Source organism: Pseudomonas sp. NBRC 111124 (assembly GCF_001320245.1).
Classification (GTDB): domain Bacteria; phylum Pseudomonadota; class Gammaproteobacteria; order Pseudomonadales; family Pseudomonadaceae; genus Aquipseudomonas.
Genome location: NZ_BCBA01000034.1, coordinates 54,774 through 107,698, shown reverse-complemented (window position 1 = coordinate 107,698; position 52,925 = coordinate 54,774). Strand labels below are relative to the sequence as shown.

Here is a 52,925-nt window from a genome sequence, read left to right as displayed (position 1 = left end):
AAAGCAATTCCTCATGATATTCGTCTGGCGAATCCATTCGTAAGGCCCTGCTTTCCAGCACGCGGTACCAGTCTGCCAGACAGTTGAGCTTCAGCAATTGGGCGGCAGAGAGGTTTTTCTCGAACGTTCGCATCAGGAGGCCTCACACGCTGATGGAGGGTTGAGTCACGAAAATTCCAGAGGTTCAGTAAAGCGGTGTCAGCGGCGTCGATGTGTCCAGAGGGTCGCACCGTTATAGTTCCGCTCAAGGATGGGTATGGACGGCACTGACTCAAGTTGGAGTGAATTTCTTGAACGCTGGCGATGTCGTAGTGATGGCGCGCTGCTACGTCTTGCTGGAAGAAAGCAAGCAGACCTGGATGTCCCTCCCTTCCTGCAGCCGCATGTCCGAGTACCCGTATGAAAGAGCTGCTTTCCGCTGCGAAGATAATTCGCCCAACTGTTCTCATCGTTGAGGACGAACCCATGATTCGAGAGCTTTTGACCCTGTACCTGGAAGAATGGGGGGCCATGGTGACAGCGTTGGCGACTGCCGATGACGGCAATGAGGCGTTGAGGAAGCAAGATTGGACGCTGCTGATAACGGATGTACAAACGCCTGGTTTACTCAATGGGGTTGATCTTGCCTGGATGGCAAGCCAGCAAAAACCTCAGACGCGCATCATTGTCATGAGCGGATACTACGAATTTGCAGGGAGAGTGTTGCCGCCAGGTGCGGAGTTCCTTCCTAAGCCGTGGCCAATAACCCAGCTCCAGGAACTGCTCTGCGCTCAGCTTAACCACGCCGACGGGGCTGGAAGGTCGACGTCTGCCAAGCTTGATCCTTTCCAAACGTTCGCGAACAAAGCTTAAGGACGCCACACACGCCTGCACCGGTTCTTTCGCGCAACCCGTCGGCCTCGGCTAAAACCCACGGAGTAAACACCCCGCGCCCCGACGTCCGAGTTGAACACAGACTTTCCTGTGTGACGACATGAGGTGAAAGATCATGGCTAACAACCAAACCAATCGTGGCCATCAAGGTGGCACTGCTCAGAACAATCCTGGCAATTTTGCCAATGATCACGAGAAGGCGTCGGAGGCAGGTCGCAAAGGCGGGCAGAGTTCAGGCGGCAATTTTGCCAACGACCGTGAGCGTGCCTCCGAAGCGGGCCGTAAAGGCGGGCAAAACAGCCACGCCGGCGGTCGCGGTAGCGAAAACCGCTAACTGGCGGTGATCCAGTGCCAGGGCAATAGCTGCCCTGGCACTTTTCTCCTGAACGGCCATCAGGAAACCCTTTCCTTCCACGCTTCGTATCTGGCAAGAAGCGGCTGGACACTCAACCCATGCAGCAGAATACTCAACGCCACCACTGACAGCACCAGGTTGATGCTCTGCGCGGCCAACGTGGGAAGCAGCCCATGATTGAGGGCATAGAACAGGTAGTAGAAGCTACCGATACCTCGGATACCAAACCACCCCAAAAGCCCACGCTGGCGGATATCCAGCACTCCCCGAGCCGGAAACAGCAGGATACTGATGGGGCGAATGACAAAAAACAAAGCGCCGGCCACCAGCACTGCCCGCCAGTCCCAATGCTCAATGAGCACTACCCCGAGCAGGGTCACCAGAAACACTTCCATTGCCCGTTCGATCAGGCTACCGAAAGCCAGCATGTCACCCAACATGATCCCCGCTGCTACCTGCGAGTCGTCGAGCCCTTTCAAATCGCCTTTGACGGCTAGCTCCGGCGCCACGTGCTGGTGACCCACCACAGGCTGTACCAGATGTTCAGCAGCCGGTTCTTCTGGGCTATTGGCGGTCTGCACCTCCGCCTGCCGTAAACCGAGGCCCGCAGCGAACACCGCGAGGAACCCATAGGCCTGTATCGACTCGGCGCTCACGTATGCCAACGCAATCAGGGCAAGGGCCAGATAGTCATTGGGCGAGACGGTGCTGTCGTCGTTGCGCAGACGCAAGAACAGCGTGAGCTTGCCCAGGCCGCGCCCCATCCAGTAGCCAAGCAACAGGCCTGCGATTACTGCCCACAGCATGTCCTTGAACAACCAGTCACTGAACCAGGCCTGGCCATTGTCCTGTTGCAGGAACAGTCCAAGCATGACGAAGGGAAACGCCACGCCGTCGTTAAGCCCTGCCTCACCCGACAAGCTGAAACGGACAAGATCATCGTCTTGGGCATCAACCACCTGCACCAGAGTTGCGAGCACGGGGTCAGTGGGTGCGAGGATCGCCCCGATTAGTAGCGAGACTCCCCACCCCAAGTTCAGGCCGTGATGCAGCACCAGCGTTACCCCACCGATGCAGATCAACATCACTGGCCCTGCTAGAAAAAAGGCGCTGCACCAACGGCGGTTGTGCAAGGGCAGGCGCAATTTCAAACCACTGAAGAACAGCGAAAACAACACCGCGACTTCTGTAAGGTGCTCCATCCATCCGCTCGACTTGCTCACGTCCAGCTGAAGAAAACCTAGCCCCGATGTACCCAGGCCGATACCCAGGGCAAGGCACACTACAGACGAGGTCACAGGGATCCAGCGCAGGTAGGAGGATGAGAGTGCGAGCAGCAGCAAGACTGCGCCCAGCGTGGCGAACCAGACGATGAAGGTCATCTGCGCAGAAGCCTTGGGAAAGTTTTCGAGTATTTTTTTGACTTTCCGGCACGCCACGTCGTTCCGCTGCGCTTAGTGGGTTCACCCAATACCTGAGGTAAATGTAAAAAAAGATTTCAGCGCTCCGCTGCGGTCAAACCCTATGGATCGCAATGGAGATGACGTCATGAAATTCGCCCAGTTCTGCCAATGGCTCGCCAACCACGCCGGTAAACCGAGCACCTTTTTGATCGCCGTGGTGTTGATCGCCATGTGGGCTGCATCTGGGCCCTGGTTTCACTACAACGATACCTGGCAACTTATCGTCAACACGTCGACCACCATCATCACATTCCTGATGGTTTTCCTGATTCAGAACACCCAGAACCGGGATAACGACATCATCCACGTGAAGCTCGACGAACTGATCCGCGCTACGAAATCTGCGGAGCAGTCGGTATTGGATCTCGAAGCGCTCGATAACCGGGAAATCCATAAACTTCGCAAGGAATATCAGGCGATGGGCAGCGAATGTGATCCCCACCATCAGGCGCCTGCTGAGCATCACACGGACGATGGTGCTCGGGATAACCTGCAGCGCTAGAGTCCTTGTTGGTCGAGCGGCGGGAGAGTTGAAGGTAAATTTGCAGGGTGAAGCGCCTGGCTAATAGCTTGAGCGAGCTCGTCTATCGACCACGGTTTGAAGAGGTAGGTAACGGGTGGCGTCACCTGAGAAGCATCAAGCTGGTAGCCAGAAGTCAGAATGGCGGGTAGTCCAGGCCACCTTTCGTGTGCCATGGAGATGAACTCCATACCTTTGATGCTTCCCGGAACACCATGGTCGACAACGATCAACGAGCAGTCGCTCTTAAGTCCCATCAAGTGAATCAAGGCATCTTCTGAGTTATCGAACGCATCGCAGGTGGCGCCCAACTCGATCAGGATGTCCACCAACAGGGTCTGAAGCGTTGGATCGTCTTCTACCACAATTACCGTCTTACCTGACAGCGACAAACCCTCGATGTCGAGCTTCATCACCTGCTCCAGTCCATGGTTAGATTTTCGAGTGTTTCACTCATCCGGACATGCGTCGATGGGGGCTAAAGGCCACCCATGCTCAATGGCCTTCCAACTTCGTCAAATGGGCCAAGCCTTCACGCATGAAAATCTCCACGGTCTTTGGGCCTACGCCCTCGAAACTCAGTAGCCAGCGCTTGAATCCCTCAGCATTTGATTCTTCCTGCAGTGCCTCAAGTTGAGCAGCAAGTTCCACTTCTACCTTGTTGCCAAGATCATGCAGTCGTCGGGCAGTGGATTCATCGTAGCGCGCATAGCCGGCCTGCCCGAGCAGTCTGACCAGTGTGGAATGAGAAGTCTGGGCAAGCTTAATCGGCGTACCCAGGCCCTGCTGATCGACAAGCATCCGGTACGCCTGCACTGCTACGGTGGCGCGGATGCGCTTCCCCATGAGAAAGCTGGCCAACAACCATCTGAACACGCCAAGGGCATCCGTGACCTCAATGCCGAGGTCACAGGCAGTTATAGTCTTCAACCTTTACTACGGCGCGGATCAGCAGATCGTGGGTAGGTGCGTTCCTCTTCGATAGTGCCATCCGCTTTATGGATCTTCACCGACGCCGTCTTGCCATCAAAGAAATCCGCAAGGGCGCTGACGAGCTCGTGCTTCGTCGACGCTCGTTTGGAGGCGCGTTCAGCACCGGCTTCCTTCAATTCCCATCCTTCTGATGTCGGGCTGAGGTGGTAATTGTCCATCGTGTGCTCCTCTTGGTTAAATGGCTTCGCCGTCATCCTGGATGTCTTCCTCTGCCTCGGCTGCCTCCGTTGCATCAGCGTCATTGAGTGGCGGCGACGTGGGCTTTTCCGGATCGTTAATGAAGGGCACGTCGCTTGGCCCTTTTTCTTCGGAGCCTTCGGTTTTCGGCTGCATGGCAATACCTCAAAGCAGATGGATCGGGGCGCCGGGCTTCAAGTACCTTCAGCAACCCCCGAGAATTTTTTGACATCGATAGGTTGCGCTACGAATTCAGGGCCATCGCCGGCGAGCCGCCACTTCACCTTAGCGATGCCATAGCGCTCGGCCATCGGTCGACTGACCAACTTGATTTTCTGCTGACTGAATCTTGGGATGATGCCAACGCCGGCATCGCAACTGGCCCAGTGCCAAGCCACGGCGTTGTCCATTTTCTCCAAGCGGATGATGAACGTCCGATGGTCACCGTGCAGGTCATACTCGATTACGTACAATTGAAGTGCTGGCACAAGATCCGCTCCCTAGTTCATACGCTATTGAGCAAGCCGTAGAAGAGATAATTCCATTGGATTGCCAGGGGGCATGCACATCGCTCATGGATGGAAAATGTGCCAACTGCGTAAATTCAACGCGGTTCGTGAATCGGGCACCCATTGTGCGTAGCGCGAAACTGCGCTGACATTTCGTATGAGGGCCTGCGCACCCGCATGATGCCTCCCAGGGGACGATGCGCAGCCAACCCATGCCAGGGGCTGAATGCCATGCCATCATCGATGTCGCGTACCTTTTCATCATCCCAGGCGGCCTGCGGTTCGACCTCTACCCTGGCAACTGTCACGTAGGGGCTCAACGCTTCCGACCATTTCACTGATGCGTCCTCGATGGCCATCTTCTCGATGTCAGTGGCCAGCTGCACACGCAGCTCCCAGATGCCGCCGTTCTGCCTGAAAAACGCCTCTACGGCATGGCGAAGCCCGTCCGGGTCGCCCTTCAGCTCCACTTTGAGATCAGTCAACTCGGTTAGCGAGGGCGACACAGGAACAATGGCCAGCTTGGCGTAATAAGGGCCGTAGAGGATCGGCACCACCGTGGTGAAGGTCTCGCCCAGAATATGCGTCTGGGGATGGCCACCGAGGCTCTTCAGCGTAGCGCTTTCGCCGCCCACCGATTCGACCAGCGATTCCACTCCCCGCAGTGCGGCTGACAGTGCCTTCTTCATGCCTGGTGCCTTGTCCGTCGTCTTCGCGAGCATCTTCAGCGTTTTCAGGAACGCCTTGGGCGTTGCCGAGGTGAAGGCTTTGGCATTCTCGGTGACGAAGTCCTGGGTCACCTGCCCCTCACTGCCAGGTAGGCGGGAGCCTTCGACACCCACGATCTTCAGTGCCAAGCCCCTCGGGGTCGATACCTTGTCATCGAGCACATCCCCTGGGTTGGTGGAAAACCGCAGAAAGGCCGGCAGCGTAGCGGGCTTGGCAAAGGCACCTTGTGCCAGTTCCGCTGGCAGTCCTTCGAGGATGGTCACTTTCCCGCGCAGCAATCCGTGTCCCTTGGCATGGACACTGCGGTTGGCGTGGCCGTTGTCCTTGAACGTGGTTTCCATGATCTGCCGTAGGGTTTCAGCCAGCTCCCTGCTCGTCTCGGCTTCGTCATCCGGAATTTGCTCGAAAGAGGGCTGGAAGCGCAGCGGCATAATTGCAACGGGTGTATCCGGTTGGTTATTCATCAGGATTCTCCGGCTGCCTCAAGGGCACTGATTGGCGTTAACGCATGCTTGCGCTCTATTTGGCGAGGTCAGTTTTCAGGCGCTGACCCGCATAGGCCTGTGCGTCCTCAGCCTTCTTCACGACGGCGGCAGTGCCGAAGAACTCGTGCGTCACGCCGTCGTAGACTTTGCGATCTACCGCCACACCTGCTGTGCGTAGCGCCTGCTCCAACTGGGCGCCATCGTCGCGCAGCGGATCGATTTCCGCGTTGATGATGGTCACCGGAGGCAAGCCATGCAGGTCAGCCTTGACGAGGTTGATACGTGGATCCTGGACATCGGCAGGCGAACTGGTGACTTGGCCGATGAACCACAGCATCATCGGACGATTCAGCGGCATGGCATCGGCGTACTTGAGGTAGGAAGCGGTATCGGTGCTCGACTGCGCAACCGGATACACCGAAAGGACGTGTTTCGGTGCTGTCAGGCCAGCATCTCGGGCGCCCATTGCAGTAGCGACGGCGAGGTTGCCGCCTGCGCTTTCGCCGGCCAATGCCAGGCGCTCTGGATCCCCGCCAACGGAGGCGGCGTTTCTTGCCAGCCAACGGTAAGCCGCCAGGGCATCGTCATGCGCAGCGGGGAATTTGTGCTCAGGAGCCAAGCGGTAATCGACCGATACCACCACGGCATCGGCTTGCTTGGCCAACCCGCGTGCGCCGCCATCGTAAACTTTCCGATCTGCTATCACCCAACCGCCGCCGTGGAAGAACAGCACCGCTGGGAGAGGGCCATTGCCTGGCGGCGTATACACCGTGGCCGGCATGGAGCCTGACGGGCTGGGTATCGAGATTTCCCGCGTGGTGACGCCGGGCACCAATGACTCGGGGCTCGAACTGCGTTTCTGATCTTCCAGCACGCCCTTCACAGCATCGGCCATGGTCGGCTGCTGACGGGCCTCCTGAGGCGTGGTCTTCTCGATGGCCTTGGCATCGAAGCTGGCAAACTTGTTCAGCAGCTTCTGCATGTCGGAATCCGTGCGCAAAAGACTTTTGGTGCCACTCACAGCAAGCTCGGAGACCGAGCGCTTTTCAGGATCGCGGGCGCACCCGCCCAGCGCTATCGAGACCCCCAAGACCGAAACCGCAGCCACCCAATGGCACTTTTGCATAGGACACTCCCAAGGCGAGGGCGAAGGTTTCTTCGCCTGTCTTAAGCTCAGGGCGCCCTACTCCAATGGCGTTCAGCCAGTTCTTGAAATGTCGGACAGATGGGCATCCAGCATGAATTCGACCAGTGTTGCGGCGCAGGCCGTAATCCCCTCCAGAAGCACCATTTCGAAGCCATGGGTATTCTCGGTCGGTATAGCAATGCAACCAGCCCGGGCATCGATCCCGGCGCTCATCACCGCGCTTGCATCGGATGCAAAATCGACGAGCAATGCCGACTGGGGCTTAAAGCCGGCCTTTAGGCCAGCGGCGATCAGGCCCTGCACCACGGTGCGGCTGTAGTATCCCTTCTGGTCGCCGGTATTGATGATCGGGTTGGCCGAAAGCTCCGTGCCATATTCCTCAAGTACAGGGCCGACCTCGACAGCGATTGTAGTGTCGCCGGGCAGTCGGGAAGCTGCGTACATGGCGCCGGCATTCGACTCTTCCTCCAGCGTCGTAAGCACGAACCAAACGTCCTGCTTCAGTTTTCCTCGCCGTTCACTCAGCAGCTTCGCACAGAGAATGACAGCGCTCAGCGGAGCTCGGTCGTCGAGGAAGTGAGCGGCAATACAGTCATGTACCTTGAAGGGCTTACGCCAGTGCTGACTGAGCACGACTCGAGTACCAGGCCGAACGCCAAGTTGCTGGAGATCCGACTGGCTCTTGCGCGTGACGATATAGACATCTTTCCACTGAACATTTCCTGCCAGCACGTCTCTTCCATTCGAAGTACGACCGCTGTTGTGCATGGAACCGTAGGACAAAACACCCGGCAGGATGTGTTCATCGCCCAGGATATCGACAGGGCAGACACCGAAGCTTATCGGTTGCGAACCACCTAGAGCGAGCACCTCCAGGGTGCCGTTCTCCAGCACATTTTTGACGATCATCGCGATCTCATCGAGGTGGGCCATAACGCGTATGGCTGCCTCTGGGCTACCAGTGCGGCCCCCACGAATCACCCCCACCACATTGCCAGCAGGGTCGATGTGCGTGTCATCACAGAATAGGCGCAGCTCGCGCAGACAAATGGCCCGTACTTCATCTTCTTGTCCGCCCGGCCCTCGGGCGTTGAGGAGCTCGGTCAGTAATGCCTCAGTCGTCAAAACGTTACCTCCATGTTTGCACGCAAACGTGTTCAGGCCAGTTGGATGTAAACCGAGTAGCTACCCAATAACACCCAGAACACCAGAAAGATCCACGGCGTCCGTAGCGAGAACAGCAATGACTTTCGATGCCCTGCACGCGAGGTTTCCGCCTCACAGAACAGCGGCGACTCGTCGTAAGCCAACCCCATCAATGGCTCGCTGCGCAGCAGGTGGCTCTGCTTGAACTGCCAGTGATCGATGATGTTGTACGCCGCCCGGATGCCAGGCCAGGCGTTGAGCGAACTCAGTACCCCGAGCAAGGCGAGGAACGCGGGCACGATGAGGGTGAACATCTCGCCCCACCCTTGATTGAGGTTTCCCATGGATGAGACGAAAGCGATGACCAGGAATGACTGCGCCGCCAGGTAGGCATCCGTACGGTTGGCCAGGATGCTGGTTTCGTACTGGATCTCACGCCGGTAAAAATCCAGACGCTCCTTGGGAGAGCCAAACATCCTGGCATTGTGCTCGCTGATCTCGTGCTCAGGGGTCGCTGGGGTAATGATTCGAGACACTCGCTACTCCGGGAATTGGGCTCCGAGCGAAGAGATGAGACTGGAGCTGAGTCCGGTAGAACAGGCGATGGGGCATGGAATTCAATTGGATTGATATTCCGCACCGCTCGTCGTACCAACCGCAGATTGAAACCAACACGCGCAGGCCAGGCTTTTCGAACCGGTATGAACGTTCTCAACTGCAGGAGCTTCTACCATGCGCGACTTCCCTACCCCACCCTTCCCTTCGCAGCCTCAAAATGTCCCCGGCTCACAACGCAAGATGGAGCCTTACCCGGATTGTGGTGAGCAGTCGTATACCGGCCACAATCGACTCGAAGGCAAGATTGCCCTTATCACCGGAGCAGACAGCGGCATCGGGCGGGCAGTGGCGATTGCCTATGCCCGTGAAGGCGCCGACGTCGCTATCGCTTATCTGAATGAGCATGACGACGCGCAAGAAACCGCGCGCTGGGTTGAGTCCGCAGGCCGTCAATGCCTGTTGTTGCCCGGAGACCTGGCGCAGAAACAGCACTGCTACGACATCGTCGAAAAGACCGTCAGCCAGTTCGGGCGTATCGACATCCTGGTCAACAACGCGGCGTTCCAGATGTCCCACGAGACCTTGGAAGAGATCGACGATGATGAATGGGTGAAAACCTTCGATACCAACATCACCGCCATCTTCCGGATTTGCCAGGCGGCCCTGCCTTCCATGCCCAAGGGCAGTTCGATCATCAATACGAGCTCGGTCAATTCCGACGATCCATCCCCCAGCCTGCTGGCCTACGCCACGACCAAGGGGGCCATTGCCAACTTCACTGCTGGCCTGGCTCAGCTGCTAGGCAAGAAAGGCATTCGGGTCAACAGCGTTGCGCCAGGGCCTATCTGGACGCCTCTAATTCCTTCCACCATGCCAGATGAAGCGGTCAAGAACTTCGGTTCGAAAACACCACTGGGACGTCCTGGTCAACCGGTGGAGGTCGCGCCGATCTACGTGCTGCTGGGCTCCGACGAGGCCAGTTATATAAGTGGCTCACGTTACGCAGTGACTGGGGGCAAACCGATCCTTTAGCGAAAAGAGGCTCGCCGAGTTGGCGAGCCTCAAACCGTTTTGCGTGGCAGTTTCAGCGTTTGTGCTGATCGTGATCACGGGCCGTTTTTTGCGCTGTCGAGTCATGTGATGTGCCGGTGGATCCATCCGGACGATGAGCATCGTTGTCTCGCTCCTCTTCCCCATGCGGCCTTGTCTGCGCACCTTCTTTTTGCCTGTCGCTCACTTTCTGCATGTTGCTCTCCTCCCATTGCCTTTGAACAAGGGAAGCCAATCCACGGGGCAAAGTTCAGGTCAGTGACACTTCAGGAGATGGGCGGGCAACAGGGGCGATGAACCAATTACCCCAGGCTCGCGTCCACCGCAAAACAAGCGAGTCGATTCTGGAATGGAAAACGACCCTGTACTGGCCGCCCTCGGCTATCTCAAAAACAACAAACTGATTTTGACCACCGCAGAATCGTGCACTGCGGGCTGCATGGTGGCTTTGTTGGCCGCGGTACCGGGTACAGGAGAGGTGCTGGAAAGCGGCTACGTCGTCTACTCACCCAGCGCCAAGAAACGCCTGCTGGGGGTCAGCGCCGAAACCATCGAACGATACGGCCTGACCAGCGAAGCAGTAGCTTGGGAAATGGCCTTGGGCGCCTTGAGAGACAGCGATGCAAATGTTGTGATCGCCACCACCGGGGTAGCCGGGCCGGCGCCCGAATCCGGGATACCACCGGGGACGATGTGCTTTGCGTGGGCTTTCGCCGGCGAGCCAAATGCCGTTTTCACGCGCACTCAACGTTTCTTCGGCGAGCGGTCTGAGGTCATGCGCCAAGGTGCCCTGTTCGGGTTGACCCGGCTTTCCTACTATCACCAGCGCTGGTTACGCGGTGAGCGCGCCTGAGGGCTGTGGTCATGTCGGAAGATGAATTGGTATCCAGACGTCACCCTGTTCAAGAAAATATGCCGATGCAGCAGCGCGTCTGGCGCTTCGAGCGCGTGGGGTGGTACGTGCTCGTGGCCATCGTATTGCTTGCCTTGGCAGGCCTCTTCGGTAATGGCCCGCTGAGCGATGCCGAGGTGGTGAGCCAGGATGGCCGGGTACGGGTCGAGTACCAGCGCCTCAGCCGAAGTGGCACGACAGACAGCCTTTTCATCACCGTTCAGGGTATCTCCGGTCAGCCGGTGGAGGTGCAACTTGAGGGATCGTTGCTTCGTAACGCCAGTATCGAGACGTTGCAACCGCAGCCGCAACTGTCGATGTCCCATGGCCAGGCCATGCTGTTCCAACTGGGTACTGGGCAAGATGGCTTGGCCACCTTGTACCTGACCCTTAGAAGTGATCACGTGGGCACTCTGGAGGGTAGCGTCAGGGCTGGCCCCCAAAGCGCCGTTCACTTTTCCACATTTCTTTACCCCTAGGAGTGCGTCATGGATTCGATCCTCCGCGCAGCCGGGATGTACGTCGCCCTCATGCTGCTGTTTCGCGTAGCCGGGCGGCGCTCACTGGCCGACCTGACGACTTTCGACTTCGTCTTGCTACTGATCATTGGGGAAGCCACCCAGCAGGCACTTCTGGGCGAGGATTTTTCATTCACCAATGCCATGCTGGTGATTGCCACGCTGATCGTTTTGGACGTCGGCCTTTCGCTCGCGAAGCTCAACTCCAAGCCCTTGGCCAGGTTTCTGGATGGGCACGCTACCCTGGTTGTTGAGAATGGACGTTTTCTGCATCACCGCATGCGTCGGGCACGCCTCACGGAGGACGATATCCTTGAGTCAGCGCGGGACAGCCAAGGCATCGAGAACATAGAGCATGTCAAGTTCGCCATCGTCGAACGCAATGGAAAGATTTCGATCATTCCTGCTGAGTGAGACACCAGGTAGCCAGTGGTAGAGCCCAGGCCCGATTAAAGTGCCAATATCGCCTGGCTATGGTCGATGGTAGGGATGGGCATCAATTCGCGCCGAGATACCAGCCAGGCCCGCATCCGCTCGGTATCAAAAATCTGACCCTCTTCCATCATCACCAGAATGAGCGCCTGGGACATTCGGTAACAGCCGCATTGAGAACAGTGTCGCTCTTCCCAGCCACTGGTGCATTCGACGGACTCAGCTTGCCCCGCGCAAATCAGACAACTCATGTAAGCCCCCTTTTGTTCTTGTTCCCTGCAGGGTAAATGCGAGGGGACGAAGCGCCCTTTTGTCTCGCTTTACATGAGATATCCATGCCAATCCTAAATTCCCTCTATTTGGGCGGCGCTCACACAAGACGAACCAGACGCCAGATAGCCCTGTCGGAATCAGAACACGTGATCTCGAAGGCATACCGATGGAAAGAGAACCGGTAGAAGCTCAACAGGGTGCACCTCAGCGTGATGAGGGTGGATGGTTGCCCCTGGAGCAGTATGGTGCGCTCGGCGATGGGCGCTCTGTGGCACTGATTGGTCTGGACGGTTCCATCGACTGGTGGTGTGTGCCGCACATGGATTCACCTCCCCTATTCGACAAGCTGCTGGCCCCTCAGACTGGAGGCTTCTTTTCCATTACCCCTAGCGAGGCATTCGTTGCTGAGCGCCGCTACCTGGCAGACAGCAACGTCCTTGAGACAATCTTCATTACCAGTCAGGGTCGTGCCCGGCTGACGGAATCCTTGAACAGTGGCCCTGCTGGACGCCTGCCTTGGGCCGAACTCGCCAGACGCATCGAAGGTATCGAGGGTAAGGTCGACTTCGACATCGCCATCGACTTCGGAACCCAAGCCGACACGGTAAGCCCCTACGTGGCGCCGAATGACAATGCCTGCGTTTTTCATGCGGGCCGAATACTCGGCATGTTCCTGCACGACCATCAGGTGCACATCGAACGCAAGGATGACATGGGCGTGCGTGCTGTCCTTAGCCTTGCAGCAGGACAACGCTCAGTGGTCGCAATCATCGCAGGACGAGATGAGCCCCTGGTGGTGCCCCCATTGGCCTTGATCGATGAACGCATCGACGGCTCGCATCGGGAGTGGTGCCAATGGTCGAAGGGGCTGGTCTACGACGGCCCGTACCAGACCCAGGTCATCAGAAATGCGCTGGCCCTCAAGCTGCTGCTGTCCTCTCCAAGTGGCTCGATCATGGCGGCAGCGACCTCATCCCTTCCCGAACGGATTGGCGGCAGCAAAAACTACGATTACCGCTTCGCCTGGATACGCGACGCTGGCTACACCATCGAAGCATTTCTGGGCATCGGCGCGCAGCCAGAAGCAAAAGCTGCATTCACTTGGCTGCTGCGCCGGCTGGATGAACATGGGCCACGGGTGTTTTATACCCTCGATGGTGCAATCGGTGATTGCGTGCGCCCGGTCGACCTGCCTGGCTACAAGAACTCCCCTCCAGTCGTCGGCAATGATGCCCGCGACCAACTTCAACACGGCGTCTTCGGCGATATCTTCGAAACAGCGCGCTGTTTCATTGACAGCGGCAATATTCTTGATTCCCCGAGCGCCATGCTCCTCTCAGGCCTTGCCGACCAATGCGCAGACTGTTGGCGTCAGCAGGACGCCGGTATCTGGGAGTTGCCGGAAAAACAGCATTACACGATGTCTAAAATCAGCTGTTGGCAAGCCTTGAGCCGGGCCATCGAATTGGCCGATGGCGGTCACCTTCCCACTACATGCCGGGAACGCTGGGATCGCGAGCGACAGCGCATCCAGCAATGGATCGAGGCGCACTGCTGGAGCGAAGAGCGTCAGGCATACCTGTTCTATCCAGGCAGCGACCGACTGGACGCTTCACTGGCACTGGCCGTCAGGTTCGGTTACCCCAGCCAGGAACGTCTACGCAGCACGCTGGAAGCCATTGATCATGATCTGGGGGCCGGCGCTTTCCATTATCGCTACACCGATGCACAGGAAGAGGAAGGTTGCTTCCTGGCCTGCACATTCTGGCTTATCGAAGCCTGGGCCATTCTGGATAACCAGGATCGCGCCGAAGCCGCCTATGCAGACGCTTTGCAAGGGCTGTCACACGGTGTAGGCATCTACTCGGAGATGATCGATCCGCAGACTGGACAATATCTGGGAAACCTTCCGCAGGGCCTGACTCACCTGGCAGCCCTCAAGGCCGCAATGGCCATCGGGGGCTGCCATCCCGAACGATGACGCCAGACATCATCTGCGTTGAACCGTCTCGCTTGGCGGCCACTCAACCACAGGCAAGTTTTCCATTCTTTCAATCCGTGATGAGGTAACGCCATGAACGCTATCGACTTACTGATTCAAGACCACAAGTTGGTAAAGAAGCTGCTCGAAGAGCTGTCGACCACCACCGAGCGAGCAGTGAAAAAACGGGCCGATCTACTCCACAGGATCGAGCAGGAGCTGCAGATTCACACCGCGCTCGAAGAAGAAATTCTCTATCCGGCCATCAAGGAAGCGGGTGGCAAGGAAGAAGCGAAGATGTACTACGAGGCCAAGGAAGAACACCGGACTGTTGACTCCCTCGTCCTACCCGACCTCCTGCATACCGAAACCGGCACCGTCGAATTCGCCGGGCGGGTCAAGGTCATGAAAGAGTTGTTGGAGCATCACATCGAGGAAGAAGAAGGCGAGCTGTTCCCCACGGCGAAGAAGCTGCTCAGCAAGGACATCCTTGAGGAGCTGGGGCGAACCATGGAAATGCAGAAAAAGATGCTCAAGGGCGAGAAGCGAGCGGCTTAGTCAAGCGATCACCTGCCAGCGCTCAGAACGCTGGCAGGTGATTAGTTTCAGATATCCCATCATCAGTTGGAAAGTTTCATGGAATATTGGATCGGGTTACTTGAATGGCCTGCCATGGTGATGACCGTACTGGCAGCCTGGTGCATCGGTTCGCGCCGTCCGGGTAGAAGGAAGATAGGATTCTGCTGTTTCATCGCAAGCAACGTGCTGTGGGCTGTGTGGGGCTGGCAAGCACAAGCCTGGGCTCTGATCATCCTGCAGTTTTGCCTTTGCGCCATGAATCTGCGAGGGTGGCGGAAGAACACACAACTGGAAATTGCCGGGTGATAACGCCCTGACAAGCCGGTGAGGCTAGCTTCTAAAGCATGCAGATCTCCCTTCTCGCCAAGCTTCCTTCCCTGGAAGCAGTGAGAGCGGATCACGCAGCAGGCTTGAGCACCACTTTCGTCCAACCATCATCCCGCGCATCGAAATGCTTGTAGGCATCTGGGCCTTCGGCCAATTTCAAACGATGGGAAATGATCTGCGAGGGCTTGGCGCGCCCATGATGGATGAGCTCTGCCAGGCGGCGATTGTAGGCCTTCACATTCGCCTGGCCTGTCCGGATCTGCTGGCCCTTGAACCAGAACGCACCGAAGTCGAAGGCCATCTTGCCTTCCTTCGCCAGTTCGTTTTTCGCTCCAGGATCTTCTGGCACGAACACACCAACCACGCCAATGCCGCCTGTGGCCTTGGTTGAAGCGACCAGGTTGTTCATGGTGAGGTAGTTCGCTTCATGGCCATGCTTGTCGCAGCACTGGTAGCCCACGCACTCACATCCCCGGTCGGTGCCTTTGCCATGGGTCAGGTTCATGATCTCTTCCACGGCCTTCTGCTCGACTGCGTTGATTGGGGTTGCCCCCAGCTGCGCGGCAAGTTGCAGACGATCCGGTTGGTTGTCGATGACGAACACCTGAGATGCACCTTTGATGATTGCCGAATGGGCGGCCATCAGGCCGACAGGCCCTGCGCCGTAAATCGCAATGCTTTCACCCGGTAGCAAACCGGCAAGCTCTGTTGCATGCCAACCTGTAGGGAAGATATCCGAGAGCATGACGTAGTCATCCTCACGCTCTTGGGCATCTTCCGGTAGTACCAGGCAGTTGAAATCCGCATAGGGCACGCGCAGCAATTCGGCCTGCCCGCCCTGATACGGGCCCATCTCGGCAAAACCGTAAGCGGCGCCCGCAGCACCAGGATTCGCTGTAAGGCAGAACCCAGTGAGGCCTTTTTCACAGTTCTCACAGAATCCACAGCCAATATTGAAGGGTAAGCAGACACGGTCACCGACTTTGACCCTGTCGACCCCTGCCCCCACCTCGATCACCTCACCGAGATTTTCGTGACCAAAGACTCTCCCGGCTTCAAACGAGGTGCGGCCCTCGTACATGTGCAAATCAGAACCGCAGATGTTGGTCGTGGTAATGCGTACCAGCACGTCCGTAGGCTTTTCAATTTTTGCGTCTGGTACATCCTTGACCGCGACGTCACGTGGGCCGTTGTACACGATGGCTTTCATGCTGAACTCCCAAAGTCAGGGGCGACGGAAATGCGCCCTACCTTTTTCAGGTAATCGCTGAGCCTCAGGTGTTCACCACAGTCTGTCGCAGCTCGGATCGGTGGTACTAATCATCGTTGCTCTATGATTTCGCGTCCTTGTATGTAGCGAATGAGGAAGACCTGATGAGGCAAGGATGCGACATCGTGGAGCGGTATTTTGGGCTTGTGCAGATCCAGCTCTGCAGCTCCATTCCCATGTGGAGGAACTAGATGACGGAGCCAAGCTCGATGTTCAGGTTCGGCTTTCCCGCACAGGGGACACCCAGTTGTTCATCGGGATCTACGAGCGCTCGGGCTTGGCTAGGATTGAGGAAGCCTATGCAAAAAGGCCTGGTGAATACGTAACTAGGGCCATGGCGCGGGGCGCTGGCCGGGGTCGTGCCCTGGCTCTATCCGCCCAAGAACCGAAGCAGCACGTGGGGTAGGAGGACGAGACAATGGCTGATCAGCTAGCCCAGTTGGACGCTGAAGATCGCGTTCCTAGATCAGGTAGCTGCCGAACTGGAGCGCCAGGTTGGGCCCAGCCCTGTCACTCGAACTTTGGTCATCGCCTGGCTCACCGAGTGGGTGAAGAAATCGGGCGAATTGAAACCCGATTCCCCACAACTGCCTCAATCTCTCAAAGCGGCTTATGTCACCTGGACTCATCAAGCCGTGGATCGCTGAGAGGAAATTGCTACCCACGGCTTCCAGCTGCTTGTTCAAGCAAGCCGTTGCGAAGGCTGGTTGCGCTCGGTAGCGAGGCACCTCGCACGTCCCCCCAGACCAAGGCACGCGTCATCGACTCTCCTGGACGCGTGTCGAAGGCTTCTTCATGCAGTGCCATACCGCTGCCGGCATACACGCCTATGAACAATTTGCGTGCTGCCTGTTCGCGACAACCGCACACCCTCCGCGCCGCCAAAACAACACCAAGGAGATGGCGGGCATGAAGATCGATATCCAGGTCGACGAACACGGATCAGGCTGCAAAATGATCATTGACGGCCATCCAGTTTCGTTCGCGAATGCAGTTGAAGCTGAGGCCTATGTTGCCCGGCTGCAAGAGCGGCTGCAGGCTGCTCAACATGCCTTCGTAACATCTGCAGAAACTTCAGCTTGAGCAGCATCCGAACCAAATCTATAGGCATTCAGGAGTTACGCGAGCGACAGTATCCATCCCAGGACTGCGAGTGTAGCGATTGAGAAGGTCACTGAGGATGGCAGGCAGATCCGCGCCATAGGCCGCCACAGCGGCCTCCCAAACGAGATGCTCAGTGTCCCGGGCCGCTGGGTAATTCCACTCAAAGAATGACAAACTGTGCTTACTCGATAACCGGGCTGATCATCAATATATCGAGTAAGGACTGAGCGTGCACTGGTGCATAGCGCCCGCTAGGCTCCAGATTTCAAAGCTTGGTACCAGCTATGGTAAGGCGAGTTGGTGACCAGCTTGCGGTTGTAATCGGGCGCACCATCGCTCCACCAAACTGGCCCGCGCTCACCCAAGGCAACTTTCGCCTGGTCAACCTGTTGCCTGGCTCTCAGAAGCTGGTCAGGATCATTGGCTGCCTTTGCCAGCTTCACTGCACGTCGAGCGTCCATCAATGCGTCGACCAGTTGCTGCCGGTGCTCAACGGTGAGCGTGGGATCGCTGCATCGCCATAGGCGCCCCCTCACCACGAAATAGCGTCCATCGGGAGTCTGAGGGTGCTCAGCCATGCTCAGTGGCGAACAAGGGGTTGATGCCCCAAGGCTGCGAGCTGGTAGTCGCTGATTGACTGGAACAGCTGTTCTGCTGCCAATCTTAGCCGCTCGACTTCGCAATCAGGCTCGCCTGTGTCTTGGGCTTGGTGATAGCGCTTCATGGCCTCAACGGCTTCTTGCACAGCGGGAGAGTCGGGCATAAGCATTGAATCCAGATTTCGCTTCATTTGCGCTCCTCGTGCATTGCATGAGTGATACAACAGGGTAGCGCGTACGGGTGCTGCACACCCTAATTTCATGATCCCCACCTTGGCCAAAGTAGGTGGCCTAGCGCGTCGTTTACCTGGCTTGACGGGGGCAGTGGCAGATGCCAATTTAACATCAAGGCGAGGGGTCAAGGAGTGATGCGTGAAGATCACAATCAATGTGTTCTTGCTCAAGGAAGGGCGAACCATCCAGGACGCGCTTTCCGACGAGGTCAACCTACGACCAATCGCGTTCGCGTTAGGTGATGTTGAATGCCTCTTCTATCACCAGAAAAACCCTTCCCATCCAAAGTGGACGCAGCTCTTCGGCGCTGTTCCAGAAGTAGCGGGCCTTGATCTGACCGGCAGATCGCTCAAAGCGCTGCTCGTCCTGGCAATTAGAGGCAGGGTTTTTTGCTTCACTTTTGGCCATGCCAGGCACCTGATTGATCCTCTCGCGATTGAGCGCTACTTCGGGCTACGCACCGCGCTCAGCCTTACGGATCCACTGCTGATCAAGTCTGTGGAGAAATCCAACATTGACCGCACTCCGTTACGCTCAAAGGCGCAGTCGTCGAGGCTGTTGTCGATAACCGAATTCGACTTCAAGTTCGATTCGGAGATCCTCAAGTCGCTGACCGGGATCGTGGAGAACGATCAAGATGAAGGCGAGTACGTCAGCGGCTCGGACTCATTGGCCTTACATTCCGACGTCAAGCTTGAAGACTTCCCAGAAATCGCGCTTCGTTTGTTGACGGCTTACGAAGATGATCACTGCAAGGAAAAATATCCCTGGATGGACTTCATCGTCCCGGTGCGAGATGCGGCACTCGAAGGACATTTAGATCGTGTGCTCGTGGAAGCGATGAATGCCGAGCGGTTTGACTGCGTCCGCGCAGCTGCACCTGAAATGCTCGGAAATGATGTCAGCGGCTTTAGCTATGTCAAACGTAGTGCGCGTTCGCACAATGGCCCAGTGATCTCATTTGACCTGGATCTTAGACAAGCGCTGCTCGCCAAGCACTTACTGGGCGGCGTCACCCGCCCAGCGCTGGATTCTGAGCGCATCTACCTCTACGGGGCTGACGAGCAACGACTTGCCACCTGGCCTTTGTACATGTGTCTTGAGGCGGAAATTGAGCACGAAGGCAAAATCTACCTACTCAGCGAAGGTGACTGGTATCAGATCGATCGCGACTATACCGAGCAAGTGAATCGCTTTTTTGAGGCTGCAACTCCGTGCAACCTGGAGTTCCCCTCCTATCGCACTGACCACGAAGGCGCCTACCTGAGGCGCATTGCCGATAACGTAAATTTCTATCTGCTCGACCAGAAGCTGGTAAGACTTACAGGCGCAGGCGGCCCGTTCGAGTTCTGTGATTTGCTCACACCGGATCACCACATCATCCACGTCAAAAAGTACTCGTCGTCTAGCGTGCTCAGCCACCTCTTCTCTCAGGCTTACGTGTCTGCTGAGGCTCTGATCAACTCCCCGGACGTTGTTACCCAGGTGAACGCACACCTCGCAGATCTGGGAGGGTTCCAATTCGCTTTCAACCCAGGCACACAGCCGCGCAACAAAATCGTGTTCGCCATCATGCAACCCAATGCAGAACTGCACATGCCGTTTTTCTCGAAGGTGAACTTCAGGCAATTTGCACAAAGGCTTGGTGCGATGGGCTACCAGGTCGAGGTGTGCCGAATTGGCAATTAACTCGCTGACGTTTACCCAAAACAATGCCTAGATTGTTTGTTGTGATGACACGAGCATTGATTGCCCTACGTCGCATTGTTGTTTGCAGCTGTACTAATCCCTTCTCGATGAAGGGCAATCGCTCCCCCTTGAGAGTCGAGGGATTGATGATATTGATGAGCTTACCAGGCCTGGTTGACCTACATAGCTTGTGGGTCTACCTGACCTGGTTGGCTTGCCCCTCGGCTGGAGTGACGGCTCAGCGACGACGGTCTGTTGTGCCTTGACGGTTAACAGGAGGCTCCTCAGCGCGCCGTTGGTATTCAGTTGTAGGCGGCGGTGGCGGAACACGCGTTTGCTCGCTATTGCTTGGTTTCTTCTGGTCGGTCACGCAATTAGCTCCCTCAAGGTGACTAGAACAGCGAGCGCTGCGAAGGCACCCGCTCCGATAGTGATTTCCTGGTATGCGAGATCCAGGGGCTTGGTCTTCTCCGCTACGGTGACCTTAAGCGCCTCAAGCGTATCGATGTAGCAGTTGTAGATGTGCTTCTTCTGCCCTTCGTCATCCACGGCAATCAAATACTCGCCAGTGGCGCGGGAGGACGGGAGGTTCGGGTAGTCCTTGATGCGAAGTGCGCTCAGGGCGTGCCCCCACGCACAGGCAATGGCGAACGCAGCCACGATGAAGGCAATGAAGGTCAGGATGGCCAGCGGCGATCCAAGCTGAAAAATGACCCCGTTCTTGAGGCCTGCGATTGCGCTGAGGCCTGCAATTAGAATCGAGACCGCCGTGAAGAATCGCGCGCTCTTGTTCTCGACGTGATTGAAGCGGTCTTGCTCATCCTTGAACCTGTCTTTCAGGTAGGAAATGGTTTCGTCCATAAGACCATCCAAAGATTGCTGGCAGTGCGTCGTGCGGCAAGGCTTGGCTGTGATGGCTAGCTGTAGCGATCGCACATGCGGGAGTGGCACTATGATAGCGCCTCCAGCGCCCTGCTGGGCACCCTGCGCCTACAGAAAGGATCCTACCGGTGAGCATCAGCCTCTATCGCACCCAAGTGGAGCAGCATCAACGCACCATCGCCAGGCTACAGGGCGACAAAGTAAAGAAGGTCAAGGCGGCGGCGAATGCCGGCAAGAAAAGCGCCGATGCAAGCGCCGCAGCCAGCAAGACCTCTTCCGCTAGTACGGTGAAATCTAAGCTACGTGATGCCCAACGCTACCAGAGCGAACAGACCAAAGCGCTTTCTGATGTCAGCCAACTAGAGAAGAAGATCCTCGAAGCTCAGAAGCGGCTAGCCCAGAGTGAACAGCGTCTGGCCCAGGCGCTCAAGCGTGAACAGCAGCGCCTGGATGCTGCACAGGAGCAGCGCTTGAGGGAGATCAACGATGGATTGACCCGTCATGAAGAACTGCACGATCAAACTGCCAGAGAGATCGAGAAGCTAAAAGCACTGCCTGAGAAAATCACGGTGGTGTTCTTCGCAGCTGACCCCGGTAGCGATAAAAGCAACAGGCTACTGCTGGATGAGGAAGCGCGTCTGATTGGCGAGAAGATCAGGGCATCCGCACATCGGGACGTGCTTGAATTTCATACCCGCTGGGCGGTTAGGCCCATGGATGTGTTCCAAGCCATAAACGAGCTTAAACCGACCATTGTCCACTTCAGCGGCCACGGCACAAGTGCTGACACGCTGGTACTCCAGGATGACCAGGGGAACGCAAAGCATGTCCCACTGGAGGGTATCGTGAGCGCCATGGCAATCGGCTCCGACAACCTGAAGCTCGTCTTCTTCAACACCTGTTTTTCGTTTAACCAAGCCGCAGCATGTATCCGGCACGTACCAGCAGCGATAGGCATGAACCGCGATGTTGGCGATCTGCCCGCTCGCTTCTTCGCTGCACAGTTCTACTCAGCTATCGGATTTGGTCACTCTATCCACCGAGCGTTCAACCAAGCGAAAGCTCTGGTGGCAATGGAGTTTCCTGGTGAGGAAGCCATACCTGAAGTGTACGAACAGGACGACGAATCTCTGGTTCTGGTCAGGCCTCCTGCTGCGTGATCGCACCCTACCCTGCTGCCCTCTGCGTATGTTTTTCTTGGCTCTCCAGGAGGGCTAGCTGGGGTGTCTTTGCTTGCAAAGCTCGTGGGCAAAGCACCCGAAGAGGTAGTAGTAGTGAGTAGATAGTATGCGGTGATTTGGTAATTTGACGGGGACAAAAGGGGTTTATGGGGGCTCGGGTTGAGGGGGTTTGGGGTGTTTGGGTAGGGGGAGAGTAGGAATATTGGGTGAATAGTATTGGATGGGGTATCGGTGATAATTGCACTACTTGTTTCATCAGGCTTTCCAGCCAACACCAAGAAGCGATTAGCAGCCCCACAACAAACTGTCGAGAAAAGCAAATATTTGCTCTACTATCGCAATGCTCTGGCTTCTTAAACACGATGGGCCCAGCATCTGGCATTTACGTGTGCCCATTTGGGTCTGAGTTTAGGTCTGAAGCACACCGAAAGGAAGTTAGCTCTCAATAGATTTTTCGTTCTATTCAATAATTCAATTAGAAGCAATCCTGCACCTCGATAGTAAAGTGCAGCGCTGCATGAGTATAATTATTCAATCCACCTTGCTTAGCTGTTGATCTTCTCCCATTTCTTTGCCAACTCGAAGAATTTCGTGGACTGAGACTTTATTTCCTCGTGCCATTTCTGATCCGCCTCACAAGCCTCTTTCCCGATTACTACGGCGCCTATCGTGTCCACTGCTTGGCGCTGTCGCCCAAGAACCCCACCCTTATCAGCCTCCTCGGACAGGTACTTGATCTTAGCCACCCTGGAAGTCAGCTCCATCCAAAGCTGTGCTTGTGGAATTCCTAGCATCAGAGCTACCTGCAGCGAATCCGACATCATTTGATGGCTCCACTTGCTCATGTAGGAAATCGCCAGCAAGCTAGACACCTCAGTCTCCCCTTGGAGCGTTTGGAGGTTGCCCTCAATATCACCAATTTTTAGCTCATCAAATTCTGCCAGAGATCGTGAATGACCGAAAATCTCTGCTTTTTGGAAGCTTTCAACGTGTCCGGAAACCAGCGAATTCAACAGTTTTTTGGCTTTTCGCTCAGCGTTGACCCTTGGCATCCACTGTACCAAGACATAAAAAATATAGCCGCTTATCAAGCCAGTAAGGGTATCGCCAGCTATATCTTCGAAGGCATCTGATTGGAAAAAATCGATCCAGGTTTTCCAGCCCGGCCCTTTCATAAAAGCCGGGACGTCCAGCTTCACCTTCACCAACACAAGCAGTACAAAAGCCACCCCGAATGCGACCAGCAATGCCTTGTCCCGATATTTGTCCCACCAATCCAGCATTGCCGTTTCTTCCTTCACCCAAAGAAAAGGGCCCCGCAGGGCCCATTTGCACTCAAACTGACATGATACTGCCAGCCCAGCCGGATCAGCCAGCTCGCAGGATCTCACCTACCAGCACGCCCAAGTTTCGAGCGGCATCGATACCTCTGTGATACTGGCCTGACCACTCGATGCCCCAGTCTTCAACTGCAGGCCGGAGGGCCATTGCACGGCAGTTCAGCACTTTCCAGTGCCACTTTTTGGCGTTCGTGTGTGCCAGGCCGGCAAGCATGGGTTCGCAGATCTTCCGGTCGGCATCCATGGCTAATTGCTTGGCATCGTAATCACCCCAGGAGCACCACATTAGGCCTCACCTTTGAACGGCGCGAGGTAGTCCTCCAGCGATTGCCGAACCTCGTCATAGGTGCCAGCACTGCCCGGATGTGGGGGTTGAGGCATAGACCTTGAGAAGCGCTTGTAGGAATTGAAAGCCCCGGATCTTTCTCAGGCGGAATTTTCAGGCAGCTAGCCGTTTCACGGCAACGATCAACCAACACCTGCGTAGGTTGGGATGGCGCTGCGCGGTTTGCCGATCGTTTTCCATGATCAGTTAGAATGGGTGATCCAAGGACTCACGTACCCTAGGAATTCAGCTTGGGCTGTGCGGGATACCTTCCAGTGGTTGACCTGCCCGAGATTGTCCCGATGCTCCGCCGTTGTCACCACAAGTCGTCGCTCTGCACGTGATACGCCGACAAAAAATGTGCATCGGCTCTCATGGAGGTCACCGAAGTAGGCCTGACTTTCTACGCCAAGCAATACGACTGTGTCGAACTCCAAGCCTTTGCTCTTGTGCACGGTGAGTATTCGTATCGACTGGTCATTTGAGAGCTGAGCCAGCGCTTGAAGAAGGTCGGGTTCTCTGACCATGGCTTCGTCAATGTAGGTTTTGACGCTCTCGATGAGCTCGCGTAGATGCTCTCGGGACTGGTAATCATGAGACAGGCCGGCCAGTAACGTCTGCCCCACCATCGTCAGAAACTCTTCCAGGAGCTCCCACCGCTGAGCATACGTCTTGCCAACCATATCAGCCGCGGCCGACTTGCGCGCCTCTTTGACATAACGACTCCAATTGCTCTTGAGCTTACCGTCGGCGTCGTCCTCCGAAGGAATGATCCGGCGAGTTAGACGCGTCCAAGCCTTGGGCTCTCGCAGGCCATAGATACAAAGCAGGTAATCCACGATGACCTGGGCAATAGGCTCAGTGGAGATGTCCTGTGCCTTGTTTTCGTTCCGATAGCTGATACCCCAGCTCTCCAGCTCGGAAGTCAAACGCACGCAGTAGGCCTCGGGCTGAGCACGCGTAAGTATCGCGATCTTTGCGGGTGCGATTCCCTCAACGTTGACCCAATGCGAAATTCGCTCGGCGAGGTCACGGGCCTCATCTTCGCAATCGGCATAGCGCAGCAAATGAATCTCACCCCCTTGGCCAGTGAGCAAACTCCCAGGCATTTCCGATGCAGGATCGAGCACTTTGATGATGTCGTTCTGAAGCCTAAGCAGGTGAGGCAGTGACCGGAAGTTGCGGTAGATATTGAGGTGTCGCGCATCGAAGTCTTCGACGAACCTAGCGAACACACCATCCAAGGCACCCGCCCATCCCATGATCTTCTGCTTCACATCCCCTACCGCAGTCACGCGGCGACCAGACCCTACGAAGAGCCTAGTCACGAGCTTGTATTGTTCATCCGTGCAGTCCTGGAATTCGTCCAGGAAGACATCGCTGTACGTTTGGCGTATCGCGTTGATCGCCGGCGGATAGGCGTCAAGAATCTTGATGGCGAGTGGGATGAGTTCTTTGAACTCGGTCTGCACGGGATGAGCCTTGCCCTTGGCAACAACCTTGAAGCTCGGGTTCAGCGCATCGGTGCCTGTCAACACAGGTCGGAACCGCTCGACAATTCTCTTGGCCAAACCATGGAAGGTATAGCTGTCGAAGCGACCCGCATAAACGGCGCCGCACCGACGCCAAACACGTTCCTTCAGGTTATTGCTGGCATCAACTTTGAAGGCGATTGCCAAGATACGCTTTGGGTAACGGCATACACCGGTTGTGAGCAGGAAGTCGGCCCGCTGAGCGAGAAGTTCGGACTTCCCTGAGCCTGGGCCTGCCGTCAACGCTACACAGCGTATCTGCTCCCTTGCTGCGGTATCTGCATTAGGCTCAAGCACGATTCCGTCCGATGGCGTCCACTCCTCGACCCTGATCATTCGTGGAGCTCCCCAGCCATTTTGATCACATGCTTGACGAGCCGTTTGAGAGATGACGGCATGCCTTGCCGCAGGTCTTCATCCGTGAGCCTTGAGAGCGCCTCAATGTGCGATTTAGGCTTGCTATCTACCTTGAAGAGCTTGTGGTAGGCAGCGAAGTACTGTCGCTCAGAAACGCTGTACTGCTTCTCATCGTAGAAGCTGTCGCCCAAGACAGACCTGAGTTGGCCTACCTTCGGTGTCACAAGGTGCTTGGCCTCGATACCGAACGCTGCTGGAAAAGCGCAGAGCATGGCGAAATCCAAGTCCATAGGACTTGAGAAGAACACGTCATAAGGTTCCAGCCCTGCGATGTATGACGGGTATTCACGGCTCTTCTCAACCTTGAGAATCTTGTAGTCCTTGCTGTTCCATGCAGGAATTTCATCCAGCTTTTCCGCGGAGATGTAGCTCCGACTGGGCTGATGGAGATTGAGCTGTGTTGCCACATATTTGATCCTCCCCCACCCTCCGCCATGCCGCGCCACATCGAGATCCAGCAATGTCACGTAAGGAATCTTCAGCTCGCTCAGGAGACGCCAGAAGTGGTTCACGTGGCGGCCACCTAGCGGTGCAATGCACACCGCGGCCTCATCCACCATAAGTCCCTCTGCAGCGAGTAAACGAGGCAACACAATCTCCTCGCTATCACCCTCTCCTAGCACCACTAACCTTGAGAAATAGATTTCAGGAAACGCCTGAACGGCTTCTCTGACAAATTTGTAGGCTTCGCCATGCTTGTCCGGTGGCATCTTGATCCTGGTCACGACCGTGCAGCGTGACTCATCAAGTCTGAGGTAACGGATCTGCTCAGGTTCGACGCGTCGCAACATGGATGGAGCATGCGTCGCGATCATTGCCTGAGCGTCTGAATTTCCTCTACCGAGCACCAGATCCTTCAGTGACGATACGATCCGGCCCAGATAATGTGGGGACAGGCTGTTCTCGGGCTCTTCCAGAGCGATGAGGGTGAACACGGCAGGCTTGAGCTTATCCATGTCGAATGAGTCATCATCGCCTTTAAGCACTGCCCTTCCGATGGCCTGGGAGGTGAGCACCAAGGTCAGATAGAGCATCGATTTTTGCCCATCGCTCAGACGAGAGAAATCGACTTGCTGCTCGCCGTGGCCGGGGGTAAAGGATACCGAGAGATGCCTAAGCAATGCCTCGATTTCATGAGTGACGAACGTCAGGCTTGGGTCTTTAAAAAACTTACCTTTGTGTAGCCTGCCCCAGGCATTGGCGATCCCATCACCGAGGTTGATCACTGATGGGTTGGTGCTGAGGCTCTCGGAGATATCGGCGGACAGCTGGCTGATCTTTTCGCGCTGCTCCGCCCAGTTCACGGCCCGGAGTAAGCGACCAAGAAGCGCATTTGTCCCGTAGGTGATGTGTTCAGCCGGATCACGTCGCGCGGGCAAGTAGTGCACCTGGATCTGATTACGTTCATCGCGCGGTACCGGGGACGTAGCAACTGGATTGCCGTCTTCGTCGACTTCCGACACGTAGCGCAGGCTCTGCTCGATCTCATCGTCGAGCCCGAGCGAGGCATCCAGGCGGTAACGCACACGGGGCACACCGTTGATGTTATCCAACCGCATATGCCCAAAGTTGCACGGGATGGTCGGGTGTTCCTGGGTCTCGTCGGCGATCTCTGGGAAGTAGAAATCCGCCTCGATCCACAGCGTGCGCTCATCCGGCCTATGTTCTTCGTCATGCGCAACGAAGAAGTCAGACTTGCGCAGGCGTCGCTGATTAGGATCAATCGAGAACAGTCGGCAGAGCGCCTGCAGCGTTGCTGTTTTACCGGAACCGTTGGGGCCAATCAGGAACGTCAGTTTTCTGAAATCGACAGTGACCGGTTTCGCACCAAACGATTGAAAACCACACACGCGCATCTGCTTGAGTATCAACGCTCGAATCCCTTCTGGCTAACCATGACCGGCGGCCCACGCACTCAGGCACGCTCTGATTGAATAACGCTGCAGCTGGCCAATCCTAGCCCAGCCCATCGTTACGTGGTAGCCAAATAGTGGCTCAGAAAATTTCTCACATCACACTCACCAATCATTGGCAGCCAGGGCAGCTCAGCGAACAAATTCAGATCGCCAACTTACCCCTCCGACTGAGCGCCTGATAGCCTCCGCCGTGCCACCTGGCGAGGCCAGTCCCCGTTCCTGGAGAAAAAGCCCCCAACTAGATTCATGAAGACAAACCTGCACATTCAAACGAATGTCATAAATGACATTTTATTGACTTAACTCACGTCAACTTTTTGCCAAAAAAATAAATCCAAAACATGCCTTGAATTGGCAACTTGCGCCCCGAGATCTGGATAACCCACCCCTACATCGGAGCCCCCCATGGCAGACGTTTATTTCATCAATGGTATTAAGCTTGACGAAACCGAAGAGCACATCGAATACGTTCGAGTTCGAAAATCGGTCTCTAAGGAAAACTTCATAGTGCCGCGCAAATTCGTTGCTCAACTCATCCAAACCGGGGTGTCATTCAAATCGCGCTATCACGACGGCAAGGACTGGCATACCGGTGCGGATGTTGAAGTCTATGAAAGCATCTACCTGAGGGCTAACCCCAACCGCACCGCTAAAGACAACCTCAGAAACTTGCCACAGATCTGATTCTTCCGCGGCTTTCAAGGCGAGGAGGTGACGCCGCTCTCTCGCCTGCTCAGAAGCCAGACACGCCGGCCTACCGCTCATCTGCGGCAGTCAGGCGATCTCATGAGACTTACTGCAGGTACGCTACATGGATCAGCAGGTTGCGCTGAAGTTGATCGCCGAAAAGGCCTACGACGTCGGTTACTCCGCCAAGCTTCACTTCTCCACCTACGACATTGTGGAGAATGCCCCTGGGCGGATCGGTCTGATCTCCTTGGTAATCGGCGTACTAGCGCTCTACATCGATTTCTTGGCGGCAAAACATGTCTCAGCGCTCATTACGGTGATCGGCATTTGCAGCCTTTACATCACCTACTACGCGGACACCAAAGAGCAATATTTCCAAGCGGGAAACAAGCTGACGCAGTTGCTTGATCAGCTGAGAGTAATGTCTGCGCGATGTAAATCTAGCCAGCAATTCACCGCCACCGATCAAGCCGAACTGGATCGAATCACCGCTGATTTCGGGGCGGCCTGCCTGAGGAAACACATCCTGTTCTCGGGCTGGCTGGCACACAAAAAATTCTTTTGGGATCACCAGATCGATTGGATCGCTGAGCACCGTGAATTTAGGTTTTTCAGGGACAAGATCCCGTTTTCCGTATACGCCCTGATCGTAGTGGTTCTGATCGCTCTTGCCGGCGGGTCATGGCTTGCCACGCATCCGGAACTTCTCCTCTCGCTGAAGGAAGCCTGCACCCATGAGTAAAGAGCTTTTCGAGCAGTTTCGTAGAAACCTGGCGGTCAAAAATGCCGACGAGATCTCCAAAAGCTACCGGCAGATTACCGAGAAGCTCAACGAAAAATACTACGACAGCACCTCAGAGACACTTCACTGCCGCCAGGTCGGATCGTACGGTCGACATACCGCAGTCCATGGCGTGAGCGATCTGGACATGGCCTTCGTGCTCCCGTGGTCGGTGTACGACCGTTTTCAGCGCTACGAGAACAACAAGCAATCGTCACTGCTCGGTGAGATTCGCCTGGCTCTGAAAGAACGCTTCCCGAACCATGAGGTGAGGGCCCAGCAGCAGGTAGTATCGATAAATTTCTCGGACTACGTGGTCGAGGTGCTTCCGGCATTCGAGCATGAAGATGGCAGCTATACCTACCCCGATGCCAATGACGGAGGCAGCTGGAAAACCTGTAACCCAGTCGCTGAAATCGATGAGATCAACGCGCTGAACCAGGACAAAAATCATAATCTCAAGCGTCTATGCAAAATGGTGCGAGCTTGGAAAAACGACCATGGTGTGCCATTGAAGGGAATGCTGATCGATACCCTTTGCTACCAGTTCCTCAAGGAGACGACGGACTACGACACCAAGTCCTATGCCGCCTACAGCGAAATGACCCGTGACTTCTTCGCCTACCTGGTTGATATCGATGAAGAGAAGGAGCAATGGCGTGCACCCGGCAGTGGCTCCATCGTCACCAAATCAGGCAACTTTCATCCCAAGGCCAAGAAGGCCCTGAGACGCTTACAGGAGGCGCTGGATGATGCCGAGGTTGCCCATGAGCGGTGGAGCACTGTGTTCGGCGAGCACTTCCCAGAATATGTCGAGCAGGAAAAGAAACAGGCAATCGCAGAGAACCGCGTCAAAAACGCCGAGCAGTTCATCGGTCAAAAATTCAGTCTCGACATCCAGTACACCCTGCGCATCGATTGCTCGGTCAAAAATGAGGGCGACCGGCTGCGCAACCTCATGTCACGCGTCATCGCGTATCGTATTCCCAGGCAGCGTGAATTGACGTTCTGGGTCTCCGAGATCGATGTTCCACCACCATACAAAATTTACTGGAAGGTGAAGAACGTCGGGCCTCAGGCTATTGAGCGCGACATGATCCGCGGCCAGATTCGCATCGACAGCGGTTACCGACAGATCACTGAACACTCTACCTTCCAGGGCGACCACTACGTGGAGTGCTATGCCGTCAAAGAGAACGTATGCGTGGCTCGAAGCCGGATCGTCGTCCCGATCTGACTGCTGCAGGGGGTGTAGAGTCCCACACAAACCTGCCAAATTTTTACCCTAATCTACAGATTGACAATAAATCCTGAGGCATCAAACTTTGCAGTCTGGGTGGTAGCGTGCGAGAGGTGCGCATGGCGAATCCAACTTACACTTGACATAAATCAATAATTTGTAGGGGAAATTGTTCATGGGGGGAGATGTGAGCCTGATAACTTCTAAAGGCAAGGATTGGGCCTTAAAAATAGAAGGGCCTTTGGGGGTTGCTTTTAGTTTAGTGATAGTCATGTGCCTTGGTTATGCTGTCACTGTCCGCGGATGGCAGTTCTTCAAACTCCCGCTGACTATATCACTCATTTTTTCTATATTTTCATTTTTTCTCTCAATCGCTGCCGGCTCCAAACTTAGCATGGGACGAAGGTTGCTATCGGGGGTGCGGGCCGCAGCTGGAACAATCTTATTTGGCACAGTACTTTTTAGCATTATTTTGGGTAGCATTTTTTCATTGACTGAGCTCTGGGAGTATGCGTCCAGCCATATCGCCCAAACCTATAAATCCTCTTTACTTGTCGGACTATTAACATTTATTGTTGGAGTGATATTTTTCGCAGTCCGAACATTTTGGCGCGTCTCCTACGGTTTGTCGGAAATAGTGGCTGGGGTAAGCATTGCCTCATACCGCTCTTTCGGAGCAGAAAATTGGTTTAGCTCCATGAACTTTGACTTATATGTTGTTTTATTAACCGCTGGAGTATACTTGGTGGTAAGGGGTTTTGATAATATATTTCAAGGATACAAAGAATCGAATGATCCGATGGTGAAGGCAGGACTATGGTTGAAATCACAGATCTACGTCTCTAATCTTGAAAAAGTTTCAGAGATGTATGGAGATGAGCGATCAAATTAGCACACCACAAGGAAACACCCTGTCTTACCTCCCTATTCGGAGCTGGAAGTGGGCTAAAGAACAGGCCGGCCTTCACACCGCGGGCCGCGCTCTCACTCTTCTGACCTCGCAAACCTGTCGTCTGCCACCCATAATCTTAACCAGTTAAGTATCAAGGCTTGGAGATCATTCATTGAGCCGACCAGACATTCCTGCTGACATCCGACGAGCCGTGCTGGTGGAGGCTGGCCACCGCTGCGCCATTCCTCGGTGCAATCAAACCGAGCTCGACGTCCACCACATTGTTCCTTGGGCTGATTGCCAGAAGCACGAATATTCCAACCTGATCGCACTCTGCCCTATCTGCCACCGCCGGGCACACCAAGGTGACATCGACCGGAAGTCGCTGCTTATTTACAAGGAAAACCTGGCCAAGGAATTCGGGCGTCATGATAACGGCACCTTTCAAGCAGAAGCCGTTGAAATCAAACGACGCTTGAAAGAGATAAATCGATCTTCGCCAGGCTTCCGTTTTCAGTTCGATTTTCCGGATTTCCCAAATCCACTTGAACGCATTGTGTCTCGAAACATTGAGGCCTGGGGTCTTGAGCTTTTGGCAGAGTTCCAGTCTGGCCAAGCCGAATGGGAAAAAGATCCCGGGAGCCTCCCCGAACACCTCCGCAATTGGCCTGCAAGTCTCAAGGGCAGCTATGAGATAGTGCGACGTGATGAGCGGGTCATAAGCATCCGGTATGCAATCGACACCTACCATCCCGGGGCCGCCCATGGGGCCCGCGAAACCCGGGTGCTTAACTACACACTTTCGCCCTTCCGCCCTGTAACTCTGGAGTACCTCCTGGGAGATCTGCAGCGGTTACCCACACTGGCAGACTTCATTCGCAACCGTCTTGCCGCTACGGGTAGATACGAAGAGTTTTCGCTGAATTTGGGCACAAAACCGACCGAAGAAAACTTCTCCCTCTTCACCATCCTCACGTATGGAATGCTATTCATCTTCCCAGAGTACCGCATCGCTTCGTATGCTGAAGGTGAACAAGATATCTACATTGATTTTACTGAGCTCAAAGGGGTCTGCGACCTGCAGGCCTTAGACAGCCTGCAGATGCATGATGAGGCTTGAGGACACAAGATTTATCGAAGAGCTGGTGATGCCAAATACATCATCCCTCCTCCACCGATGGAGGACACCTGTAGGTGCAGCGGAAAGCTCTCAGCCCCACGATACAGCTCGACCCTAGGTGAACATGAGGGCCGAGCATCGGCGATCGCCTAGAGATGCTTGAGAGCCTTCTCCAACGCCTGGAGAGTGCCTGGCATGAACAACGGGGTACCTTTACCGTCCAAGACATCCCCGCGCTTGCCCCGCTGCAGCCGCCATCGCTGCAGAAACTCATCCGAAAGCAAGTGCTCCAGGGCCTCACGTTCAAACGGCGTCAGCTTGAACTCCGGCGCACCTGTGTGCTTTCGGTCGTCGACACGAATCACCATACCAGGTGGGATAAACTCTTTGATGGTGCGCTGAGCTTGAGCAAGCTCCGCAAGGACTTGCTGAGTCAGCAGGCGCTGCTTGACGTCTTCGATCTCATCGGCCCAGGCGTCGGATCTACGCGGCCTGGGAGGTCGCTTGCGCGCTTCATCGGAAGTGGCGAAGGTTGAAATCAAAGCGCGGTAGTTTTCGCCGGTCTTATTCCTGATGCTCTGGGCTTTTGGAACGCCACGCTCGGCGCCAATGCGCGCGATCGTGGCCACAGAAAAGTCAGTGCTACCCGATTCGGCGTGCTCCTTGCAGACCGCATATACAGCCTGCAGGTAGTCCTTTTGCTTCGGCGATTTGTTGCACAAGTGTGCGAGCATTTCTTCGGGTGACATCATCTCAATCCACAGTTCTTCCACTCGTCAAGCATGCCTGTGATCATACCAGGACTTCAACATCGAAAGCCCCACTTGGAACAGCCGTCGGCCCAGCGTATGACAATCCCAGCAATGGCTCAGATGAAAGCAAGTCCGCGTACTCTCTGTGGGTGATCTCCTCCAAGCCATGCAGATCTTCCAGCTTGATGTCACCGTTGATGAGTTGATCTATACGTTCGGAGCTGCTCAAGCGGCGCTTGAAAAACTCGACGATCTGGTTACCTAGCTTCAGTTGCTCATCCTCGCTGAGCTCAAACATCACTGGTCGAATACCGTTGCTCAAGGTCATGCGGTCGATCATCTGTGAGCGGCGAGGCGTGGCCATGACCGCCGATACTGAATCGTAAATAGTGGCATTGACACAAACCTCATGGAGCTGTTGGAACAAGGATGTTTCCTCAAACCCAACCTGCACCTCGCTTTTATCACTGACGATGAGTTGGAGGCCCTGACCCTCGGAGGCTCCTTCCGCCTCAGCTTGGCTGTTCAGCACGATACGAGATTTTTCGATAAGCTTCGTCAGTGCCTGCATGTCGCACAGGTACATGTCCATTTTTTTTGCGACGGTCTCGACTTCGGAGGCAAGCTTACGCATCGCCACACCTATGCGGTTCTTCTCAGTATCATCAAAGTCCTTGACCCCAATCTGATCAAAACGCTCATACCGAATCTCATCCAACCGCTGTCGGTATTTCGCAATCCTGCGCTCCAAATCGGCATACTGATCGTATTGAAGCCGAACGTTCAACGACAGTTCGTTCCACAAGGCTGTCATCCCGCCGAGGAATACTGGGCCAGTGACGAGATGCCTGCAGCGTGGGCAATTCTGCTCACCCAGATGACCACTTGCGACAGGCAGCCAGTATTTACCTTTATGGGCTGCACCGCCGTCATGGCAGCGGGAACCAGCATAGGGGCAAATTCCATAGTCCCGCACAAGCTGCGTGCCAGCCCGTTCCGACAGCAACATATCCAATGCTTCAGCGGTACTAGAAACCAGCAAAGGACGAAGCTTCTCCACTTCACGTTGCTCGATCATGATTTGAAGATCACGAGCCTCGTTCAGTTGGGCACGCTTTTCAACCTCCGTCATAATGTGTCGGACATGAGCAGTCGTGAGCTTCGCATAGTAGATTGTCATCACTATCGAGGCGTGGCCTACAACCTTCATCAACACCGTTGGATCCATCCCACCATCCATGATGTAGGCGGTGATCAGGCTCACTCGCATGCTATGCGGCGTAAATTTCGAACTGTATCGACCCAGAACAATACGCTCCTGAGGATTCTCAGGATTCCCTCGGTATTGAGCAAGCTCCAGATCGTCAGGCTGAATGTGATAAAGCGCGGCCCAGAGCCGCTTCTTCATATGATCGTTGAACAAGGGTGGCTGATTTTCGTTAAGAGCCCTGAATAGGAATACGTTCTGTCCCTTTTTCGCCAAATCTGCATGCGAAAAATTGCATCGGCTCTGACACTCAGTCCATTTTGTAGGGGCCGTTACTGGGTTGTACTTTTCCTGCCAACGCCTTAAGACAACCAGCCAGTAGGCCAACTGCTCCGGAATCCAGGGGACGCTATACCCTTCACCGTTTGCATCGGTCTTATTGGATGTGAAATGCATTCCCCATCCACCGTCCGTGTTTGTGACAAACGCCTGCTGGACACCTGGAGTAGCCATGGGTCTCGTATTGAGCGTCCAAACCAACTTCCCATCGACAAGCTCAGCGATATACTCATCCGCCTCCCCAGAGTCGTTGTACATGATCTGCCGACCACGGGCTGGCACGGAAACAAGAGCAAGTAGCGCTATCCAATGCCCCGGATACCAGAGGTAATAATCATTGCCAGTTTTGCGCCACACGCAATTAGGGTCATCAAAGTCGATTACAGACGCAGGCACTTTATGATAATCACTGTCAAAGCCATGAAGTGCCTTGAGATCTCCCAGCGTCTTTGCGCCCTCTGGTACAATCCAGTCACGGATCGAATTTACAAAATGGAAAGCAAGTACTGGTTTAACACTTTCACTAGGAGAGCTTTTATACCCGTCAAATTCCGCCGCTGCCAAGGGGTTAGCAGCACCCACTACTCGATAAACATCCCCAGTATCCTCGTCCTCTTCAGTGAAATGAACGCGCAGTGCATCCTCCAAAAATTCATGCACATAGCTCCAAACCAAGCGAGCCGTATTTGGACTTTGCATACTGCAAAGAAACTCTTCGTACTGACGGACATTAATCTTGTCCAGCAGCATGAACTCAATGACATTGCTACCCAGACCATGTGGCTCAACGAAATGACGAAGGAATCTACAAATTGAGGATTCAACAGTTCCTTTTTTTTGTTTGTGTTTAATAAAGCGCTTGACGTCCTCAACCCAGCCAGCCGTCGCTTTAGTCACATACTCAAGTGTGTAGGGGAGTTCTCCTCCTAGAAAATCGTAAACGTTCGACCATTGGCTATAAATTTTGGGAAAATGGTTAACGTTAGGGATCCGAGGATCATTCAACTCGCGAACCCGCTTTGAGACGTCATCCCAAGTTTTACATCCACTCGCCTGAAAAATTTGTTGGACTTCGTCGTAGCTGTAAGGGGTGATTTTCCCCAGTAGGTCGTACCAATCGACCCACGCTAGCGCAAATACAACTTCGGGATCCCCTGGTAGAATAGAAATAGTTTTACAAGCCTCAATGTATTCATCGCGACTTTTAAGCTTCAACACCTTCACTGCATGCTTGAGATCATCTAGGCTGACGATTTCTTCAGGCAAAAGAAATACCTTCCATCCGGGAAACCCAGGGTATTTTTTGACGGGATCGGCCGGCAGACGAGGGTCAACCTTGTAGCGTTCTGCATAATCTGTAGGGCCAGTGAACCTATATGCCAGCGCAATTTTTTTACATACCTTCCAATCAAGCGGTTTGAAACCCTCCTCCCCCTTTAATGCCAGCCCCCAACCAACCCACTTATCTGCATAAACGCATACCGGGTTTTTAGGTAGTTTAGGATCAATTACGCATCGCTTTTTGTAATCTGCTTGATTACGAAAATCATGCTTCCTAGCCGCTACAACGAACTCTTCATAGGTTGCGTAATATTGTGCGAAAAGCGCAGCTGATTTTGGTTTACGCTTCACAGTCGCCTGCAAGAACTCTCCCCAACCTTTCCATTCATTGGGATATTGGCGTTGCGGGCTAGCGACCAAGCGTGGATCTTCCTTTCGACGGCGCGTATAAATATCACGACTCGTGATCCCCAAATTCCGAGCTGCCGTCGAAGCCTCTTCATATGTGGGATAGGGAATATCGGCCTTTCCCAAAAAATGTTCCCACGTGAGAAATTCAGGAAACTGCTGGGGCTCCGATGGTAGCCGTGGGTCTTCGTGCCGGCGTAACATATAATCTCGCCAACCTACAATCCCCAGCGCTTGCGCTGCTTTCTGGCATTCCTCGAAAGTCTTATATATCTCTGGCCGACCCAAGAAGACGTCCCAGTTCACAAAGGCATCGCCGTAATGGGTCATTGGGTCAGGCGGGAGATTAGGGAACTCAGCAAGTAGCTCTCGATATTCTCTTTGCAGCACTACGCCTCTTTCTTTCATGAGCCTCTTTGCATCATTCAGACTCATGAATTCGATTGCCACCAGACCTGGTCTGAGCCGTGGGACTGGCGTTCGGGTAGCTTTTCCAATCGGTGCACGGACGTCATTGAATTCGGTCACTGCGTCTAAAGCAGAGACATGCACCCTCACTTCGGCATAAGCCCCACGCTTGAGAAAGTGATCCCAGCCCTTCCAATGTTGGGAGTAATGCGCCATTGGACTTGCCACTAGGCGAGGGTCTTCCTTGCGTCGTTGGCGATAGTACGCTTTATTCGTGCATCCAAGGCGCACCGCAGCGGCTGATGCCTCTTCATATGTTTCATAGGGCACTCCACCGATACCCAGGAACTCCTCCCACCCCAGGAACTCTTCGCTGAAGATCTGCTCAGGGTTTTGTGGAAGTTTCGGGTCTTCACGCCGTCTTCTCAAATATTCGCGTTGTGTAGTGATATTCAGGGCACGAGCGGCCACCTTACACTCTTCAAATGTGTTGTATCTTTCCTTTTGTTCGCAAAAAGATTTCCAACCTTTGAACTCTTTGTAAATGAGAGATGGATCGGGGGGAAGTCTCGGATCTGCATGACGACGAGACTCATATTGCTTAGCTGTCAAGATACCCATGCGATAGACCACCGCACGGCACTCTTCATAGTCAGTATAGAACCCCAAAAATTCGATTTGCCCTGCTTCAATATTCACGTAAAGACCCCGACGAATTAACCATAAATTGATTTGACTTCTCAAGTGAAAGTCAACACCGGATAGATGCAACCATCTTTGAAACCACATTGCAAGAGCGCAAAAGTTAGCAGGCAGTACTTACGACTGGCCCTAAGCCTTCAAATGCGTAGAGCTGGCCGGCCAACTACCGCTTGTCAAATTTTAGAATTGAGACCTCAGCAGTAGATCTGATGCCACCAGGCCGGCCTAATGAATTAGCCGTATATTGAATTTAATTATTTTCTAAACGACTGAAAAATTAAAAAATGATTTTAAAATTTTATTTGGCAAAGCGCAGCCACTTCCCTGCACATGGCAAAACTTGGGGCTCTCAGCCTGGTCGTTTCCATGAAGGGGAGGAGTTTCAATTTTTAAATGGGCTGGCTGAGGCATGATTTCGAATTAAAAACCGCGCGCCCTGGGGGCGTCGCGCCGGCGCACAACGCCTGACAGGACGTGCTTTCGACCACCATCGAGACCTGCACGGTCGACCTCATTTTAAAATTGAGAAGCCAGTCGGCTCCAATTCTGAATTGGAGAGGAAGGAGATTCTCTGAGCAGTCATGCGACAATTTGTCGCATCTTTTTTCAATGCCGAGCCATCTGGAAGCGCTTGCGCTAAGGGGGTGTTAGCTAGGCTTCAGCTTCAAAGGTCTTGAGACGAGCGTCAGGCGAGGCGAAAACTGCAGAGGAAGCGAAGGTTACGGGTTGAATGAGCATTCCGAGGCTGTTTTCAATGCAGCATGATCGCCACAGGCACTTTTCGTACGAAGCCTAGGTAGGGCTATATGGAAAGACTTGAGAAGCAGGCCATGTGAGGCAATCACTGCCGAGGAGCGCTTAGCGTGCCCGCACTGCCCAGGTCGACAATGACTGGGGAAGCGCGGCCTGCAGCGATGATCGCTTGAACCATAGGGCGAGAGGGGGGAGTCGATCCACGCTTCTATCAGCCCCCCATATCAGGCCTTTACAGGGTCGGTATCGAACAGGTCGGGAAGATCGATACGATGGTCTCTGTAAGGCCCGTATGTACAGGAATCAGACCTCAACTTGCTTTCCTTCTACCCGCTCCATCTCATCCCGGATGTCCTCACTGCTTGGCTCGATGTACACGAGGTGCGAATTCAGATTTTTATGGTGCATAGCTTTGGATATGAACACGCCGGAGAAACCGTACGCAGCGAGCCTGAAGCCATAGGCGTGGCGGTGCCCATGCTCAGTAGTGCCGAATGCCTTCTTATGAGGAAGGCCGATACGCTCGACAGCAGCTCGATGTTGCTGGCTGAAATTTTTGATCGTTTCAGGATGCCCAGAGCTATTGGTAAATGCATACGGGTGATCGAACTCAGGCGGTGGGTCGACCCGTTGGTATTTCAGATAGTTCATGTAGTTCGCATAAAACTCCTTCGCCTTTTCGACCGGGGAGAAGTAAATCTCAATATAACCATCATCACCATCGATAAGCTTAGGCGCTTTCCAACCTGCATAGAGAGCTCTTTGAACCACATAATCTGTTCTCGGAAGAAGACGATAACGCCGCTGCAGGTAGTCTCTACGATTACGGTAGCCCTTTTCCGGGGATCGCCCATTCGATGGATGCCATATACGAACAATGCCCTCTCCCTTTTTCTTGTCAAGTACTAAATCCCCCAAATACCAATGGAAAGGTTCAGACTTACGCAAGCCACCGTAATGCATCAATATAGTGATAGCACGCCCTTTGTAGTCAATGAAATCATGCTCTGTTGCGCCAGGATCATTACAAGTTCGAACCCAACCATTAACCAACAGATTATCTATTTCGCTTTCCGGAAATCGTTTTGTTATTTTTCTATTAGCCGACGGTGCATTGCCAGCACGAACCTGACGAACAAAGTGTGCATTACTTGCCTTACTGCGATCCTTGATCAAATGGCGCAGGAATATGTTCTGTTCTTTATGGTGGTAAGCGCACCAATTTATTCGCTCCTCAACCCGGGTTGCCTTGCGGAACGGGTTTGCCCGGGCGCCACTATGACCGTCCTGTTCGGCTAGCCAATCGCTGTAGACAGTAATGAGATACAACAGGAACGATGAGTCCTTCACCTTCCTCGGTACCCAGTACAAACCCGTGGGATCTGTCGAGGTCTCAACGTCAATGGTGCCCAACTCCAAAGCATTGACGAACGCCTGGAGAAGCTCTGTCACCTTCGTGAACTTGCCCTCGTTGGCATTGATGAACTGGATGAGATGCTGCACCGCGTAGACGCACCGCTCCATCCAAGACGCACTCTTTTTGGCTTGGGAAAGGAATCGCAGCAAAGAGATCAGGATGCCATCTTGAGTGATCAGGGCGGGGAGCATGACCTCACGGCCAGTCTTGTCATTCTGGTAAAGCGTGTTGATTTTCAGGACGTAGGCCATCAGAATCGCACCTGTTATATAGTATATAGTATGCGGACATATCTAATTTTAGCTTAGGTGAGCGGGTCAGGGAAGGCTGATTGGAGGGGGGATTTTTGGGGGTATCAGGGAGTAGTTTTGCGTTGATAGTATGTTTTTGGTCATCGGTTATAATACCGCGGCATGCAGCAGTCCGGTGGCCGGCGGATCAAGCGCAGCCTGTTCATCGACGCGGCCGGCGTGCGCTTCCTGACCCCGGACGAAGAACAGCGCCTGAGCCAGGTAAGCCTGCTAGGCGAATACCTGGCTGGCAAGCGCCAGGAGCTGCTGGTCTGGAACGAGGCGCTGGGGCCAGTGCCAGAACTTTCGGCGAACCGCCGCAAGCTGACCAATATCGGCACGTTCCGGGCGTTTGCCCTGGCCTACCTGAAGAATCACCCCAACGTGCACCCGAACATGACCTGCATGGTCCGGCAGATGCAGACCACCGCCGAAGGCGTGCCGCTGGAGATCTACTGCTTTACCACCACCACGGTGTGGGCCGATTACGAGCGGATCCAGGGGGATATCTTCGATTACCTGCTGGCAGTGTTGCCGGAATTCGGCTTGAGCCTGTACCAACAGCCGAGTGGCAATGACATGCGCATAGGGCTGGCGGGACGCGTGGCACCTGAGCCGATGCCACGCCGCCTTGAAGAAATGAACGAGGTGTGAAATTGCCGGGGCTGCGTTGCAGCCCCTTCCTCTTTCAAAGCCGAGTCAGCTGCCTAGCTCGCCAAAAGCGCTTTGCTCTCCCGGGCGTTGACCATGCAGTACAGCGCGCCGGCCAGGATCAGGCCCATCGCCCAGCTGATATCCGCCCCCAGCCACTCGGCCACGAAGCCCGTGTAGAACGACAGTTTCATGAACGGGATGGTACCGATGATCGATACGGCGTACACCGACAGGCTTCGACGATTGAAGCAGCCGTAACGCCCCTTGGCGTCGTACAGCGCCCCCACGTCATAGTTGCCTCGGCACACCCAGTAGTAATCGACCAGGTTGATTGCGCTCCAAGGGATCAACAGGTACAGCTGGCCGATCAAAATGTCTGCAAAGAACGTATCGAAATTGTATTGGGTAGCGATGGCAATCAGCGTTGCCGCGGCAGTCAGGCCCGCCATCAGCAGCGCCTTGGCAGTTGCGGTCACCCGCCTGATGGTCTTGAAGGCACCAAAGATCGTGACCGAAGACATGTAGGCGCTATAAAGGCACAAGACGTTGTACTGGATCACCCCCAGCGCAATGACCGCCAGTGCCAACGGCGCCCACGGGCCAAACAGCCCGGCAATCGCCGTCGCAGGGTCATGCCCCAGTGCCGAGGGCAGTTCCACGGCCACCAGCGCGCCCAGTGCCATCATGGCGAAGGAGCCTAATGCGCAACCGCAATAGGTGGCCCAGAACGTGGCGCGAGGGTTGACGTTGGCCGGCAGGTAGCGCGAATAGTCAGCCACATAGGGGCCATAGCCCAACGTCCAGGAGGCGGCCTGGGCAATGATCAGGTTGAAGGCGGTGAACGAAAACCCCGTCGCCACTGCCTTCGTGCCCGCCATGTCACCGGGGTGCAGCAGGATCAGCACCAGGGCGCCGGCAAACACCAGCGTGGACAGCAGGCTCATCCACGCCCCCAGGCGGTGGATCAGTTCGTAACCGACAAAGCCGATGATGAAGGTCAGCACACCGACTACCACAACGGCCTGGTTGTCGCTCATGGGCACCAGCGCCTGCACGGCGTTACGCATCAGCACGCCGCTGGCGGCAAGGAACAGTACAGCGGCCGTGACCATCACCAGCAACGGCAGCGCCGCGCCATGGACACCGAACTGGGCCCGGCTCTGGATCATCTGCGGCACGCCCAGGTGCGGCCCCTGGGCAGAGTGCGCGGCCATGAACACGGTGCCGATCAGGTTACCTACCAACAGGGCCAGCAAGGTCCAGGCAAAACTCAGCCCAGACGCAACGCCCAGGGTGCCGACCATGAGCGCGGTTATCTGGAAGTTGGAGCTGAACCAGATGGTGAACAATCGTTTAGGCGTGCCATAACGCTCAGCGTGTGGGACGAATTCGATACTTCGCGTTTCTAGCTTCACGCCGGTCTCCCGATTTTATTTTCATGATTATCGGGTAGGCACCGGCCGGATTTGGGTTCATTAACGAACGCTTCTTAGCTAGCTGCGCCATGCCTTGCTTGATAACGTCAGGCTGCCCAATGGCTGTGAGTGAGGCTTGCCTGGGGAACAGTCCGGCAGCTACCCCGCATACCCCAGCAGGTACAGCAGCCCGGTCAAGGTCACCAATGAGGCCACGGTCGACAACAGGATCGTCCGCGAAATCAACCCCGCCTCGCGGTTGTAATACTCCGCCAGCATGAACGGCCCGGTGCCGGTCGGCAGCGCCGCCAGCAGCACCGCCGAAGCCGCCCACAGGGTCGGCAGGCTGAACACCTTGAACGCCAGCACCCAGGTCAATGCCGGCTGACCAATCAGCTTCAGCGCCACCAGCGGCCACGGGCTGGCCTGCGAACCGGTACGCTTCTCGGCCAGGAACGCCCCCAGTGAGATCAAGGCACACGGCGTGGTCGCCAGCGCCAGCATGTCGAGAAAATGCGTCACCGGCTCGGCCAATCCCAGCCCACCCATGGCCCACGCCGCCCCTGCCAGCGGCGAAATCACCAGCGGGTTCTTCGCCAGCGCCTTGCTCACCAGCAAAATGGCCCGGCCGATCTGCCGCTCTTCCTGCAGGCCGATTTCAATCAGCGTCAGGGAAATCGCGAAGACCAGGCACACCACGATCAACGACGAGATCAGCGCAGGCTGCAGCCCCGGCTGGCCGAACAGCAGCAGGCACAGCGGAATGCCGATGTAGCCGGTATTGGCATAGCCGGCACTCAGCCCGTCGATACTCGCCGCCACCAGGCCGTGGCCGCTGAACAAGCGCCAGGCCAGGGTGACGACGAACATCGCCAGCGCCCCGGCGCCGAAGGCGATAATGAACCCCGGGTGCCAGATCTCGCTCCAGGTCGCCGTGGCGGTGACCTTGAACAGCAGCGCCGGCAGGCACAGCCAGACCACCATCTTGTTGATCTCGGCAGCGGCCTTGTCCCCGAGCTTGTCTGTCTTGCGGCACAGGAAGCCAACCAGGATCAGGGCGAAGATCGGTGCAACGATGACGAAGATGGTGTGCATGTCAGGCCTTGCCCGCCGCTGGCGCCTGCGCGCGGTTGCCCAGGCGGCTCAACCATACCGAGGCGAGGATGATCGCGCCCCCAAGGAACAACCGACCAAGGGGCTCGTCGCGGTTCCAGATCAGCAGGTTCAGCAGCAGCCCCACCGGCACATGCAGGTTGTTCATCACTGCCAGCGTGGCACCCGAGACTAGGCACGCGCCCTTGTTCCACCAGTACAGGCCCAGGGCCGTCGGGCACAGGCCGAGGAACAGCAGCACCAGCCACTGCACGTCGGTGCTCGGCAGGTGCTGGGCGTTGCCGAACAGCAGGAACGCCGGCAGCACCACGATCAGCGCGCCCAGGTAGAAATAGCCGAAACGCTTGTAGTGCGGCAGGTCGCTGGGGTTGCGGGCGACCAGGTGGCGGTACAGCACCTGGCCGGCGGCGTAGGTGAAGTTGGCCAGTTGCAGCAGCAGGAAACCGACGAAGAAGTCGCCGCTGATGCTGTCGAAACGGATCACGCCTGCCCCCGCCACGGCCACCAGGGCCGCGAGCAGCGCCCAAGGGTTGAAGCGCCGGTTCAGGGCGTCTTCGATCAGGGTCACGTGCAACGGCGTGAGGATGGTGAACAGCAGCACTTCTGGCACTGTCAGCACGCGGAAGCTCAGGTACAGGCAGACGTAGGTGATGCCGTATTGCAGCGCGCCGATCAGTAGCATCGAGCGCAGGAAGCGCGGCTCGACCTGGCGCCAGCGGGTCAGCGGCAGGAATACCAGGCCGGCCAGCACGACGCGGGCGAGTACGGCGAAGTAGCTGTCGACGTGACCGGCCAAGTATTCGCCAATCACGTTGAAGGAAAACGCCTGGATCAGCGCGACGATTATCAGGTAGCCCATGGTTGCCTCTCGTGGATCAAGGGCGCGACCTTAGCGGGTTGCGGCCTTGGTGTTCAACCATGAGGAATGTGGGGGCTGTGCTGGCCCTTTCGCGGGCACGCCCGCTCCCACAGGGACCGCACAAGCCTTGAATGCTGTGGAGTTCCTGTGGGAGCGGGCGCGCCCGCGAAAGGGCCGGCACAGGCAATACAAGAATCCCGGGCATAAAAAAGCCCGGCCATCAGGCCGGGCAGGTACACCCAAAGGAGCAAAAACAGGTGTCAGGGATGGGAATTCGTTGCGCCTCAGGCCACCGCGGCCAGCTTGGCCTTCGCCTGATTCAGGCCCTTCTCGTGGAACTCGCCGCTCATGTTCAGGCCTTCGGCATGGATGAAGTCGACATCGTGAATACCGATGAAGGCCATCACCTGGCGCAGGTACGGTTCCTGGTGATCGCTGGTGGCACCGGCGTGGATGCCGCCGCGGGCGGTCAGGACGATGGCGCGTTTGCCGGTGAGCAGGCCTTGCGGGCCGGTCGGGGTGTACTTGAAGGTGATGCCGGCGCGCAGCACATGGTCCAGCCAAGCCTTGAGGGTGCTGGGGATGGTGAAGTTGTACATCGGTGCGGCCATCACCAACACGTCGGCAGCCAGCACTTCATCGGTCAGTTCGTTGGAACGGGCCAGGGCCTCCAGTTCGGCGGCGCTGCGCTGTTCTTCAGGCTTCATCCACCCACCGAGCAGGTTGGCATCCAGGTGCGGCACCGGGTTTACCGCCAGGTCACGTACGGTGATCACGTCGGCCGGGCGCGCTGCTTGCCACTGCTGGATGAAGTCACGGGTCAGCTGACGGGAAACGGAATCCTGCTGGCGGGCGCTGCTTTCGATGATCAGTACGCGGGACATGGGGTGCCTCCATCGGCAAAAAGGGTTGCGATTCGATGGAGGAGAGATTAAGGCTTGACCTATCGATAAAAAAGCGTAAAAAGTGGGTTCAATCTATCGATTAATCTGTTTTATTGCGCGTTGCAGTCCAGCGCGATGCGCAGCTTGATGATCTGCCGATTGAATTTGGCCGTCACATCGACGCTTTTACCTGCCGGCACATTAACCCGGCGCACCCTCGGTGCCTCGGGCCCGTTGCGGAAAGTCACCTTGCAGGCCGCCGGCACTTGCCCATAGTTGTTCAGAGTAATGGAGCCGATGTCGTAAGCCGTGTCGTAGGTGGTGTAGTCCAGTTTGACCCCGGCCAGGTCCTTCTCCACGTCGATGGGGTAAGCCATGGCCCCAAGGGGCAGGCACAGCAAAATTGCCGCACAACATTTCTTCATGGGCGCTCTCCTTGAAAGAGCGCAGCTTAGGACAACAGGAGCCAAACATGAAAGCGCCGCGCGTGACCCTGGATCAATGGCGGACCCTGCAGGCAGTGGTCGACCATGGCGGGTTTGCCCAGGCCGCCGAAGCCCTGCACCGTTCGCAGTCTTCGGTCAGCTACACCGTGGCGCGCATGCAGGAGCAGCTGGGTGTGCCGCTGCTGCGCATCGATGGCCGCAAGGCCGTGCTGACCGAGGCCGGCAACGTGTTGCTGCGTCGTTCGCGGCACCTGGTGAAGCAGGCCAGCCAGTTGGAGGACCTGGCGCATCACATGGAGCAAGGCTGGGAGGCCGAAGTGCGCCTGGTGGTCGATGCGGCCTACCCCAGCGCCCGCCTGGTACGCGCCCTGGCCGCGTTCATGCCACAGAGCCGCGGTTGCCGGGTGCGCCTGCGTGAAGAGGTGTTGTCCGGCGTCGAAGAAGTGATGCACGAAGGCATCGCCGACCTGGCCATCAGCAGCTACAGCATCGGCGGTTACCTGGGCACCGAGTTGAGCTCGGTGGAGTTCGTCGCTGTCGCCCACCCCGAGCACAGCCTGCACCGGCTGGGTCGGGAGATCACCTTCCAGGATCTGGAAAGCCAGTTGCAGGTGGTGATCCGCGACTCCGGACGCGCCCAGCCCCGCGATGTCGGCTGGCTCGGCGCCGAGCAGCGCTGGACGGTCGGTAGCCTGGGCACCGCCACCACCTTCGTCGGCAGCGGCCTGGGCTTTGCCTGGTTGCCTCGGCACATGATCGAGCGCGAGCTGCATGACGGCGTGCTCAAGCCTCTGCCGCTCGATCAGGGTGGCAGCCGCCACCCACTGTTCTACCTTTATTCGAGCAAAGAGAAGACCCTGGGCCCGGCCACGCAGATTCTCATCGACCTGCTGCGCAATTTCGACACCGCGCCGCTGGACGTGCCCTTCGCAGCCCCCCCACAAGCCTGAGAGGACCGCGCCCATGGCCTATTTCGAACATGAAGGATGCTCGCTGCATTACCAGGAATATGGCCAGGGCGAACCCCTGGTGCTGCTGCACGGCCTGGGCTCCAGCAGCCAGGACTGGGAGCTGCAGATACCCGAACTGAGCCGCCACTACCGGGTGATCCTGATGGACATCCGCGGCCACGGCCGCTCCGACAAGCCCCTCGACGGTTACCAGATCGCCACCTTCAGCGAAGACCTGCTGGCCCTGCTCGAACACCTGCAGACCGGCCCGGTGCACTTCGTCGGCCTGTCCATGGGCGGCATGGTCGGTTTCCAGTTCGCCGTCGATCATCCGCAATGGCTGCGCAGCCTGTGCATCGTCAACAGCGCCCCCGAGGTCAAGCGCCGCACCCGCAGCGACTGGCTGTGGTGGCTCAAGCGCTGGGGCCTGGCGCGCATCCTCAGCGTCGAGACGGTCGGCCAGGGCCTGGCTGCCAGGCTGTTCCCCAAGCCCGGGCAAGCCGACCTGCGCAAGAAGATGGCCGAACGCTGGGCCCGCAACGACAAACGCGCCTACCTCAAGAGCTTCGACGCCATCGTCGACTGGGGCGTGCAGGAACGCATCGGGCAGATTCGCTGTCCCACGCTGGTGATTGCCGCCGACCACGATTACACCCCGATACACCTGAAGGAGCGCTACGTTGCCCTGATGCCCCACGCCAGGCTGGTGGTCATCGAGGATTCCCGGCACGCTACGCCCCTGGACCAACCCGAGGTCTTCAACCAGACCCTGCTGCAGTTCCTTGCAGCCGCTTCCACCTCTCAAGGATCATTGAGCCCATGCTGAAAAAAATTCTGCTTACTGCCTGTTCGGTCGCCTTCGCCACCAGCGTCATGGCTTCTGACAAGACCCCGCACGTTCAGCTGGACACCAGCTTCGGCCAGGTCACCATCGAGCTCAACGCAGAAAAAGCGCCGATCAGTACCAAGAACTTCCTGGCCTACGTCGACAGCGGTTTCTACAACAACACCATCTTCCACCGCGTGATCCCGGGCTTCATGGTCCAGGGCGGTGGTTTTACTGACCAGATGGTGCAGAAAGACACCAAGGACCCAATCAAGAACGAAGCCAGCAACGGCCTGCTGAACACCCGCGGCACCTTGTCGATGGCCCGCACGTCCAACCCGAACTCGGCCACCAGCCAGTTCTTCATCAACGTCGCCGACAACGACTTCCTCAACCCGGGCCGCGACGCCGGTTACGCCGTGTTCGGCAAAGTGACCCAGGGCATGGAAGTGGTCGACCAGATCGTCAACTCGCCAACCACCATCAAGAAAGGCATGAAGGATGTACCGGCCGACCCGGTGTACATCAAGTCCGCCAAACGCATCGACTGACCGCCGGCTTCACAGGGACGTGAAACCTTCCGGGGTCGGGTAGCACAGGAGTCTTGTCACCCATGCTGTATCGCCGTTTCGAGCAACTGATCGACATCTTCCGCGACGCGCCCAGCGAGTCGCCGCCTGGCCACGTCTGGCCGTTCTACCTGTATTACCTGCGCCAGGTCTGGCCGAGTTTTCTCGCCCTGCTGGTGGTGGGCCTGTTCGCCTCGCTGATCGAGGTAGCCATGTTCAGCTACCTGAGCCGCATCATCGACCTGGCCCAAGGCACGCCTAACGCCAACTTCTTCAGTGACCACAGCGGTGAGCTGATCTGGATGCTGGTGGTGGTCCTGCTGCTGCGGCCGGTGTTCTTCGGCCTGCACGACCTGCTGGTGCACCAGACCATCAACCCTGGCATGACCAGCCTGATCCGCTGGCAGAACCACACCTATGTGCTCAAGCAAAGCCTGAATTTCTTCCAGAGCGACTTCGCCGGGCGCATCGCCCAGCGCATCATGCAGACCGGCAACTCGCTGCGCGACTCCGCCGTGCAGGCGGTGGATGCGCTGTGGCATGTGCTGATCTACGCCATCACTTCGCTGGTGCTGTTCGCCGAGGCCGACTGGCGCCTGATGCTGCCCCTGCTGGTGTGGATCGGTGGCTATATCGCCGCGCTGTACTACTTCGTGCCGCGGGTGAAGGAGCGTTCGGTGATTTCTTCCGATGCCCGCTCCAAGCTGATGGGGCGGATCGTCGACGGCTACACCAACATCGCCACCCTCAAGCTGTTCGCCCATACCGACTACGAACAGCAATACGCGCGCGAAGCCATCCGTGAGCAGACCGAAAAGACTCAACTGGCCTCGCGCGTGGTCACCAGCATGGACGTGGTCATCACTACCCTCAACGGCCTGCTGGTCGTAGCGACCACGGGCCTTGCGCTATGGCTGTGGAGCCAGTCGCTCATCACTGTCGGCGCCATCGCCCTGGCCACGGGTCTGGTGATCCGCATCGTCAACATGTCGGGCTGGATCATGTGGGTGGTCAACGGCATTTTCGAGAACATCGGCATGGTCCAGGACGGCCTGCAGACCATCGCCCAGCCGGTCACCGTCACCGACAAGCCCCAGGCGCCGCCGCTCAAGGTCAGCCGCGGCGCCGTGCGTTTCGATGACGTGGACTTCCACTATGGCAGGGCCACCAACGTCATTGAAGGGCTCAACCTGGATATCCGCCCGGGCGAGAAGATCGGCCTGATCGGCCCGTCGGGCGCTGGCAAGTCGACCCTGGTCAACCTGCTGCTGCGCCTGTACGACGTGCAGGGCGGGCGCATCCTGATCGACGGCCAGGACATTGCCGAGGTCAGCCAAGCCAGCCTGCGCGCGCAGATCGGCATGATTACCCAGGACACCTCGCTGCTGCACCGTTCGATCCGCGACAACCTGCTGTATGGCCGCCCCGGCGCCAGTGAAGCGGCGCTGCACGAAGCCGTGCTCCGGGCGCGGGCCGACGAGTTCATACCGCAGTTGTCGGATGCCCAAGGCCGCACGGGCTTCGATGCCCATGTCGGCGAACGTGGGGTGAAGTTGTCGGGCGGCCAACGCCAGCGCATCGCGATTGCCCGGGTGCTGCTGAAGAATGCGCCGATCCTGATCATGGACGAGGCGACGTCGGCGCTGGACTCGGAGGTCGAGGCAGCGATTCAGGAAAGCCTGGAAACGCTGATGCAGGGCAAGACGGTGATCGCCATCGCTCACCGGCTGTCGACCATTGCTCGGATGGACAGGCTGGTGGTGCTGGACAAAGGGCGGATCGTCGAAAGTGGCAGCCACAGTGAACTGCTGGAGCAGCGGGGGCTGTATGCCCGCTTGTGGCATCACCAGACCGGGGGTTTTGTCGGGGTCGATTGAGTCCTGTGCCGGCCTCTTCGCGGGCTCGCCCGCTCCCACAGGTACCGCACAGCTCTAAAGGGCTGTGGTGAACCTGTGGGAGCGGGTTTACCCGCGAAGAGGCCAGCACAGGCGGCAGAAATTTCAATCCTTGCGGTAGGGCAACATCCCCCTGGCCTCCTCCGCATACCCGCGCACCCCTTCCCGCTCCTGCACCAGAAAATCCTCCACCGCCCGCCTCAGTCCCGGGTGGAGCAGGTAATGCCACGACCGCGTCAGCACCGGCTCGAACCCGCGAATCAGCTTGTGCTCACCCTGCGCACCGGCGTCGAAACGCTGCAACCCTTCAGCAATGGCAAAGTCCATGCCCTAGTAGAAGCAGGTCTCGAAATGCAGCCGGTCAAACTCATCCAGGCAGCCCCAATAGCGACCAAACAAGCTGTCGCCTCCCACCAAGCTCAACGCCATGGCCACATCACGCCCGCCCTGGCGCGCCATTACTACCCGCACCGCCTCCGGCATACGCTCGGCCAGCAGGCTGAAGAATTCCCGGGTCAGGTACGGTGAACGCCTGCGCACCGCATAGGTGTTGGCATAGCAGAGAAAAACGAAATCCCACTGCGCCTCGTCCAGCTCGTCGCCGCGGTACCAGCGAAAATCGATGCCCTGCCCCGCCACCTGCTCACGCTCCTTGCGCATCTGTTTGCGCTTGCGTGAGCTAAGGCTGTCGAGAAAGTCCTGGAAGTCGCGGTAGCCGTGGTTGCGCCAGTGGAACTGGCAACCCAGGCGCTCCATCCAGCCCGGCAGGCCGGCCATCTGTGCATCGAACTGCGCGTCGGTGAAATTGATGTGCGCCCCGGACAGCCCGCCCTTGCCCAGGTATTCCGGCAGCGCCTGCAGCACCAGCAGTGCATCGGCTGGGTCGAGCGCCAGCAGGCGCGGCCCGCTGACCGGGCTGAACGGCACGGCACCAAGCAATTTGGGGTAGTAGGCAATGCCGGCACGCTCGCAGGCATCCGCCCAACCGTGGTCGAACACGTACTCGCCATACGAATGCCATTTGCGATACGCCGGCAGCAACGCACGCACCTGCCCGTCGCGCTCCAGCACCAGGTGCTCAGCGGCCCAACCCGTGTTAGGCGCGACGCTGCCGCTGTCTTCCATGGCAGTTAGAAAGGCATGGCGCAGGAACGGTTGGCCAGGGGGAACCAAGGCATCCCAGGTCGCCGCTGGCAGGTCACGCAGATGGGCAAGGCTGTAGAGACTGGTCACGTTTTCGACTCGCTGTTCAAGGCCATCAGTATCGGCGAACAGAGGCCCATCGCTCAAATGTTGATCGCCCCGTTTCGCCTTTCAATCTCAATTACTTAACAGCAGTGCCACTAATTAGACATTATTCTGTAATCCCCCCCCGCAATACTTGCGCCTGTTTTTCGGAACCCCAGAACCTGTCTATTCAGGCCCTTTCCGAAGACATGCCAACATGGGGGCGGGCGCTGAGCCTCCCCGAATCTTTCAAGTAGGGAGAACCTTATGCGTCTTGTTTCTACACTTACCGGAGTGAGCCTCACCGGCATGATGCTGGCTCTGAGTACTCCGGCCAGTGCTGCTGTCGACGCCAAGCTGCTCGAAATGCTCCGCGCCAATGGCTCGATCAACCAGGCGCAGTACAACGAACTGCAAGGCGACCTGGCAAAAGAAACCAAGGAAAAGGCCGACCAGAAAGCTCAGTCCGATCGTATGAGCGCTTTCGAACAAAAAGTGGCATGGGCCGCCAAGACCCAGATCAAGGGTGATGTACGCCTGCGTTACGAAGACGTCAACGTCGACAACCCGATCTCCCGCAGCCCGAACCAGGACCGCGAACGTGTTCGTGCCCGCGTCGGCTTCTACAGCGAGATCAACCCGCAGGTCGACGCCGGCGTGCGTGTGGCCACCGGCAGCAGCGCCGATGCCCGCTCGACCAACCAGAGCCTGGACAACTACTTCGAGAAAAAATCCCTGTGGGTCGACCTGGCCTACCTCGACTGGCACCCGACCGCCGTGCCTAACCTGCACCTGATCGGCGGCAAGATGCTGCAGCCTTGGGTGAGCATGGGCGACATCATCTGGGACAGCGACATCAACCCGGAAGGCGTGGCGGTCACCTACAAGACCAACGCCGGCCCGGCTGAAGTGTTCGGCAGCATCGGCCACTACAACCTGAAGGACAACGTCGACGGCGACGGCGTCCAGTACAAACACGACGCGCAACTGTACGCGGCCCAGTTGGGTACCAAGTTCAACGCGGCTGACACCGTCAAGGTCACCGTCGGCGCCAGCCTCTACGGCTACGACAATGACAAGGCCTCGGCATTGCTGCGTTCGCTGGGCAACACCACCGACGAGTTCAACCTGGTTGAAGGCTTCGGCCAGGTCGACTTCACTGGCTTCGCCATCCCGGTGTCGGCTTACGGCCAGTACGTCAAGAACACCGAAAGCACCGACGGCATGGACACTGCCTGGCTGGCAGGCCTGAAGTCCAAGATCGGCGCCTGGAGCCTGGACTACAACTACCGCGACGTACAGCGTAACGGTGTAGTCAGCCTGTTCACCGACTCCGACTTCGGTAACGGCTTCACCGGTTCGCGCGGTCACAAGTTCAAGGTTGGTTACGAGATCGACAAGAACTTCGCGCTCGGCGCGGCCTACATGATGGCCAAGACCGACTACTCCAACCTGCCGAACAGCGATGCCAGCGTAGACACCCTGCAGGTAGACCTGGAAGCCAAGTTCTAAGCTGCAAACACCTCTGTTTCACTCCAAGGCGGGGAATGCCGACCCCATCCGGCGTTTCCCGCCTTTTTTTTGCCTGTTAGAAAGCTGGGGCTGCTTCTCAGCCCTTTCGCGACGCAGGGCCGCTCCTACAGAAGATCACGGTCTCCTGTAGGAGCGGCCTTGCGTCGCGAAAGGGCCGCAAAGCGGCCCCAGCAATCCCGACGTCAACGCTTGCGCAGAATCACGCTACCAATCGAATAGCCCGCACCAAACGAGCTCAGCACGCCAAGCGACCCTTGGGCCAGATCATCCTGGTACAGGTGGAAGGCAATCACCGAGCCCGCCGAACTGGTGTTGGCGTAACGGTCGAGAATCACCGGTGCCTCTTCCTCGCTCACTTCACGCCCCATCAGCTTCTTGACGATCAAGTGGTTCATGCTCAGGTTGGCCTGGTGCAGCCAGAAGCGCTTGACGTCAGAAGGCTGCAGGTTGTTCTCGCCCAAGTGCTTGCCGATCAGCTCGGCGACCATCGGGCAGACTTCCTTGAACACCTTGCGGCCTTCCTGCACGAACAGTTTGTCGCGCGTGCCGATGCCCTCTTCCGCCGCGCGGTTGAGGAAGCCGAAGTTGTTGCGGATGTTGTTGGAGAACGCTGTCTGCAGCTTGGTGCCAACGATGTCGAACTGGTGCGCCGAAGTGGCCTTGTCGGCACGTTCGACCAGCACTGCCGTGGCGGCGTCACCAAAGATGAAGTGGCTGTCGCGGTCGCGGAAGTTCAGGTGCCCGGTGCAGATCTCCGGGCTGACTACCAGCAGCGCCC

The 52,925-nt window shown here is 56.5% G+C and carries 52 protein-coding genes and 4 pseudogenes (1 of these 56 only partly in view); 25 read left to right on the top strand and 31 right to left on the bottom strand.

Annotated features, from left to right (window positions below):
* Window positions 1-399 precede the first annotated feature (399 nt).
* Window positions 400-852, top strand: a complete 453-nt coding sequence (locus tag APH28_RS14685) for a response regulator (protein WP_054902859.1) — start codon at window positions 400-402, stop codon at window positions 850-852.
* Window positions 853-1,012: 160 nt separating this feature from the next.
* Window positions 1,013-1,207: pseudogene (locus APH28_RS14680) on the top strand (general stress protein); the annotation flags it as partial.
* Window positions 1,208-1,266: 59 nt separating this feature from the next.
* Here the strand turns inward: APH28_RS14680 and APH28_RS14675 are convergent.
* Complete coding sequence (locus APH28_RS14675) at window positions 1,267-2,610, bottom strand: sodium:proton antiporter (protein ID WP_060510444.1); 1,344 nt, start codon at window positions 2,608-2,610, stop codon at window positions 1,267-1,269.
* A 166-nt stretch (window positions 2,611-2,776) separates the two neighbouring features.
* Here APH28_RS14675 and APH28_RS14670 point away from each other — a divergent pair, with 166 nt between their 5' ends.
* Entirely contained in the window at window positions 2,777-3,193 is a 417-nt protein-coding gene (locus tag APH28_RS14670) for a low affinity iron permease family protein (RefSeq protein ID WP_054902862.1), read from the top strand.
* On the opposite strand, the gene APH28_RS14665 is transcribed toward APH28_RS14670, so the two are convergent.
* The 9 genes from APH28_RS14665 to APH28_RS14630 form a co-directional block, all read right to left on the bottom strand.
* Window positions 3,190-3,624, bottom strand: coding sequence for a response regulator (locus APH28_RS14665; protein ID WP_054902863.1), 435 nt, complete (start codon window positions 3,622-3,624; stop codon window positions 3,190-3,192). The genes APH28_RS14670 and APH28_RS14665 overlap by 4 nt on opposite strands.
* A gap of 82 nt (window positions 3,625-3,706) precedes the next feature.
* Window positions 3,707-4,141, bottom strand: coding sequence for a hypothetical protein (locus tag APH28_RS14660; protein WP_054902864.1), 435 nt, complete (start codon window positions 4,139-4,141; stop codon window positions 3,707-3,709).
* The gene (locus APH28_RS14655; protein WP_054902865.1) at window positions 4,138-4,362 is read right to left on the bottom strand and encodes a DUF2188 domain-containing protein; all 225 of its coding nucleotides are present in this window, start codon (window positions 4,360-4,362) and stop codon (window positions 4,138-4,140) included. The genes APH28_RS14660 and APH28_RS14655 overlap by 4 nt, the downstream gene beginning before the upstream one ends.
* Before the next feature lie 16 nt (window positions 4,363-4,378).
* A complete protein-coding gene (locus APH28_RS28860; RefSeq protein WP_172455977.1) occupies window positions 4,379-4,537 on the bottom strand; it encodes a hypothetical protein in 159 nt (52 codons plus the stop codon).
* 38 nt (window positions 4,538-4,575) lie between these two features.
* Window positions 4,576-4,869 carry a DUF6555 family protein gene (locus APH28_RS14650; RefSeq protein ID WP_060510441.1) on the bottom strand — a complete coding sequence of 98 codons (294 nt, stop codon included), beginning with the start codon at window positions 4,867-4,869 and terminating at the stop codon, window positions 4,576-4,578.
* 116 nt (window positions 4,870-4,985) lie between these two features.
* Window positions 4,986-6,083, bottom strand: coding sequence for a catalase family protein (locus tag APH28_RS14645; RefSeq protein WP_054902867.1), 1,098 nt, complete (start codon window positions 6,081-6,083; stop codon window positions 4,986-4,988).
* A 55-nt stretch (window positions 6,084-6,138) separates the two neighbouring features.
* Window positions 6,139-7,086, bottom strand: a complete 948-nt coding sequence (locus APH28_RS14640; RefSeq protein ID WP_245353424.1) for an alpha/beta hydrolase — start codon at window positions 7,084-7,086, stop codon at window positions 6,139-6,141.
* 216 nt (window positions 7,087-7,302) lie between these two features.
* On the bottom strand, window positions 7,303-8,376 hold the full coding sequence (locus tag APH28_RS14635) for a peptidase M42 (RefSeq protein ID WP_060510440.1): 1,074 nt from the start codon (window positions 8,374-8,376) through the stop codon (window positions 7,303-7,305).
* A 32-nt stretch (window positions 8,377-8,408) separates the two neighbouring features.
* On the bottom strand, window positions 8,409-8,933 hold the full coding sequence (locus APH28_RS14630; protein WP_054902870.1) for a hypothetical protein: 525 nt from the start codon (window positions 8,931-8,933) through the stop codon (window positions 8,409-8,411).
* A 196-nt stretch (window positions 8,934-9,129) separates the two neighbouring features.
* Here APH28_RS14630 and APH28_RS14625 point away from each other — a divergent pair, with 196 nt between their 5' ends.
* Window positions 9,130-9,987 (top strand): SDR family oxidoreductase, encoded by an 858-nt coding sequence (locus APH28_RS14625; protein ID WP_054902871.1) that lies wholly within the window; start codon window positions 9,130-9,132, stop codon window positions 9,985-9,987.
* Window positions 9,988-10,039: 52 nt separating this feature from the next.
* Here APH28_RS14625 and APH28_RS28855 read toward each other — a convergent pair whose 3' ends face one another.
* Entirely contained in the window at window positions 10,040-10,201 is a 162-nt protein-coding gene (locus tag APH28_RS28855) for a hypothetical protein (protein WP_172455974.1), read from the bottom strand.
* A 153-nt stretch (window positions 10,202-10,354) separates the two neighbouring features.
* Between APH28_RS28855 and APH28_RS14620 the strand changes: the two genes are divergently transcribed.
* The 3 genes from APH28_RS14620 to APH28_RS14610 all read left to right on the top strand — a co-directional run bounded on the left by APH28_RS14620 (window position 10,355) and on the right by APH28_RS14610 (window position 11,829).
* Window positions 10,355-10,858 carry a CinA family protein gene (locus APH28_RS14620; RefSeq protein ID WP_054902872.1) on the top strand — a complete coding sequence of 168 codons (504 nt, stop codon included), beginning with the start codon at window positions 10,355-10,357 and terminating at the stop codon, window positions 10,856-10,858.
* A 65-nt stretch (window positions 10,859-10,923) separates the two neighbouring features.
* A complete protein-coding gene (locus tag APH28_RS14615; protein ID WP_082422865.1) occupies window positions 10,924-11,376 on the top strand; it encodes a hypothetical protein in 453 nt (150 codons plus the stop codon).
* 9 nt (window positions 11,377-11,385) lie between these two features.
* Window positions 11,386-11,829 carry a DUF421 domain-containing protein gene (locus tag APH28_RS14610; RefSeq protein ID WP_054902874.1) on the top strand — a complete coding sequence of 148 codons (444 nt, stop codon included), beginning with the start codon at window positions 11,386-11,388 and terminating at the stop codon, window positions 11,827-11,829.
* A 35-nt stretch (window positions 11,830-11,864) separates the two neighbouring features.
* On the opposite strand, the gene APH28_RS28640 is transcribed toward APH28_RS14610, so the two are convergent.
* The gene (locus tag APH28_RS28640) at window positions 11,865-12,098 is read right to left on the bottom strand and encodes a hypothetical protein (protein WP_146024565.1); all 234 of its coding nucleotides are present in this window, start codon (window positions 12,096-12,098) and stop codon (window positions 11,865-11,867) included.
* A gap of 248 nt (window positions 12,099-12,346) precedes the next feature.
* Between APH28_RS28640 and APH28_RS14605 the strand changes: the two genes are divergently transcribed.
* The 3 genes from APH28_RS14605 to APH28_RS14595 all read left to right on the top strand — a co-directional run bounded on the left by APH28_RS14605 (window position 12,347) and on the right by APH28_RS14595 (window position 14,986).
* Window positions 12,347-14,101 carry a glycoside hydrolase family 15 protein gene (locus APH28_RS14605; RefSeq protein ID WP_082432303.1) on the top strand — a complete coding sequence of 585 codons (1,755 nt, stop codon included), beginning with the start codon at window positions 12,347-12,349 and terminating at the stop codon, window positions 14,099-14,101.
* A 93-nt stretch (window positions 14,102-14,194) separates the two neighbouring features.
* Window positions 14,195-14,659 carry a hemerythrin domain-containing protein gene (locus APH28_RS14600; protein WP_054903765.1) on the top strand — a complete coding sequence of 155 codons (465 nt, stop codon included), beginning with the start codon at window positions 14,195-14,197 and terminating at the stop codon, window positions 14,657-14,659.
* 78 nt (window positions 14,660-14,737) lie between these two features.
* Window positions 14,738-14,986 carry a hypothetical protein gene (locus APH28_RS14595; RefSeq protein ID WP_016711391.1) on the top strand — a complete coding sequence of 83 codons (249 nt, stop codon included), beginning with the start codon at window positions 14,738-14,740 and terminating at the stop codon, window positions 14,984-14,986.
* Between the two features lie 91 nt (window positions 14,987-15,077).
* On the opposite strand, the gene APH28_RS14590 is transcribed toward APH28_RS14595, so the two are convergent.
* Window positions 15,078-16,217 carry a glutathione-independent formaldehyde dehydrogenase gene (locus tag APH28_RS14590; RefSeq protein ID WP_014859200.1) on the bottom strand — a complete coding sequence of 380 codons (1,140 nt, stop codon included), beginning with the start codon at window positions 16,215-16,217 and terminating at the stop codon, window positions 15,078-15,080.
* Between the two features lie 175 nt (window positions 16,218-16,392).
* Between APH28_RS14590 and APH28_RS29175 the strand changes: the two genes are divergently transcribed.
* On the top strand, window positions 16,393-16,683 hold the full coding sequence (locus APH28_RS29175; protein WP_054903766.1) for a hypothetical protein: 291 nt from the start codon (window positions 16,393-16,395) through the stop codon (window positions 16,681-16,683).
* 251 nt (window positions 16,684-16,934) lie between these two features.
* Here APH28_RS29175 and APH28_RS29170 read toward each other — a convergent pair.
* Window positions 16,935-17,145, bottom strand: a pseudogene (locus APH28_RS29170) (hypothetical protein); the annotation flags it as partial.
* 41 nt (window positions 17,146-17,186) lie between these two features.
* Between APH28_RS29170 and APH28_RS28635 the strand changes: the two are divergent.
* Complete coding sequence (locus APH28_RS28635) at window positions 17,187-17,360, top strand: hypothetical protein (RefSeq protein WP_156340891.1); 174 nt, start codon at window positions 17,187-17,189, stop codon at window positions 17,358-17,360.
* A 272-nt stretch (window positions 17,361-17,632) separates the two neighbouring features.
* Here the strand turns inward: APH28_RS28635 and APH28_RS29165 are convergent, their stop codons facing one another.
* Window positions 17,633-17,959: a hypothetical protein gene (locus APH28_RS29165; protein ID WP_054903769.1), complete on the bottom strand. Its 327-nt coding sequence runs from the start codon at window positions 17,957-17,959 to the stop codon at window positions 17,633-17,635.
* Between the two features lie 2 nt (window positions 17,960-17,961).
* Window positions 17,962-18,171, bottom strand: a complete 210-nt coding sequence (locus APH28_RS14565; RefSeq protein WP_054903770.1) for a hypothetical protein — start codon at window positions 18,169-18,171, stop codon at window positions 17,962-17,964.
* Between the two features lie 181 nt (window positions 18,172-18,352).
* On the opposite strand from APH28_RS14565, the gene APH28_RS14560 reads away from it, so the two are divergent.
* Entirely contained in the window at window positions 18,353-19,903 is a 1,551-nt protein-coding gene (locus APH28_RS14560) for a TIGR04141 family sporadically distributed protein (RefSeq protein WP_060510436.1), read from the top strand.
* Window positions 19,904-20,269: 366 nt separating this feature from the next.
* Here the strand turns inward: APH28_RS14560 and APH28_RS14555 are convergent, their stop codons facing one another.
* Window positions 20,270-20,764: a hypothetical protein gene (locus tag APH28_RS14555; RefSeq protein ID WP_054901947.1), complete on the bottom strand. Its 495-nt coding sequence runs from the start codon at window positions 20,762-20,764 to the stop codon at window positions 20,270-20,272.
* Window positions 20,765-20,913: 149 nt separating this feature from the next.
* On the opposite strand from APH28_RS14555, the gene APH28_RS14550 reads away from it, so the two are divergent.
* Window positions 20,914-21,945, top strand: a complete 1,032-nt coding sequence (locus APH28_RS14550; RefSeq protein ID WP_054901948.1) for a hypothetical protein — start codon at window positions 20,914-20,916, stop codon at window positions 21,943-21,945.
* A gap of 566 nt (window positions 21,946-22,511) precedes the next feature.
* Here APH28_RS14550 and APH28_RS14545 read toward each other — a convergent pair.
* The 4 genes from APH28_RS14545 to APH28_RS14530 form a co-directional block, all read right to left on the bottom strand.
* Window positions 22,512-23,249: a hypothetical protein gene (locus APH28_RS14545; RefSeq protein ID WP_054901949.1), complete on the bottom strand. Its 738-nt coding sequence runs from the start codon at window positions 23,247-23,249 to the stop codon at window positions 22,512-22,514.
* 85 nt (window positions 23,250-23,334) lie between these two features.
* Window positions 23,335-23,592, bottom strand: coding sequence for a hypothetical protein (locus APH28_RS14540; RefSeq protein ID WP_054901950.1), 258 nt, complete (start codon window positions 23,590-23,592; stop codon window positions 23,335-23,337).
* A 242-nt stretch (window positions 23,593-23,834) separates the two neighbouring features.
* Window positions 23,835-25,499: a UvrD-helicase domain-containing protein gene (locus APH28_RS14535; protein WP_054901951.1), complete on the bottom strand. Its 1,665-nt coding sequence runs from the start codon at window positions 25,497-25,499 to the stop codon at window positions 23,835-23,837.
* Window positions 25,496-27,451 (bottom strand): ATP-dependent endonuclease, encoded by a 1,956-nt coding sequence (locus tag APH28_RS14530; RefSeq protein ID WP_054901952.1) that lies wholly within the window; start codon window positions 27,449-27,451, stop codon window positions 25,496-25,498. Before APH28_RS14530 ends, APH28_RS14535 begins: the two co-directional genes overlap by 4 nt.
* 450 nt (window positions 27,452-27,901) lie before the next feature.
* Here APH28_RS14530 and APH28_RS14525 point away from each other — a divergent pair, with 450 nt between their 5' ends.
* From APH28_RS14525 to APH28_RS14510, 5 genes are all read left to right on the top strand, one after another.
* Entirely contained in the window at window positions 27,902-28,180 is a 279-nt protein-coding gene (locus APH28_RS14525; RefSeq protein WP_054901953.1) for a DUF3892 domain-containing protein, read from the top strand.
* Between the two features lie 127 nt (window positions 28,181-28,307).
* The gene (locus APH28_RS14520; protein WP_054901954.1) at window positions 28,308-28,928 is read left to right on the top strand and encodes an SLATT domain-containing protein; all 621 of its coding nucleotides are present in this window, start codon (window positions 28,308-28,310) and stop codon (window positions 28,926-28,928) included.
* On the top strand, window positions 28,921-30,204 hold the full coding sequence (locus tag APH28_RS14515) for a nucleotidyltransferase (protein ID WP_054901955.1): 1,284 nt from the start codon (window positions 28,921-28,923) through the stop codon (window positions 30,202-30,204). The genes APH28_RS14520 and APH28_RS14515 overlap by 8 nt, the downstream gene beginning before the upstream one ends.
* A 190-nt stretch (window positions 30,205-30,394) precedes the next feature.
* Window positions 30,395-31,099, top strand: a complete 705-nt coding sequence (locus APH28_RS28630) for a hypothetical protein (RefSeq protein ID WP_146024568.1) — start codon at window positions 30,395-30,397, stop codon at window positions 31,097-31,099.
* A gap of 172 nt (window positions 31,100-31,271) precedes the next feature.
* Entirely contained in the window at window positions 31,272-32,219 is a 948-nt protein-coding gene (locus tag APH28_RS14510; RefSeq protein WP_082422826.1) for an HNH endonuclease, read from the top strand.
* A 149-nt stretch (window positions 32,220-32,368) separates the two neighbouring features.
* Here the strand turns inward: APH28_RS14510 and gmtX are convergent, their stop codons facing one another.
* From gmtX to gmtY, 3 genes are all read right to left on the bottom strand, one after another.
* Window positions 32,369-32,992, bottom strand: a complete 624-nt coding sequence (gene gmtX, locus APH28_RS14505; protein ID WP_256215676.1) for a gamma-mobile-trio protein GmtX — start codon at window positions 32,990-32,992, stop codon at window positions 32,369-32,371.
* Window positions 32,993-33,011: 19 nt separating this feature from the next.
* Entirely contained in the window at window positions 33,012-37,313 is a 4,302-nt protein-coding gene (locus tag APH28_RS28105) for a VPA1269 family protein (protein ID WP_172455967.1), read from the bottom strand.
* Between the two features lie 1,059 nt (window positions 37,314-38,372).
* The gene (gene gmtY / locus APH28_RS14490; protein ID WP_245353425.1) at window positions 38,373-39,737 is read right to left on the bottom strand and encodes a gamma-mobile-trio recombinase GmtY; all 1,365 of its coding nucleotides are present in this window, start codon (window positions 39,735-39,737) and stop codon (window positions 38,373-38,375) included.
* Window positions 39,738-39,890: 153 nt separating this feature from the next.
* Here gmtY and APH28_RS14485 point away from each other — a divergent pair.
* Window positions 39,891-40,430, top strand: a pseudogene (locus APH28_RS14485) (mechanosensitive ion channel family protein); the annotation flags it as partial.
* Window positions 40,431-40,483: 53 nt separating this feature from the next.
* Here the strand turns inward: APH28_RS14485 and APH28_RS14480 are convergent.
* The 5 genes from APH28_RS14480 to APH28_RS14460 all read right to left on the bottom strand — a co-directional run bounded on the left by APH28_RS14480 (window position 40,484) and on the right by APH28_RS14460 (window position 45,126).
* Window positions 40,484-41,845 (bottom strand): cytosine permease, encoded by a 1,362-nt coding sequence (locus APH28_RS14480; protein WP_060510434.1) that lies wholly within the window; start codon window positions 41,843-41,845, stop codon window positions 40,484-40,486.
* 159 nt (window positions 41,846-42,004) lie between these two features.
* Window positions 42,005-42,940: an AEC family transporter gene (locus APH28_RS14475; RefSeq protein ID WP_060510432.1), complete on the bottom strand. Its 936-nt coding sequence runs from the start codon at window positions 42,938-42,940 to the stop codon at window positions 42,005-42,007.
* A 1-nt stretch (window position 42,941) separates the two neighbouring features.
* A complete protein-coding gene (locus APH28_RS14470; RefSeq protein WP_060510430.1) occupies window positions 42,942-43,817 on the bottom strand; it encodes a carboxylate/amino acid/amine transporter in 876 nt (291 codons plus the stop codon).
* 284 nt (window positions 43,818-44,101) lie between these two features.
* The gene (locus tag APH28_RS14465) at window positions 44,102-44,701 is read right to left on the bottom strand and encodes an FMN-dependent NADH-azoreductase (RefSeq protein ID WP_060510428.1); all 600 of its coding nucleotides are present in this window, start codon (window positions 44,699-44,701) and stop codon (window positions 44,102-44,104) included.
* A 110-nt stretch (window positions 44,702-44,811) separates the two neighbouring features.
* Complete coding sequence (locus APH28_RS14460; RefSeq protein WP_060510426.1) at window positions 44,812-45,126, bottom strand: hypothetical protein; 315 nt, start codon at window positions 45,124-45,126, stop codon at window positions 44,812-44,814.
* A gap of 47 nt (window positions 45,127-45,173) precedes the next feature.
* Here APH28_RS14460 and APH28_RS14455 point away from each other — a divergent pair, with 47 nt between their 5' ends.
* The 4 genes from APH28_RS14455 to APH28_RS14440 all read left to right on the top strand — a co-directional run bounded on the left by APH28_RS14455 (window position 45,174) and on the right by APH28_RS14440 (window position 49,369).
* Window positions 45,174-46,097: a LysR family transcriptional regulator gene (locus APH28_RS14455; RefSeq protein ID WP_060510424.1), complete on the top strand. Its 924-nt coding sequence runs from the start codon at window positions 45,174-45,176 to the stop codon at window positions 46,095-46,097.
* Between the two features lie 13 nt (window positions 46,098-46,110).
* Complete coding sequence (locus APH28_RS14450) at window positions 46,111-46,923, top strand: alpha/beta fold hydrolase (RefSeq protein WP_060510422.1); 813 nt, start codon at window positions 46,111-46,113, stop codon at window positions 46,921-46,923.
* On the top strand, window positions 46,917-47,474 hold the full coding sequence (locus APH28_RS14445) for a peptidylprolyl isomerase (protein ID WP_060510420.1): 558 nt from the start codon (window positions 46,917-46,919) through the stop codon (window positions 47,472-47,474). The genes APH28_RS14450 and APH28_RS14445 overlap by 7 nt, the downstream gene beginning before the upstream one ends.
* Window positions 47,475-47,536: 62 nt before the next feature.
* Window positions 47,537-49,369: an ABC transporter ATP-binding protein gene (locus APH28_RS14440; protein ID WP_060510418.1), complete on the top strand. Its 1,833-nt coding sequence runs from the start codon at window positions 47,537-47,539 to the stop codon at window positions 49,367-49,369.
* 123 nt (window positions 49,370-49,492) lie between these two features.
* Here APH28_RS14440 and APH28_RS14435 read toward each other — a convergent pair.
* Window positions 49,493-50,620: pseudogene (locus tag APH28_RS14435) on the bottom strand (GNAT family N-acetyltransferase).
* A gap of 261 nt (window positions 50,621-50,881) precedes the next feature.
* Here APH28_RS14435 and APH28_RS14430 point away from each other — a divergent pair.
* Window positions 50,882-52,126: a putative porin gene (locus APH28_RS14430; protein WP_060510416.1), complete on the top strand. Its 1,245-nt coding sequence runs from the start codon at window positions 50,882-50,884 to the stop codon at window positions 52,124-52,126.
* A 203-nt stretch (window positions 52,127-52,329) separates the two neighbouring features.
* On the opposite strand, the gene APH28_RS14425 is transcribed toward APH28_RS14430, so the two are convergent.
* Window positions 52,330-52,925, bottom strand: the 3' portion of a protein-coding gene (locus APH28_RS14425; protein ID WP_060510414.1) for a beta-ketoacyl-ACP synthase III. It continues 526 nt past the right edge of the window; only the last 596 of its 1,122 coding nucleotides appear in the window; its start codon lies off the right edge, out of view; its stop codon occupies window positions 52,330-52,332.

Coding starts and splice junctions, on each gene's coding strand:
- APH28_RS14620 (WP_054902872.1), top strand. CDS start 10,355: ATGGAAAACGACCCTGTACTGGCCGCCCTCGGCTATCTCAAAAACAAC.
- APH28_RS14595 (WP_016711391.1), top strand. CDS start 14,738: ATGGAATATTGGATCGGGTTACTTGAATGGCCTGCCATGGTGATGACC.
- APH28_RS14460 (WP_060510426.1), bottom strand. CDS start 45,126: ATGAAGAAATGTTGTGCGGCAATTTTGCTGTGCCTGCCCCTTGGGGCC.
- APH28_RS14430 (WP_060510416.1), top strand. CDS start 50,882: ATGCGTCTTGTTTCTACACTTACCGGAGTGAGCCTCACCGGCATGATG.
- APH28_RS14645 (WP_054902867.1), bottom strand. CDS start 6,083: ATGAATAACCAACCGGATACACCCGTTGCAATTATGCCGCTGCGCTTC.
- APH28_RS14440 (WP_060510418.1), top strand. CDS start 47,537: ATGCTGTATCGCCGTTTCGAGCAACTGATCGACATCTTCCGCGACGCG.
- APH28_RS29175 (WP_054903766.1), top strand. CDS start 16,393: ATGCGACATCGTGGAGCGGTATTTTGGGCTTGTGCAGATCCAGCTCTG.
- APH28_RS14470 (WP_060510430.1), bottom strand. CDS start 43,817: ATGGGCTACCTGATAATCGTCGCGCTGATCCAGGCGTTTTCCTTCAAC.
- APH28_RS14455 (WP_060510424.1), top strand. CDS start 45,174: ATGAAAGCGCCGCGCGTGACCCTGGATCAATGGCGGACCCTGCAGGCA.
- APH28_RS14685 (WP_054902859.1), top strand. CDS start 400: ATGAAAGAGCTGCTTTCCGCTGCGAAGATAATTCGCCCAACTGTTCTC.
- APH28_RS29165 (WP_054903769.1), bottom strand. CDS start 17,959: ATGGCTGAGCACCCTCAGACTCCCGATGGACGCTATTTCGTGGTGAGG.
- APH28_RS14540 (WP_054901950.1), bottom strand. CDS start 23,592: ATGTGGTGCTCCTGGGGTGATTACGATGCCAAGCAATTAGCCATGGAT.
- APH28_RS14520 (WP_054901954.1), top strand. CDS start 28,308: ATGGATCAGCAGGTTGCGCTGAAGTTGATCGCCGAAAAGGCCTACGAC.
- APH28_RS14640 (WP_245353424.1), bottom strand. CDS start 7,086: ATGCAGAAGCTGCTGAACAAGTTTGCCAGCTTCGATGCCAAGGCCATC.
- APH28_RS14665 (WP_054902863.1), bottom strand. CDS start 3,624: ATGAAGCTCGACATCGAGGGTTTGTCGCTGTCAGGTAAGACGGTAATT.
- APH28_RS28635 (WP_156340891.1), top strand. CDS start 17,187: ATGAAGATCGATATCCAGGTCGACGAACACGGATCAGGCTGCAAAATG.
- APH28_RS14555 (WP_054901947.1), bottom strand. CDS start 20,764: ATGGACGAAACCATTTCCTACCTGAAAGACAGGTTCAAGGATGAGCAA.
- APH28_RS28855 (WP_172455974.1), bottom strand. CDS start 10,201: ATGCAGAAAGTGAGCGACAGGCAAAAAGAAGGTGCGCAGACAAGGCCG.
- APH28_RS28640 (WP_146024565.1), bottom strand. CDS start 12,098: ATGAGTTGTCTGATTTGCGCGGGGCAAGCTGAGTCCGTCGAATGCACC.
- APH28_RS28860 (WP_172455977.1), bottom strand. CDS start 4,537: ATGCAGCCGAAAACCGAAGGCTCCGAAGAAAAAGGGCCAAGCGACGTG.
- APH28_RS14545 (WP_054901949.1), bottom strand. CDS start 23,249: ATGCTGGATTGGTGGGACAAATATCGGGACAAGGCATTGCTGGTCGCA.
- gmtY (WP_245353425.1), bottom strand. CDS start 39,737: ATGGCCTACGTCCTGAAAATCAACACGCTTTACCAGAATGACAAGACT.
- APH28_RS14445 (WP_060510420.1), top strand. CDS start 46,917: ATGCTGAAAAAAATTCTGCTTACTGCCTGTTCGGTCGCCTTCGCCACC.
- APH28_RS14655 (WP_054902865.1), bottom strand. CDS start 4,362: ATGGACAATTACCACCTCAGCCCGACATCAGAAGGATGGGAATTGAAG.
- APH28_RS14475 (WP_060510432.1), bottom strand. CDS start 42,940: ATGCACACCATCTTCGTCATCGTTGCACCGATCTTCGCCCTGATCCTG.
- APH28_RS14600 (WP_054903765.1), top strand. CDS start 14,195: ATGAACGCTATCGACTTACTGATTCAAGACCACAAGTTGGTAAAGAAG.
- APH28_RS14515 (WP_054901955.1), top strand. CDS start 28,921: ATGAGTAAAGAGCTTTTCGAGCAGTTTCGTAGAAACCTGGCGGTCAAA.
- APH28_RS14465 (WP_060510428.1), bottom strand. CDS start 44,701: ATGTCCCGCGTACTGATCATCGAAAGCAGCGCCCGCCAGCAGGATTCC.
- APH28_RS14565 (WP_054903770.1), bottom strand. CDS start 18,171: ATGAAGCGAAATCTGGATTCAATGCTTATGCCCGACTCTCCCGCTGTG.
- APH28_RS14590 (WP_014859200.1), bottom strand. CDS start 16,217: ATGAAAGCCATCGTGTACAACGGCCCACGTGACGTCGCGGTCAAGGAT.
- APH28_RS14450 (WP_060510422.1), top strand. CDS start 46,111: ATGGCCTATTTCGAACATGAAGGATGCTCGCTGCATTACCAGGAATAT.
- APH28_RS14525 (WP_054901953.1), top strand. CDS start 27,902: ATGGCAGACGTTTATTTCATCAATGGTATTAAGCTTGACGAAACCGAA.
- APH28_RS14615 (WP_082422865.1), top strand. CDS start 10,924: ATGCAGCAGCGCGTCTGGCGCTTCGAGCGCGTGGGGTGGTACGTGCTC.
- APH28_RS14675 (WP_060510444.1), bottom strand. CDS start 2,610: ATGACCTTCATCGTCTGGTTCGCCACGCTGGGCGCAGTCTTGCTGCTG.
- APH28_RS14610 (WP_054902874.1), top strand. CDS start 11,386: ATGGATTCGATCCTCCGCGCAGCCGGGATGTACGTCGCCCTCATGCTG.
- APH28_RS14625 (WP_054902871.1), top strand. CDS start 9,130: ATGCGCGACTTCCCTACCCCACCCTTCCCTTCGCAGCCTCAAAATGTC.
- APH28_RS14535 (WP_054901951.1), bottom strand. CDS start 25,499: ATGATCAGGGTCGAGGAGTGGACGCCATCGGACGGAATCGTGCTTGAG.
- APH28_RS14670 (WP_054902862.1), top strand. CDS start 2,777: ATGAAATTCGCCCAGTTCTGCCAATGGCTCGCCAACCACGCCGGTAAA.